The organism is Arthrobacter sp. 10N418 (assembly GCF_056394725.1).
The window spans coordinates 1-56209 of sequence record NZ_JBFTIK010000007.1 but is presented as its reverse complement, the minus strand read 5'-3'; the positions used below and the strand labels follow the sequence as shown (position 1 = coordinate 56209).

Genomic DNA, 56209 nt, shown 5'->3' with positions numbered 1-56209 from the left:
CATCAAGGATCAGGATGTCCGGCTCGGTGCCCAACCATTTCGCCAGCACCACCTTTTGCTGATTGCCGCCTGAGAGGAGTCGGACGGGACGGCCGGGGTGCGCGACTTTCACAGCGAACTTCTTGATCAGGGCGGCGGACAGGGATTTCCCGGCAGCGAGATCAAGCAGTGGTCCACGGCTGATCTTTCGCAGCAACGGCAGCAGCAGGTTGTCCCGGACCGAGTGTTCAAGGACCAGTCCCTGGGCGCGCCGGTCTTCGGGGATCAGTGCCAGCCCGGCCGCTATCGCCTGCTGCGGTGTGGCCAGAGTTGTTTTCTTCCCCCGGATCAGGACCTCTCCGCTGTCGAGTCGGTCGATGCCGAACAGGGCACGGGCCAATTCGGTCCTGCCGCTGCCCATCAGACCTGCCAGGCCGAGAATCTCTCCAGGGCGAAGACTGAATGAGACGTCCCGGACCTTGGGTCCGGCGTTCAGTCCCCGGACCTCCAGAAGCGGTTCGCCGAGGTGGGCTGTGTGGTCCCGCTTGTGATAGGCCAGCTGGCCTTCGATCTTCTTCCCGACGATGCCTTCCACAATTTGTTCAGGGGTTACATTCGTCAGCGGCTCCGTCAGGAGTCTGCGTCCGTCGCGAAGGATCGTGATGCGGTCGGCGATCCGATAGATCTCGTCCATCCGGTGCGAAATGTAAATGATCGAGATCCCGCGTTTCTTCAGCCTTTCGATCAGATCGAACAGGGCTTCCGTTTCATGCTTCGCCAGGCTCGCCGTCGGTTCATCCATGATGAGCACACGGGCGTTCTGGGCGAGGGCCTTTGCTATTTCCGTCAATTGCCAGTAGGCGGTGCCCAGACGGGAGACGTGTGCCCGGGGGTCGACGGTGACTTCCATCTCCGCAAAGACCTCGCGTGCCCTGCGCACGGATTCCTTGTCGTCAATGAGCCCGGTACGGCCTTGCGGTTCGGTGGCGAGGAAGATGTTCTGGGCCACCGTCAGGCTGGGAACGAGGCTGAATTCCTGGAACACCATCCCGATGCCCGCGGCCTTCGCGTCCTGGATGGTGTTGATGAGCGTTGTTTTTCCTCCGATGAGGATCTCGCCGGAGTCTGCTTGATAGACGCCCTGCAGGATTTTCATCAAAGTGGATTTACCGGCGCCGTTACCGCCTGCAAGAGCATGCACCTCGCCCTGGCGGACTTCGAAATCGACGTCATTGAGGACACTGACCCCGCTGAAGCTCTTTGAGATGGAGCGCATCTGGACGACGTTGTCTGTGTTGTCTGTTGTGGTCATGGGAAGGTCGCTTTCGTGGGCGGGGCGGCGCCGGAGCGGCGCCGCCCCTTGCCGGGTTACTTCTTGTAAGAATCCTGAAGATCCTTGGGAGCATCCTCGTGATAGACCTGCTTCCACGCCTCAAGAACGTTGGAGTGATCAACGGGAAGGGCGCTGAGGGCGACATACGCCGGGGCTTTCTTGCCAATCAGGGAACCGGCAGCGAGCCTTGCTTCGGTAATTCCCTGGTCGAAGGGAACCTGAGCGCCGAGACCGACGACGAGCTCATTCTTTGCCAACGCGATCGCCACGTTCTTACCGAGGTCTTCGGTGGCGATCTTCAGGTCAGTCCGCCCGGCGGCGCGGGCGGCTGCCATGACGCCTTCAGCCGGAACGTCCCACACAGCCCAGATCCCTGAAAGATCCGTGTGCTTGCTGAGCATGGCATTGGCGGCGCCCTGGGCATCACCGGCGAAGTCCGGACCTGCGATGCCTTTCTCTTCTACGATCTTGATGTCCGGGTATTCCTTGGTGATCGTGTCTTTGAAGCCCTGGTAACGCTGCTTGGTGACGAAGAAGTCCGCCTGGTGGAAGATCACGCCGATCTGGCCCTTGCCGCCGAGCGCTTTGGCCATCTCATGTGCCGAGACAACACCGTTGCCGTAGTTATCCGCCGATACGTCCGAAACATAGTCTTTGCCGGCCGTCAGACCCTGGGGGACGTTGTCCATGAACACCAGCTTCGTTCCAGCGTCTGCCACCTTTTTGTAGGCAGCGGAGGTCGCGACGGGATCCGTCGGGATGGAAACGATGATGTCAGGCTTCTGCGTCATGACCGTCTCAAGATCAGACACCTGCTTATCCGGCTTGAAATCGGCGTCCGTGGTAGCAATGACCTTGATCCCCAGCTTTTCGAATTCGCTTTTCAGGCCTGCGATCTGCGCCGTCGCCCAGTCATTTCCGCCGTAGTGCATCACGATCGCAGCCTTCGCGCCGAGCGCTTTAACCTTCGTGATTTCATCAGGCGTCAGATCAGCCACCGACGCCGGCGAAGGCGTCTCCCCGTTCGGGCCCTTGCTGAGTACCTGCCCCTTCACCTGGGCCAAGGCCGTCTCTGCCTTCTGGGACACCCCGGAATCCTGGGTGCCCGAGGCGCTAGTGGATGAGCTGCAACCGGAAGCGGCGACCGCAAGGGCGGCGCTAAGAACGACGAGCGGAAGCTTGTGTTTCATGAATATTCTCCGATGAATATGTGATGGGCCGCGAGTAAAGACGAGAGGCTTCGCTTACCGAAGATCCAGGATCCCTACAATCCCTCCAGCGGCTAACCGTCGCACCCTCAATCGAAAGTATGGCATGGATCACCTTACTTTTGTCAAGAAGTCTTCAAAAGTCGACCGATAGTCGCTACTCTTTCTAGGTGGAGCAGCACCAGTACGCGGCCAGAGGATAATGAAGACGAGAAATGTCGGCAGAAAGTGCCCGACACAGTGTACGAAGGGACGACGATGACGATCACCAAATCCACGACCAGTGCAAACGGGGCGGGGGTTTATGAGCTTTTTCAGCTCATGCGCGACGGTGAACCCCGGACGCGAGCTGACATCGCAGCAATCACGGGACTGGCGCGCTCAACAGTAGGTCTGCGCATCGACGCGTTACGGGAACTCGGCCTCCTAAAGCCGGTCACTGACGCCGCATCGACCGGAGGGCGCCCGTCGTCACGGATCGCCTTCAATCCACGTTCCAGGATCGTGGCCGCAGCCGACCTCGGCGCGACGCACTCAACTGTCGCCCTCACTGACCTGGCGGGGACAACCCTGTGCGAGACACGCGCCAGACTGGACATCGCCGAGGGTCCGGAAAAAGTGCTGGGATACCTCGTCGGGACCATTGCAGCTCTCCTGGAGCAGATCGAATGGAACGGCTCTGAGCTCATAGCCATCGGCATCGGACTGCCCGGGCCCGTAGTACACGCAACCGGAAAACCCTCAAAACCGCCCCTGATGCCAGGATGGGACGGCTTCGATGTCCCGGAATACATCAGACGTACATACAGGGTTCCGGTCCTGGTCGATAATGACGTAAACATCATGGCGCTCGGTGAGCGCGCCATGAGACAGCCTCCGCGCGATGACATGATCTTCGTCAAAGTTGCCACCGGCATCGGATCGGGCATCATCAGCGGCGGCCACCTTCAACGTGGCACGGACGGCACGGCCGGCGACATCGGTCACATCCCGATTGCCAGGGCGGCCGGCGTGCCCTGCACATGCGGAAACCTTGGCTGCCTCGAAGCGGTCGCCAGCGCGCCCGCAATAGCTGCAACGCTACGTGCCGCAGGCCTGGCCGCCGAAACGAGCACCGACGTCATCAACCTGGTGCGCGCCGGAGACCTGACTGCGATCCAAGCCGTCCGACAAGCCGGACGCGACATCGGCGAAGTGCTCAACATGTGTGTCAGCATCGTCAACCCCTCCCTCATCACCATAGGAGGTTCCCTGGCCCCGGTCGCAGACCAACTCATCGCAGGCATCCGCGAAATCGTATACTCCCGATCCATGCCGCTGGCCACACAAAACCTCGTCATTGAACAATCACAGGCCGGACCCGAAGCAGGCGTCATCGGCGCAAGCATCCTCGCCATAGATCACGCGCTCTCCCAGGAGCGCATGGAAGCAATGACCTCGACCAAATGACCCAACCCGACGGGAACTGCTGAAGGTCTGATCGTCCGGGGTGGCGGTAGGCCGATCCGCTGACCGGGCCGTCGATCACCAACTACGCCTCCGGGAAGCACACCACGCCTTCGCCAACACAGGGAAGAGCGGGACCTTCTCGCGGAAAAGCGACGCTCGGCCACCCCGATCTTCGTCCGGTAACGATCGTTCGCAATTCACTCCGAGTCGCGTTCGAAGAAGTGCGACAGCACGGGGCCTTATTTGTAATGGTTCGCGTGTACCCTCCTATGTAACGTCCAGCCGGGTTACTGATACGTTTTGGGAATGCGAATCGGATACGGGCGTGTCTCAACACGCGATCAGCACCCCGAGGCCCAGCACGACGCCCTGACCACGGCCGGCTGTGAGCAGATCTTCATTGACACAGCCTCCGGAAAACTCGCCCGCAGACCCGAACTCGACAAAGCGCTGCTCTCGGCCAACCGGGCAGGTGATCAGCTCGTCGTCACCAAACTCGACCGGCTCGGGCGGTCGCTGGAACACCTCATCGATTTATCCAACACGCTGCAAGTGCGCGGCGTGGACCTGGTGGTCCTGGACCAGGGCATCGACACCTCCACCGCCATCGGCCGGATGTTCTTCCAGATCCTCGGCTCGATCGCCGAGTTCGAACACGCACTGATGTCCGAACGAACCCGCGACGGCCTCGCCGCTGCCCGTGCGCGAGGGCGGACCGGCGGCCAGAAACCAAAGCTCGGACCCCGCCAGGTCAAGCTGGCCCGCGAAATGTATGAAGAAAAAGGCCCCGACGGGAAACGTGCCCACACGGTCGAGCACATCGCCCAGGAATTCGGCGTCACCCGGCCCACCATCTACCGGCACCTCGCCAAACCATGAACGGTAGGCCCTGCAAGCCACAGCCGAACGGCAGCATGTCCGCGGGGCACGGCGGCGTAGCAGGTAAGGGCTTCTGAGGTGGCTCTGCGCTCTTTACTCACACCTGCAGAGCGCGGCCAAATCCTGGCAATACCCACTCGAGCAGAGGACCTTGCAGCCCACTACATGCTCAGTGAGGCGGATATGTCGTTGATCCGCCAGCGTCGCGGAGACACGAACAGGCTGGGCTTCACCGTCCAACTGGCGCTGCTGCGGCACCCGGGAATCGCGCTGGGCGCAGATACCGAAGTGCCGCCTGAACTGGTTTCCTGGCTGGCCTCCCGTCTGGCCGTTTCGTCCGAGGCCCGGGCAGACTACGGGGAACGTGAGGAAACGCGGCAGGAGCACGGACGGGAGATCCGCGCGTATCTGGGTATGACCGCGTTCGGCATTGCAGACTTCCGCGAGCTCGTCGAGCACGTGGGCGCCGTGGCTGCGCAAACAGACAAGGGTTTGCTCCTGGTTGAAAGCGCGAGAGACTTCCTGCAGGCAAGGAAGGTCGCTCTGCCTGGCGTCAGCGTCATTGAACGGGCCTGCGCCCAGGCCCTGACCAAGGCGAACCGGAACATTTACGCCACCCTGTGTGAGCAGCTGTCCGTGGAACACTGCAAACGACTGGACGGGTTGCTTCTCCGTCGCCCTGAGAGTTCATCGACCGAAATCGGCTGGCTGCGGCAGGCACCCCTGCGCGCCAACGCACGGGCGATGAACGTGCACATCGACCGGCTCACTACCTGGCGTGCCCTTGATCTCCCGTGGGCAGCGGGCCGGCTGGTGCACCGGAACAGGTTGCTGAAGCTTGCCCGTGAGGGTGCAGCGATGACCGCGGCGGATCTGGCCAAGTTTGAACCTACCCGCCGGTACGCGACTCTCTTTGCCATGGCCACCGAAAGCATGGCAACCGTCACCGACGAAATCATCGAACTGCACGACCGGATCATCGGACGCCTCATCCGGACAGCACAGAACAAACAAAACCAGGCCACGCTGGCGTCCCGATCCACCGTCACAGCCATGATGCGCCTCCACTCCAGGCTCGGCGATGCCCTCTTCGAGGCCAAGGAAAACGGCGAAGACCCCTTCGCCGCAATCGAAACAGCCATCGGCTGGAAATCCCTTGCCGAAAGCATCGCCCAGGCCAAGGAAATGACCAGGCCGGCCTTCGAAGATCACCTCGCGCTCGTCAGCACACACTTCACCACGCTGCGCCGCTACACTCCGGCGTTCCTTGCCGTCCTTGCCGTCCTTGACCTCCACGCAGCCCCCGCGGCACGAGACCTGCTGGCCGCGATCAACGTCATCCGCGCCCTGAACACCACCGGCGCCCGGAAAGTCCCCGACGATGCGCCGGTCTCTTTCATCCGGCCCCGGTGGAAACCGCTGGTCTTCACCGACGACGGCCTGGACCGGGGATTCTACGAGTTCTGCGCCCTCACGGAACTGAAGAATGCGCTGCGGTCCGGAGACATGTGGGTCACCGGATCGCGCCAATTCCGCGACTTCGATGACTACCTTCTTGCCGGCGTCGACTACACCGCCAAGAAGAACGCCGGGAAGCTGCCGCTGGTCACGACCGATGGAAGCGCCCAGTACCTCAAGGACCGGCTGGCCCTCCTTCAGGAGCGGCTGAAGGAAGTGAACGAACTCGCCGCCCGCGATGAACTCCCCGGGGTCCTGGTCACCGACAAGGGCGTGAAAATCACCCCGCTCGAGACGATCGTCCCCGCGCACGCGCAACCACTGATCGACCAGGCCAGCGCCATGTTCCCGCGGATCCGGATCACCGACCTGCTGATGGAAGTCGATAGCTGGACCGGATTCACCCGCCACTTCACAAGCCTCAAATCCGGCCACCCCTCCAAGGACAAGCAGCTCCTGCTCACCGCGATCCTGGCCGACGGAATCAACCTGGGACTGACCAAGATGGCCGAATCCTGCACCGGCGTCACCTACGCGCAGCTGGACCGCCACCAGGCCTCATACATACGGGACGAAACCTACAGCGCCGCGCTGGCGGAACTGGTCAATGCCCAGCACGGTCACCCCTTGGCCGCCCAGTGGGGCGACGGGACCACCTCGTCCTCGGACGGGCAGCGCTTCCGCGCTGGCAGCAAAGCTGAATCCACCGGGCATGTGAACCCCAAATACGGTGCCGAGCCCGGACGGTTGATCTACACGCACGTCTCGGACCAGTACGCACCCTTCCACAGCAAACTCATCAACGTCGGGGACCGCGACGCGACCTACGTCCTGGACGGGCTGCTCTATCACGAGTCCGACCTGGCGATCCAGGAACTCTACACCGACACGGCCGGATTCACCGACCATCTCTTCGCCCTCATGCACCTGCTCGGCTACCGGTTCGCACCACGGATCCGCAACATCGGCGACACCCGCCTCTACACCCCCACCAGCGTGCAGGAGCATTCGACATTGGCACCGCTGATCGGCGGGACGATCAACACCAGAACAATTGCCTTGCACTGGGATGAAATCCTCAGGCTCGCCGCGTCCATCAAAACCGGCACCGTGACAGCGTCCCTGATGATGCGAAAGCTCAGCGCCTACCCGCGCCAAAACGGGCTCGCCGTCGCCCTGCGCGAACTGGGAAGAATGGAACGGACCCTCTTCCTGCTCGACTGGCTCCAGGACCCCGGCCTGCGCCGCAAAGTCACCGCCGGCCTAAACAAGGGCGAGGCCCGGAACACCCTCGCCCGCGCCGTGTTCTTCAACCGGCTCGGCGAAATCCGTGACCGTTCCTTCGAACAACAGCGCTACCGCGCCAGCGGACTGAACCTCATCACCGCAGCCATCATCCTCTGGAACACCGTCTACCTCGACCGCACCATCACCACCCTGAGCAGCAACGGCGGCGACATCGACCCCGACCTCCTACGGTTCCTCTCACCCCTGGGATGGGAACACATCAACCTCACCGGCGACTACACCTGGCCCCGCGCCAACCACCTCAAACCCGGAAAATACAGGCCACTACGACGTCCGGCAAAACCTTAGCGTCGGATATTTTACTTTTTCACAAGCCGCCCCATGTGGGCGAACTCGTGCAGCACGATCTGCTGCCGGTGGACCTCGGAGGCCCCCTTGGCGTGCAGGATCAGGTCCATGTCATCCAGGCCGAACCAGAGTCCGCAGACCTTATCGGTCGGGGTGCCTTCCATGGGCTGGATGAAGATGGGCCGGCCTCGGGTGCCTTCCAGATGCCGGTGGATGGATCCGAGGGACACGGGGTCAGCCAGGTGAAGGTGTTCCTCGGCTGCTTGAGCCCGTGCGCGGGCAGCGCGGTAATCCATGGATAGGTCCTTGTGAGGGTTGATTGAGACCCGAAGCCCCCGTCTCCGAGTCCGAGCCTAGCAGGGCAGGAAGAGCCGTCACCTGTCCGAGGACGATGGGTCGCGCGGGGTGTTTGCGAGCTGTTGGTCGATGATGTTCCGGATTTGCAGGAGCGTCTCTGCGGAGAGCCCGTCCAGCTGGCGGGCGGCGAAATTGCGGACCTTGTTGGCGCGCATCGTGGCGAGCAGGTCCATCTGCGCTTCGACGCGTTCGGGAAGCTCGCCCTGGTCTTCGAGAAGGTAGTCGGGGTGGACCCCGAAAAAGGCGGCCAGGTTGCGGAGGAGGTCGGGTTTCTTTACCTCAGGGCCGGAGCCGTTGCGCATGTAGTGCCACCGGGCGCGGGACAACGGCGTGCCGGCGTCGGCCATGGCGTCGCGGATGTCGTTGAAGGCGATCTTGCGGCCTTCGGCTTCGGCGGCGTCCAGGAGCAGGTTCAGCTTCCTGGCCAGCGGCGAGCTGTGGCGGTCGGGGATCGACGCGTCTTCGGTCACGACGGGTCCTTTCGACGGGGTTCCACATGGTTGGACATGTCTAATCTTCGCAGGTACGCTCATCACAAGGAAATTGGACATGCCCAAAAGGGCAGGATTCCGGTGCCTACCTTTGGGGGGCAGAAAGGCCGCGCACTATTCAGTGCGCGGCCTTTATGCGTCCCTGCGTGGGCGCGCCACCGGCCTCAGCGCCGGAGTGCGCCGAAACCGGAAATGAGCGCCTCGAGGCCCAGGCTGAAGGCGGCATCGGCCGGATTCTCGAAACCCGGCCCGGCAAGGTTTGCGACGGCGGCGGTGAAGTTCGGCGTCGACGCCGCCATGCTGCCCGAATCGAAGATGTCCGCCGGTGCCGTGACGTCGTAGGCGGAGCCGAAAATGAAGGACTCCAGCGCCACGATGGCCGAGATGATGCGCTCCTGCGGAAATCCGGCCCGGCTGAACCCGGCGCTCACGGCCTCATACATGGCGAGCGTCTTCGGAGCGTCGGTCACGGGCAGCACGGCGATGACCGGGATCAGCGGCGTGTGCTTGGAAAAAACGTCCCGGTAGCTCCAGGCCCAGTCCCGGACGGCCTGCTCCCAGGGCTCGGAGTCGAAAGCCGACACGTCCACGAACGAGGTCAGATGGTCCTGGACGAGGACTAGGACCTCCCGTTTGGAGGAAACATGGTTGTAGAGGGCCGACGGCGCCACGTTCAACGTCCGTGCGAGTGCGGCCATGGTCAGGCTCTTGTAGCCAGTTTTTCCTACCAGTTGGAGGGCTGCCGAGGTGATGCCGTCCAGGTCCAGGACGGCAGCGGCCGGCCTGCCCGCCCGGCGCCGCGGTTCGGCGTCGGCGGGGTGCGACTCAGCGGGCGCGCTCGTGGCTGCCGGCATTTCCTGGCCTTTCTGGTCGGGTGTCCCAAGGATGCTTCCATTGTGCACTTCTTTGCGCAGGGGTCTTCCCCGTCGCGCGGCAAGCCGCTATAGTCGATCTAAATGAACGACATTCATTTAGTGGTCCGCATCACTCGCGCGGACACGGAGAGAGGACATCATGCTGGAATTTGATCGCGACGTCGTCATCGTCGGGGCCGGCCCTGCCGGCCTGACCGCAGCCCGGGCATTGAAGAAGGCCGGCCTGAGCGTGGCAGTACTGGAGGCGCGGGACCGCGTCGGCGGCCGCACGTGGACGGACACCATTGACGGCGCCATGCTGGAAATCGGCGGCCAGTGGGTCTCACCTGACCAGACGGAATTGCTGGCGCTCCTGGACGAGCTCGGCCTAGGAACCTACTCCCGCTACCGCGACGGGCAATCCGTCTACATCGGCGCCGACGGCACACGCACCCTCTACACCGGAGACACCTTCCCGGTCAGCGAAACCACCGCCGCGGAGATGGACAAGCTCACGGCCCTGCTCGACTCGCTGGCCGCGGACATCGGTGCCTCCGAACCCTGGGCACACCCGAAGGCCCGGGAACTGGACACCATCTCCTTCCATCACTGGCTGCGCCAGAACTCCCCGGACGAGGAAGCCTGCAACAACATCGGCCTGTTCATCGCCGGCGGCATGCTGACCAAGCCGGCGCACGCCTTCTCCGCGCTGCAGGCAGTGCTCATGGCAGCCTCCGCCGGATCCTTCACTCACCTGACCGACGAGGACTTCATCCTGGACAAGCGGGTGATCGGCGGCATGCAGCAGGTATCGCTGCTGCAGGCCGCGGAGCTGGGCGACGACGTCGTCCTGGGCAGCCCGGTCCGGACCATCAACTGGGAAGCAGCGGCGCCCGGCGCCGATGCCGCCGGCTACAAGGTGACCGCAGTGTCCGAACGCGCCACCGTGCGCGCCCGCTTCGTCATCATGGCCGTGCCGCCGAATCTGTACTCGCGCGTCTCCTTCAACCCGCCGCTCCCTCGCCGCCAGCACCAGATGCACCAGCACCAGTCGCTCGGTCTCGTCATCAAGGTGCACGCCGTCTACAGCTCGCCGTTCTGGCGCGAAGAGGGCCTCTCGGGAACCGCCTTCGGCGCCGGCGCCCTGGTCCAGGAGGTCTACGACAACACCAATCACGAGGACCCCCGCGGCACGCTGGTGGGCTTCGTTTCGGACGAAAAGGCCGACGCCATGTTCGAGCTCAGTGCGGAGGACCGCCGCCGGGCCATCCTGGGGTCGATCGCAGGCTTCCTGGGCGACAAGGCCCTCGAACCCGAGGTCTACTACGAGTCCGACTGGGGCTCCGAGGAATGGACCCGCGGAGCCTATGCCGCCAGCTACGACCTGGGCGGCCTGCACCGCTACGGCAAGGACCAGCACGCCCCCGTGGGCCCGATCTACTGGTCCTCCTCCGACCTGGCGGCCGAGGGGTACCAGCATGTCGACGGCGCCGTGCGCATGGGCCGTCTCACGGCTGCACGCGTCGCAGCCGCCGCGGACCGTGCCTCCGTGGCGCGGTAGGTATCAACGAGAGCCCGGAAAGGATGTCCCCGATGCGATATGTAGTGGGGTATTCAGCCAACGCCCGCGGGCACGATGCGGTCAACCTTGCGAGGAGCTCAAGGCAGAAATGCTGATCATCGGGGCGGCCGGAGGCGGGCTCGTTAAGCGGTTCGCCGCCGGCCCGGTTGCAAGTGCACTGCTGCACGCGGCCACCGTGCCGGTAGCACTCGCGCCGCATGGCTACCACCGCAGCGACGCCCTGACCCGGATCAGCTGCGGCCTGGGAAACCGTGCCGGTGCAGGGAAGCTGCTGGAGTTCGCAGAGGCAACGGCCTCCGAGCGCAAGGTGCCGCTGCGGGTGGTCTCGCTCCTGACGATTGACGGCGGCTCAGACCATTCAACGTCGAATGAAACCTCCGGAGAGACACAACAATGAGCACCGAACATGCGATGTCCAAGGCCTCGCACACCGACCACCGCTCCGGCCAGCACGCCGGGGACCACAAAGGGCTCAGCGACAAGGGCCTCAAGGCCGGGTCGGTGGGCCTGGTCGGCGCCGTCGTCATCGGCGTGTCCTGCATCGCCCCCGCATACACCCTGACCGCTGCCCTGGGCCCGACCGTCTCCGAGGTCGGCGTGCATCTTCCGGCGATCTTCCTTGTCGGCTTCATCCCGATGCTGCTGGTGGCACTGGGCTACCGCGAGCTGAACAACGCCATGCCCGACGCCGGGACCTCGTTCACGTGGGCTTCCCGGGCATTCGGTCCCTGGATCGGCTGGATGGGAGGCTGGGGGCTCATCGCGGCAACCATCATCGTCCTCTCCAACCTGGCCGCTGTCGCCGTGGACTTCTTCTACCTCATGCTGGGTCAGCTTTTCGGCAACCCCGAACTGGCCGATCTCAGCAAGGTGCTGCCGCTGAACATCGCCACCACGGTCGTGTTCATCGCGCTGGCGTGCTGGATCTCCTACCGCGGCATGGAGACCACCAAAGGTGTCCAGTACGTGCTGGTGGGGTTCCAGCTCCTGGTTCTGGGCTGGTTCGCCGCGGCCGCGTTCAGCCACGTCGCCAACGGAACTGCCTTTGACGCGACGGCCATCGCACCGGACTGGTTCAACCCCTTTGCGGTCGGATCCTTCTCCGCCTTCGCGGCCGGCGTTTCGCTGTCCATCTTCATCTACTGGGGCTGGGACGTCACGCTGACCATGAACGAGGAGACCAGGAACCCGGAAAAGACCCCCGGCCGCGCAGCCACGGTCACGGTACTGGTCATCGTAATCATCTACGTGGCCGTCGCCCTGGCCACGCTGTCCTTCGCCGGGACCGGCGACACCGGGCTGGGAACCGGCAACCCCGAGAACCAGGGCAGCATCTTCGCCGTCCTCGCCGGCCCCGTCATGGGCCCGTTTGCCATCCTGATGTCCCTGGCCATCCTGAGCAGCTCCGCGGCGTCGCTGCAGTCCACGTTTGTCTCACCGGCCCGTACCCTCCTGTCCATGGGGCACTACAAGGCGCTGCCGCTGAAGTTCGGCCGGATCAGCCCGAGCTACAAGTCCCCAAGCTACGCCACCATCGCCTCGGCTATGGCGGCCGCCGCCTTCTACGTCATCACCCGGACCACCTCCGAGAACGCCCTGTGGGACACCATCACGGCCCTCGGCATGATGATCTGCTTCTACTACGGCATCACGGCCCTGGCCTGCGTCTGGTTCTTCCGCGCCCGGGCCTTCAGCGGGGCCCACTCGTTCTTCTTCAAGTTCCTTGCGCCGCTGCTGGGCGGCATCACGTTGCTGGTCATGTTCGTCAAGACTGCCTATGACTCCATGGACCCCGACTATGGTTCGGGATCGTCCATCGGCGGCCTGGGCCTCGTCTTCGTACTGGGCATGGGCGTGATCCTGCTGGGCGTGGTGCTGATGCTGGTCATGGCAAAGCTTCGGCCCGAGTTCTTCAAGGGACAGGTCCTGGCCCGCGGGATCTAGGGGACGGGAAGGTCCTCCACGGTCGCCACTGGAAAGTAAGCACACTTACCAATAGGCTGTCGGGCGGGGGACCTTCCTCCGTTGGAACGAGAACGAGGTGACGGCATGTCGGACTCCGCAAGCATCAGCAAAGTAACGGACATCATCAACGATTCCCACATCGGAATGTTCACCACCCTCAATGAAGCGGGCGCACTCGTCAGCCGCCCTCTGGCCGTACAGGACGTCCAGGACGACGGCGACATGTGGTTCTTCACCTCGGCGAACAGCTCGCAGGTGGCCCATGTCCGCGCCAACCCGGCCGTGAACGTCTCCTTTGGCCGGCGCACCGAATGGGTCTCGGTTGCGGGCACGGCGGACGTCGTGACGGACCGTCAAAAGATCCACGACATGTGGAACCAGGTCGTGGAGGCCTGGTTCCCGGATGGACCGGACACGCCCGAGGTTGTCCTGCTGCACGTGCACTCGGACTCGGCCGAGTACTGGACCAGCCCGGGTGGTACGGCCGCAACGGTCCTGCAGTGGATCAAGGCCAAGGTCACGCACAGCCGGATGAGCGTAGGCGAGAGCGGGACCGTGGAGTTATAGGCTTCAGTCGATGATCTTGAGGCTGGTGCCCCAATTGAAGGACTGGTAGGCAGGGTTGGCCTGCAGCGCCATGACCAGGAGTTGGAATCCCTCGAGTTCACGGGCATGGTGCAGGCCGCCGACCTGCAGCGGGCGGAGACCGGCAGCCGCGGCGAAGGCTGCGACCTCATTGCGGGCTTCCTCGGAATCGGAGGCGATGAAGACATCCAACGGCAGCCCGCCGGCGGAGCCCGCGGCGAGCGGCCCCGCGAAGGTCGTGTTGAAGGCCTTGACCACGCGGGCGCCCGGAAGCAGCGCGGCGATCTCTTCGGCAGCAGAGGTGCCGGGAGCCACGATGAGGGAGTCGAAGGTTTCCGTGTTGATCGGGTTGCTGATTTCCACCACGGTCTTTCCGGTCAGGGTATCGCCGAAATGCGTGGCGACCTCTTTGGCCGGGCCGAAATACAGGGCAAGCACCACGATGTTGCCGTCGGGGACCTCGCTGAGGCCCCCCGATGCCGTGTCGCCCCCGAGCTCGGCTGCGAGCTTGGCGGCGTGATCCGGGTTCCGGTCAAGAATCTGGACCTGGCGCCCGGCGGCCACGGCACGCGTGCCGATCGCCCCCGCCATGTTGCCGCTGCCGATGATAGTGATGTCTGACATGGTGCTTCCTTCCGGGATCTACCGCGACTTGCAGTTCAGGAACGCCCGCGGCCTCAGGCGGCCACGCCCGTGCCGGGGTGCGCACCGGCCGCGCGTTCGGCGTCGGCCAGGGCCGATTCCAGCCGTGCCACGGCCGGTGGGTACTCAGTTTCGGTCCGGCCGCGGAGGCGTTCGGCCGCCTTCATCGCCCGGATGAGGGCAGCCGTTTCCGGCTGCCTCGGGTCGCTCATGGCCGGGAAATCGATGCAGTATGCGGTGTCGAGTTCGTACCGCCGCCACCGCGCCAGGGCGTTCCGGTGCCGGGTCTCCGCCGCCGCGTTGGCGGCCATGGATTCCCTGGCAGCGAGCTGGGATTGCTTCCAGCGGAAAATCCGCGGCGTCCAGAAATAGGCGCCGAGGGCGGTTGCGGCTGCCACCAGTCCGAGTACCAGGCCGGCCCACGGTGACGCAAGCGAGGAGAGAACCACGGCGGGGGCGACGACCGCGAGTCCCGCGAAGCCGTCCCAAAAGACAGCGTCGGGCAAACCGGCGTCGGCGTTCATATGTTTCCGCGCCAGATAGACCGAAACCGCCACGGTACAGGCAATGAGGACCGAGAGGGCAAGGAACTGCAAGATCCCCAGCGGGGCGGATCCTGGTAGGGACGGCATGCCACAACACCTCCGGAACACACTGCTTTGGGAACCGGTCCGGGCGGGCGCGGTTCCGCTAGTTCCATTGGATTCCTTGGAGCCCGGGCCGTCAATGGCCACCGCGGCCCGGCCCCGGCTGCAGCCCAGCCGGCCGGGCCTGCTGCGGATTCATGTGCGCCGGTTAACACGTCTCCCGCTTCGGCGTAGCCTAGGGCCCATGCGACTGAAAATGTGCAGCATCCACGTTAAGGACCCCGCCGCGGCCCACGAGTTCTACACCGGAACGCTGGGCTTTGAGACCCTCATGGCGTTGCCGGAGCACAACCTGTTCATCGTGAAGGACCCGGCCGCGGCCGGCGGAGGCGCTGTCGGGCTGCTGCTGGAACCCAGCGACAACCCGATCGGGGCTGCCTACATGAACGGGATCCACGACGCCGGGCTGCCGGCGATTGTTCTCGGGGTGACCGATGTCCGGGCCGAATACAAGCGGCTGGCGGCCAAGGGCGTGATGTTCCAGGCCGAGCCCTCCGAAGGGCCGTCGGGTTTATCAGTGGTGCTCGATGACGGGTGCGGCAACTTCGTCCAGCTGCATCAGGACTGAGGCAGCAGAGCGCCTACTCGGCGGTGGCGCGTGCCTTCTTGGCGTCCTTCTTCGCGGCGTCGTCCTTGACCCGCTGGGCTTCGGCGCGGACGGCGGCGTGGGTGGAGCGCTCGGCCACCAGCCAGGCGGGGGGAGCCTGCAGCAACGCGGTGATTTCCGCCGTCGTGAGCGCTTCTTCAACGCCGCCGCGGGTCAGTCCGCTGATGGAGACGTTCAGTTTCTGTGCCACCACCGGGCGGGGGTGCGGGCCGTTGCGGCGCAGTTCCGCCAGCCACTCCGGCGGGTTGGCCTGGAGCTCGGCGAAATCGGCGCGGGTGATGACCGAATCCTGGAACTCCTGGGGTGTTGCGGGCAGGTAGATGCCAAGCTTCTTGGCAACGGTGGCCGGCTTCATGGACTGGGAGTTTGCAGAGGTCATACTTCAAGGGTATCCGGCGCGGAGCCCGCACTGCACCAACGCAGGCACCGCCGGCCGGGGACCGCCGACCCGCAGCGCGCGCCGCCCCGGGCGGTAGTGTGAACGTGTGTCCGCTGACGATGTATCCCCCCAGACCCCCGACGTTTCTGCTCCCGAAGTGCGCGCGCTGCGCTTCGCCTACGTCGCCGGTGTGACCCCCGGCAAGTGGATCCGGCGCTGGGAAGAGCGGATGCCTGATGTTCCGCTGGACTCGTTCATGTCCGACGACGGGGCCCAGGTGGCCGTCCTGCGGGACGGCGCCGCGGACCTGAGCTTCGTCCGCCTCCCGGTGGAGCGCGAGGGCCTCAGCGTCATCCCGCTTTACGAGGAGCAGCCCGTGGTCGTGGCGCCGAAGGGGCACGAAATCTCCTTGTTCGAGGAGGTGGACTTGGCGGACCTGTCCACAGAGACGTTCCTGGACGTCCAGGCGCTGGGCGGCCCCGCGATGGCCCTGCAGGTGGTGGCCTCCGGCGCCGGCCTCGTGATCCTGCCGATGTCCGTGGCCCGGCACTTCAACGTCAAGGACACCGTGGCGCGGAAGCTCACGGGGGCCCCGACCACCGAGATCGCCCTGGCCTGGCCCAGTGATTCCACGGATGAAGTGGTCGAGGAGTTCATCGGGATTGTCCGGGGCCGCACCGCAGCCAGCTCCCGCCAGCCGTCGGCGCAGCAGGGCAAACCCAAACGGGAACCCAAACCGGACCGGCGGGGCACCGGCGCCGGGGTCAAGAAGCCCAAGGTGGCCCAGCGCTACGCACCGAACCCGGACAAGGGCCGCGGCAAGGGATCCCGGAAGAAAGGCAAACGCTAGCTGCGGGTCCCGCCTTCCCTTTCCCTATTGTTGCTCCCGGAGGCTGTAGCGGTGTTCGGGCCGTCCGGTGGCCCCGTAGCGCAGGTTGACGTCCACCGCGCCGTCTTCCACGAGGGCGGAGAGATACCGCTGGGCCGTGGCCCGGGAGATCCCGACGGCGGCGGAAACGTCGACGGCGGTCAGCGATTCCGGCGTCTGGCCAAGGGTGCCGAGCACTGCGGACTCCGTCACGGTCCGGGCCTTGGCCGAGCGGGTGTCCGAGGCATTGAGTTGGCGCAGGGCACGCTCCACGAGGTCCTGGTCCAGGGACGATTCCGAGGCCAGCATCCGCCGGTATCGGGCATAACCCCGGAGCTTGTCGGCGAGCTGCTTCTCGGAAAACGGTTTGATCAGATAGCCCAGGGCGCCCCGGCGCATCGCCTTGCGGACGGACGCCGCATCCGAAGCTGCGCTGAGGACAATCGCGTCGACGTCGAGCCCGCGCAGGATGTCCAGTCCGTTGCTGTCCGGCAGGTAGATGTCGATCAGGACCAGGTCCGGCCGGTAGGCCTGGATCGCTTCCAGCGCCGCGCCGCCTGTCCCGACAGGTTCCAGCGCCGTGTAGCCGGGAGCCGCGTTGACGTAGGTGGCGTGCAGCCTGGCGACGTGGAAGTCGTCGTCCACGATCTGGACCCGCAGGTCATCCTTCATTCCGTGTCCTTTCGTCGGGCCCGGTCAGGACCCCGGGCAGGCGGGCGCAGAAGACGGCCCCGGGTCCGCCGGCATTCCCCGGCGCAACGACCCAGACGTCCCCGCCCGAGCCCCTGGCGATCTGTCGGGAGAGGGACAGTCCGAGCCCTTCCCCGCGTCCCGTTGTCCCAGGCCCCGCTTCGCGGAGGAGGTCCGGCTCCGGACCGGCTTCGCGGCCGGACGTGGAGTACCCTTCGGTGAAGAGCGACTCAGGGTCCTCGTCCCGCAGCCCGTCTCCGGAATCGGCGACCGTCAGATACAGCGTGCCGTCGTCGCTGAGCAGCTCCACCTCAACCCACCGGTCCAGGCACGCCCCCCGGACGGCGGCGGCGACGGCGTTGTCCACCAGGTTTCCCAAGACCGTGGTGACGTTTTGCGGATCGGACACCGTCCCGGCAACCAGGGTCGCGTCGCCCAGGCGCAGCGGCACTCCCAGCTCCGCCGCGCGCAGCCCTTTCGCGCCAATGAAGGCCTGCAGGTAGGTATCGTCCAGCTTGCCGGCAAAGTCCACCGGGTACTTCAGGGGACCCGATTTCAGGGTCTCCTGCAGATAGCTGGCTGCCTCCTCGGGACGCCCGACGTTGAGCAGCCCCGAGACGGCGTGCAGCCGGTTGGCGAATTCGTGCCGCTGGGCCCTCAAAGCGGTGGAGAGGGCCCCGACGGCGTCCAGCTGGCGGCTGAGCGCCTCGACGTCGGTCCGGTCGCGGACCATCAGGACCCAGCCGAGCTTCCGGCGCCCCCGCACCACTTTCCGGGCTGTCATGATCAGCACCGAACCGTTCACCATGAGTTGCACGCTCTCCGTGCCGTCGGAGTTGCCGGGCTCGAGCAGGGCGAGCACCCGGGAGGGCAGGCCAAGTTCCGCGAGTGTTCGCCCGGACGTCCCCTCCAGGCCAAGGAGCCGGCGGGCCTTGCTGTTGCATATCGTGACGCGTCCGTCTTCGGCGATGCCGAGGACTCCCTCGTCCACCCCGTAGAGCACGACCGCCTGGTCCTGCACGAGTTCACCGATCTCGGCAGGTTCCAGGCCCAGGGTGTGGATCCGGAGCCTTCGGCTCAGCAAAGCTGTTCCGGCACCGCCCAGGGCCAGCGCGACGGCGGCGACGCCCAGGATCGGGAGGATGGCGGTCTGCAGTCCAGCCAAGACATCGCGGGTGGAAAACCCGACGCTGACTTCCCCGACGATGGACCGGCCGTCCGCGGACCAGACCGGGACCTTGGACCGGACGGACGGTCCCAGGGTGCCCGTCTCCTGCACAGTGATTTCCTGCCCGGAAAGCGCCGCATCCGGGCTGGTGCTCACAGGCCGCCCGAGTTCAGCAGGGTTCGGATGTGACCAGCGCATGGCGAACCGGTCTGTGACCACCACAAACAGCGCGTCGGTGCGGTCCCTGAGCACTTCGGCCAATTGCTGGACGGGACCGGCCCGCAGCACGGAGTTCGCCGGGGTGGTGTCCGCGGCGGCCGCGGAGGCCAGTTGCGTGCGGACACTCTCCTCCACCGCCAGGCTCTGCGCTACGGCCAGGGATTTCGATCCGACCTCGTCGCTGAGGCGCTGGTAGGACAGCCATCCGTAGATGCCGGCCGTCAGAACGACCACGAGCACAACTACCGCCAATTGCAGGGCCAGCATCTTGGTCGAAAACGCCATCCCCGGGGCGCGCGCCGCCCGGCGGTCTCCGACTTCGGGGACGACACTGTCCGCTGCTTGCAAGGGATCCTCATTCAGTTCACGCACCGGAGCCCGGTGACCCCGCACAACGTTAGGGCCATTGCCACCCTTCGCACCAGTAACTTGTGAGCACAATGCGCAAAAGGTGCACAACGGGTTGATTGACGGCAATGGAGCTAAAGCGCGACGGCGTCGGGTTCCCCCCGTAGCGTCTTGTGACGTGGCCCACAGGCAGTCGAATTCCGGCAACTGGGCGGCAACACGCAAAGTGACGAAGGAGACACCATGCCAGGCAATAACGCGCCGCTGATCGAGTTGAAAGCGGCGACGAAAAGGTTCCCCAAGAACGGTGGGGGCATCCACACCGCGATCCGCGACGTGAACCTGACCGTCGCCCCCGGCGAGTTTGTCGCCGTCGTCGGCCCGACGGGTTGCGGCAAATCCACCACCCTGTCCCTGATCTCGGGGCTGCAGCCGGCGTCAGAAGGCGAGACGTACGTCCGCGGGCAGCTGGTGACCAGCATCCCGGCACGGGTGGGATACATGTTCCAGGCGGATGCGACGCTGCCCTGGCAGACGGTCCTCGACAATGTGGCGTCCGGTCCCCGCTACCGGGGCGCGTCCAAGGCCGAGGCCCGTGCCAAGGCCCGGGAATGGGTCGAGCGGGTGGCCCTGGGGAAGTTCGAGAAGTACTACCCGCACCAGCTCTCGGGCGGCATGCGCAAGAGGGTCGCGCTGGCACAGACGCTGGTCAACGAGCCGGAAATCATGCTCATGGACGAACCGTTCAGCGCCCTGGATGTGCAGACGCGCCAGCTCATGCAGCAGGAACTCCTGCGGCTGTGGGGCGGCAGCGACGCGGCCGTCGTGTTCGTCACCCACGATCTCGAAGAGGCAATCGCACTGGCCGATCGAGTGGTGGTCATGACGGCCAGCCCGGCCACCATCAAGGCCGATTTCAGGGTGGATCTGCCCCGTCCCCGCGATGTGGAGGAAATCCGGCTGACACCCGAGTTCCTGGCGATCTACCGCCAGGTCTGGGACAGCCTGCGCGACGAAGTGGAACAGGCCAGGACCACCGCCGGCCAGCCCGATGCCAAGTAACAGCAACCAGTGAGGACAACGACGATGACGTCATCCACCATCAGTGCCCCGCCCGCCGCGCGTGGCCACCAGCTCAGCGCGGAAAGCGAGGCGGACCTGCTTGCCGGGGCCCGCCGATCGAGGCGGAATGCCGCCTACAAGGTGTGGGCCCTGCGCGCAGTGATCGTCGCTGTGTGGCTTGGCAGCTGGGAACTGACCGCCACGTACCTGATTGACCCCTTCTTCTATTCCAAGCCGTCCCTGATCTGGGACCGCCTGATCCAGTGGTTCGCCTCCGGCACCCAGTTCGGGACCGTGTGGGAGAACATCGGCTACACCGTCCTGGAGGCTACGGCCGGGTTCGCCATCGGCACCGTGGCCGGGATCGTGCTGGGTGTCCTGCTCGGCCGCAGCCGCTACATGGCGGAGGTCTTCTCCCCGTTCATCAAGGCCGCCAACGCGGTTCCTCGCATTGTGCTGGCCGCCTTGTTCATCATCTGGTTCGGCTTCGGAATCAGCTCCAAGATCGCCACGGTGGTGGTCCTCGTGTTCTTCGCGGTGTTCTTCAACGCCTTCACGGGCGCCCGGGAAGTCGACGGCAACGTCGTCAACAACGCCAGGATCCTTGGGGCGAGCAAGCGCAAGATCCTGACCTCGATCGTGCTTCCCAGCGCCACCACCTGGATTCTCTCCTCACTCCACACGGCCTTCGGCTTCGCGCTCATCGGCGCGATCGTGGGCGAATACGCCGGCGCAAAGCACGGCATGGGCATGCTCATCGCCAACGCCCAGGGCACCTTCGACTCCGCCGGCATCTACGCGGGCATGATCATCGTCACCGTGGTGGCCCTGCTGGCCGAATCCGTCATCACGGCGGCGGAAAACAAACTCCTCAAATGGCGGCCGTCCCAGGCCCAGACTCAGATCAAAGGAATCTAACACCATGAAAACGAAACTACAGCGGCGTAGTGTCCAGGCCTCGGCCGTCCTCCTCAGTATCGCCGTGGCAGCGGGAGTAAGCGGCTGCCAGGATTCACGGGCGGCGGCCGTTGACAACGCCGCCACGCCCGAGGTCAACATCATCGTCGGCGGCCTCGAGAAGGTCATCTACATGCCCGCCAAGCTCGCCGAGGGCCTGGGCCTGTTCGAGAAGGAAGGCATCAAGGTCAACCTGCTCGGGGAACAGTCCGGTGCCACGGCGGAAAACTCGCTCCTGACCGGCAACGCGCAGGGCGTCGAGGGGTTCTATGACCACACGATCGATCTGCAGGCCAAGGGACAGTGCATCACCTCCGTCGTGCAGCTGGCCAACATCCCCGGCGAAGCGGAGGTGGTATCCACCAGCAAGGCCGACTCCATCAAGTCGGCGGCCGACTTCGACGGCAAGAACCTGGGTATCACCTCTTTGGGCTCATCAACTGACTTCCTGACCCAGGCCCTCGCCGGACAGGCCGGCGTCAAGAGCTACACCCCTGCCAAGGTAGGTGCCGGGCAGACGTTCATTGCCGCCATGGACAACAACGGGATCGACGCCGGCATGACCACCGACCCGACCATCGCCCAGCTCGTGGAAACCGGCAAGGGCAAGGTCATGATCGACATGCGCACCGAGGAAGGAACCCGCAAGGCCCTGGGCGGCCTCTACCCGGCGGCGTCGGTGTACATGAGCTGTGACTTCGTCAAGAAGAACCCGCAGACCGTGCAGAAGGTGGCCAACGCCTTTGTCGGGGCGCTCCGCTTCATCAACAGCCACAGCGCCGCCGAGATCGCCGCCAAGATGCCAAAGGAATACGCCAACGCCGGCCAGGCGCTTTATGAGAAGTCCATCAACGACACCAAGACGATGTTCAACAGCGACGGAAAGATGGATGCCGACGGCGCCAAGAACGTCCTCAGCATCCTGGACAAGTACTCCACTAACGTCTTGGGCAAGGGATCCTCAATCGACCTGGGCAAGACCTACACCACGGAATTCGTGGACAAGGTCCCCGCCGCAAAATAGCGGCACGCGTTAAATACAAATGCACACACGAAAAGCGGGTGCGCCCCGGCCTCTCTCGGGCCGGGGCGCACCTGCTTTCGTTGTCCGAGGGGCGGAAGTAGGCTCAGGGGCGTGGATATTGTCGAATTCTTATCCGAACGGATCGGGGAAGACGAGGCCGCCGCGCGGAGACTGCTGACGGACCCTTCGGTCTCGGAGTCCGGCAAATGGTACGAATGGCGCCTGCTCCGCGAATGCGAGGCAAAGCGGCGGCTTCTCGGCATCATCGAATCCGCACGGCAGGGCGCCCTGGCCGCGATGGTCACGGGCACCTCCGGGGACACCGCATGGACCCCGGAAGTCATCGAGTGGACGACGCTTTCCTTGAACGCCCTTGCCTTCCCGTACTCGGATCACCCCGACTTTGAGCCCGCCTGGCAGCTGTCCCCGTAAAACCGTTGACGGGGAGGCCCCTGACTCCGGTGACGCGGAATCGAAAGATTGTTGAACAATCCGAGGATTTGGTGCATCCTAGATAGGGGCCCATCAATGAGACGAGGATCACAATGCCAACCATCGACCTGAACAGCGACGTCGGGGAGTCCTACGGTCGCTGGACCCTGGGAGATGACACGGCCATGTTCCGCTCTGTCTCCAGTGCCAACGTGGCCTGCGGTTTCCATGCCGGTGACCCCAGCGTGATCCGCCAGACCTGCCGGGCCGCCGTCGCAGCCGGCGTCATGATCGGTGCCCACGTGGGCTACCGGGACCTCGCCGGTTTCGGCCGCCGCTTCCTGGACATCGATCCCAACGAACTGGCGGACGACGTCGTCTACCAGATCGGCGCGCTGCAGGCACTGGCCGCGGCTGAAGGCGGCCGCGTCATGTACGTCAAGCCGCACGGCGGCCTCTACAACGCGATCGTCGCACACACCAGGCAGGCGAAAGCCGTCGTCGATGCGGTGAAGTCCGTTGACCCCAACCTGCCCATCCTCGGGCTCCCGGGCTCGGAAGTGCTCCGCCTGGCCGAGGACGCCGGACTCCGCGCCGTGACCGAAGCCTTCGCGGACCGGGCCTACAACCCGGATGGCACCCTCGTCTCCCGCACGCTCCCCGGAGCAGTCCTGCACGACCACGCCGAAGTCACGGAGCATGTCCTCCGGATGGCTTCCGATTCCGCCGTCCGCGCGATCGACGGCTCCATCCTGAAGATCCGTGCCGAAAGCATCTGCGTCCACGGAGATTCCCCGGGAGCCGTCGCGATGGCTGCCGCAGTGAGGAAGGCGCTCTCCGGCGCCGGCATCACCACCGCGGCTTTCGTCTAAGCCGCCCGCACCCAGCACAGGCAGCACCCCGCACACCTGGAGGAAAACCATGTCCGCACCGCACCAGGCCGCCCCACGGAAGCTGCCACCCGGCGCCCTGAAGGCCTACATCGCAAGCCTCACCGGCACCTCGCTGGAGTACTACGACTTCGCCATCTACTCCGTGGCCTCGGCCCTCGTGTTCCCCAAGATCTTCTTCCCGGGCAACAACGAATTCGTCGGCCTGCTGCTCTCCTTCTCGGCGTTCGCGGTGGGCTACCTCGCGCGCCCCATCGGCGGCGTGATCTTCGGCCGCCTGGGGGACAAGATCGGCCGCAAACACGTCCTGGTCGTCACGCTCGTGCTCATCGGCGCCGCCACCGTGCTGATCGGCGCGCTCCCGGACTACTCGGTCATCGGCGTCGCAGCACCGGCCATCCTGGTCCTGCTCAGGCTCGCCCAGGGGATCGGCGTCGGCGGCGAATGGGGCGGTGCCGTCCTGCTCTCCAGCGAATTCGGCACTGCCAGCAAGCGCGGGTTCTGGTCTTCCGCCGCCCAGATCGGGCCGCCGGCCGGCAACCTGATGGCCAACGGCGTCCTGGCACTCCTCGCCGCGACGCTCAGCAACGCGGAGTTCCTGTCCTGGGGCTGGCGTGTGGCTTTCCTCGCCTCCGCACTGCTGGTGATATTCGGTTTGCTGATCCGGCTGAAGCTGGAGGAAACCCCGGTCTTCAAGGCGATCCAGGCCCACGGCGAGCAACCGAAGGCTCCCATCAAGGAGGTCTTCACCAAGGAACCGCGGGCCCTCGTGGCCGCAGCCCTGTCCCGTGTCTGCCCCGACGTCCTCTACGCTCTCTTCACCGTCTTCGTGGCCGTCTACGCCACAAAGCAGCTGGGCATGACCACGGGCAACGTTCTCGGCGCCATCCTGATCGGCTCCGCGTTCCAGCTCGTCCTGATCCCCGCGGCCGGCGCCCTCACGGACCGTTTCAACCGCCGCTTCGTCTACGGCGCCGCCGCCGTCGGAACCGCAGTGTACATCCCGCTGTTCTTCCTCATGATCGAGGGCAAGTCCGTCCTGATGCTGACCATCGGCGTCGTGATCGGCCTGGCCTTCCACGCGTTCATGTATGGCCCGCAGGCCGCCTACATCACCGAGCAGTTCCCGGCCCGGTTGCGCTACGCGGGCAGCTCCCTGGCCTACACCCTGGCCGGGGTGATCGGCGGCGCCGTGGCACCACTGATCTTCACGGCCCTCTATGCCGCGACCGGCAGCTGGTTCCTGATCGCGGGCTACCTTGGGCTCTCCTCCCTCGTAACAGTGATCGGCCTGGCCCTCGGACGCAACCCCCAGACCCAGGAAGAAGAACGGCTCCTGCAGGAATCCCGCGCCTGAGCGGCGCGGATCCTGTTCCCCGGCACCGGCAATGATTGAGGCAGCAATGGAAATCCTGACAGTTCCGACGGGCGCACTGAAGAAGGTCCGCTCCGTGCGGCCGGTGGGGACGCGCGCGGTCCTCGCCGAGCTCTCGGGCACCCAGGACGTGCTCGCCCTGCAGGCACTGCTCCTTGAGAATCCGCTGCCGGGCCAGCAGGACATCCTGGCCGCCGCTGAGACCGTCCTGGTCAAGGCGGATTCGCCGGCGTCGGCCCGGCGCATCGCCGGCCTCCTGCTCGAGCTCGACCTCTCGGCTCCGGACCACCAGGCCGGCGGCCTGGTGGTCATCGACACCGTATACGACGGCGAGGACCTCGCCGAAGTGGGTGGGCTGACCGGCCTCGGGCCCGACGGCGTGATAGCCGCCCACTCCGCTCAGGTCTGGACCGTGGCCTTCGCGGGCTTCGCCCCCGGCTTCGGCTACATGCTGGGGGAGAACCAGGACCTCGAGGTGCCCCGCCGCAGCTCACCGCGGACCGCCGTCCCGGCGGGCTCGGTGGCGCTGGCCGGCAACTACACGGCCGTCTATCCGCGCCGTTCCCCCGGCGGCTGGCAGCTGATCGGCCGCACGGACGCAAGGATGTGGGACCTGGACCGGGAGCAGCCCGCGCTGGCGCCCCCCGGCCACCGCGTGCAGTTCCGCGCCGTCCGGGCTGCGGTGACCCTGACCGAACCCGCTGCGGCGGCCGAAAAGCCCCGGGACGTGGTGTCCGGACTCCGGATCGTGTCGCCCGGGCTGCACAGCCTCATCCAGGACCTTGGCCGGCACGGCCACTCGGCCCTGGGCGTCTCAGCGGCCGGGGCGTTGGACCGGGCCTCGCTGCGCCGGGCCAACCGGCTCGTGGGGAACGAGCCGTCGGCCGCCGCCATCGAGACCGTCGCCGGCGGCCTCAAAGTCCAGGCAGTCGGAGACCAGGTCCTGGCGGTTGCGGGGGCGCCGTCGGAGCTGACCGTCGTGTCGCCGCCGGACGCCGACTCCGGGGAACCCGGGCGCCGGCGCACCGTCCCGATGGCCACCCCGTTCGCCCTGCTCGACGGGGAAACCCTCACGCTCGGTGCACCGGAGGCCGGATTCCGCAGCTACGTTTCCCTCCGCGGCGGCGTGGACACCGTGCCGGTGCTCGGCAGCCGCTCCACGGACACCATGTCCGGTATCGGGCCCGCCGCGCTGACGGCCGGCCAGGTCTTCGCCTCCGGCGGAGACTCCACATCCGGCGTCGTCGGGCATCCTGAACTTCAGCCGGACTATCCCGGCACCGGCGTCACCGTGCTCGACGTCGTGCCCGGGCCGCGCGCGGACTGGTTCGACCAGGGCGCGCTGGATTCCTTCTGCACTCAGGAATGGGACGTGCTGCCGCAGTCCAACCGGGTGGGCATGCGCCTGCAGGGAAGCCCGCTGCAGCGCTCCCGCCAGGGCGAACTGCCCAGCGAGGGCACCGTTGCCGGGGCCATCCAGATCCCGCCGGAGGGCCTGCCCGTGCTGTTCCTGGCCGACCACCCGGTCACCGGCGGCTACCCGGTGATCGCCGTCGTGGTGGACCACCAGCTCGACACCGCAGCCCAGGTCCCGATCGGCGGGAAGATCCGCTTCCGGTGGGTCGGGGTGCCCGCCTCCGCCGAAAATGCTGCCGCTCCTGCGGCCACCGCCACCGAAGACGTCACCACCGAAGAAGAAGCGAGTAACTGATGCGCAAGGTCCTGATCGCCAACCGTGGAGAAATCGCGGTCCGGATTGCCCGGGCCTGCGACGACGCGCAGCTGGGCTCCGTCGCCGTGTACGCCGACATCGACGCCGATGCCCTGCACGTCTCCGCCGCCGACGAGGCCTACGCCCTGGGCGGCAACTCGCCCGCGGAGACGTACCTGAACATCCCGAAGCTCCTCGCGGCGGCGGCCACGTCCGGGGCCGACGCCGTGCACCCCGGCTACGGCTTCCTCTCCGAAAACGCCGACTTCGCCCAGGCGGTCCTGGACGCCGGCCTGACCTGGATCGGCCCGACGCCGGAGGCCATCCGCCTGCTCGGCAACAAGATCACCGCCCGCGACGCCGCCGTCCGGGCCGGCGCGCCGCTCGTCGCCGGCAGCGACGGTCCCGTGGACACGGCGGCCGAGGCCCGTGCCTTCGCCGAACAGCACGGCCTCCCGATCGCCATCAAGGCGGCCTTCGGCGGCGGCGGCCGCGGCATGAAGGTGGTCCGGGTCCTGGACGAGGTCGAGGAAGCCTTCGACTCGGCCGTCCGCGAGGCCATCGCCGCGTTCGGCCGCGGCGAGTGCTTCGTGGAGCGCTACCTGGACCGTCCGCGCCACGTCGAGGCGCAGGTCCTGGCGGACACGCACGGGAACGTCGTCGTCGTCGGAACCCGCGACTGCTCCCTGCAGCGCCGGCACCAGAAGCTCCTCGAGGAGGCTCCCGCACCGTTCCTCAGCGACGAGCAGACCACCCTGATTTACGATGCCGCCAAGGCCGTCTGCCGGGAGGCCGGCTACTCCGGCGCCGGCACGGTGGAGTTCCTCGTCGCGGCCGACGGCACCGTAGCGTTCCTGGAGGTCAACACGCGCCTGCAGGTGGAGCACCCCATCACCGAGGAAACCACTGGGATCGACCTCGTGCAGGAACAGTTCCGCATCGCCGCGGGGGAGCCGCTGCTCTTGACGGCGGATCCGGCGCCGCGCGGGCACGCGTTTGAATTCCGGCTCAACGCCGAGGACGTCGGACGCGGCTTCCTGCCCTCGCCAGGGACCATCGGCGAGTTCTCCGGCCCCACCGGCCCCGGGATCCGCCTCGACACCGGGGTCCGGGCCGGCTCGTTGGTCGCGCCGCAGTTCGATTCCCTGCTCGCGAAGCTGATCGTCACCGGCGCGGACCGCCAGCAGGCACTGCGCCGGGCCCGCCGGGCGCTGTCGGAGATGAGCATCACCGGCGTGGCGACCGTGCTGCCCTTCCACCGGGCCGTGCTCGAGTCCCCGGACTTCACCTCCGAGGCCGGCCTGGGTATCCACACGCGCTGGATTGAGACCGACTTCGCGGACCGGATCCCGGCCGATCCGGGCTTCAGCACTGCTGCGCCAGACGGCGAACGCCGGACCATCACCGTCGAGGTGGACGGCCGCCGGCTGGCGGTCGGCCTGCCCGCGGACCTGCTGGACGGCTGGGCGCGCTCGGGCGGACCGCTGCCGGCCGGAGTGTCCGAGGACAGGGCATCCGACGGCGGCGCTGCCGCGGCTGACCCGGGGGAGCTCCGCGCCGACATGGCCGGGACCGTGGTGAAGTGGCTCGTGGCGCCCGGCGCCGAGGTGGCGGCGGGGGACCCGGTCGTGGTCCTGGAAGCGATGAAGATGGAAACCCAGGTCTCCGCGCACCGCGGCGGGACCGTGACGGACGTCCGGGCTGAAGCCGGCGGCGTGGTGGCTGCCGGAGCCGTGCTCGCACTGATCGGGTAGCCCCCGGGGATTAGGTCGGCGTCGTCGGGGGAGCGGACGCCGAACTCCACCGGGAACCCCGTGCAGTGTCAAACGCCGGGCAGCGTCAGCTGACGTGCACGCCGCCGTCGACGTCGATGACCGTTCCGGTGACGAAGGGGTTGGTCATCAGAGGACGCCGGCGCCGCGGCTCCCCAAGCGCTGGCGGAGCAACTCCTGCTCATCCTGAACGGAACACTGGCGACGGCCGCCGTCCTGGGCGCGGACGGTCCGGCCAGGCAGGGCCAGGTCCGGGGCCGCCAGCTGGTCGAATCGGCCTGCCCGTAGGGAACCTGACCCCGTCACGGCCTGCGCAGTATCCGCTGCGCCGGGGATGTCACATGCGGGCGAGTCTTGCCTTCACGACCAGGAAGAGGCCGTAACAGATCAGGCCGGCCCCGACGGCAATGAGCAGATACACCCCGTACGGTTGCTCGCGGAGGGCCTTGAGCCCGCCGTCGAGGCCGGTGGACTCCTGCGGGCGGGCGCTGACGGTGGCAATGATGAACAGCAATCCCACCAGAAACAGCGCGATGCCCTCGGCGATGTAGCCGGTCATGCCCAGCCCTGTCACCACGGACCGGCCGGCGTCCGACGGCGGCAGCCGCAGATCCTCCTTGAACGATGCCTTAAACCCGCGGACGGCGAAGACGATTCCGACGACCGCGATCCCGGCCCCGATGGCGATCAGCAGTAACGGCCCCCCGGGTGCTTTCATGATCGAGACCGTGAGATCGCTCGTGGACTGCCCGCTGTTCTTGCTGTGCCCGCTCGCGAAGGCAGCAAACGTCACTGCCATGGCGGCGTACACCACGGCCTTGCCGCCTGCCGAAAACCGGCTCCCCAGCTTCTTCTTGGCGTCCAGCTGCCCGTAGCCGAACAAGGCGTTGCCGGTCAGCCACAGCGCCAGCGCGACACAGGCGGAGAACCCGGTCCACAGCAGCAGCGGCCCCCCGGGCTGGCCGGCGAGTTGGGCGACGGCACCGCCCTGGTCGGCCTGTCCCGCCTTGCCGAAGGCCAGCTGGATGGCGACGGAGCCAATCAGGATGTGCAACAGGCCGCTGACGGCGAAACCGGCCCTGGCTGCGGTCACAAGGGCCCGGGAATGCGATGCCTCTTCGACCGCATTCGCGGCGTCGTCCAGCTCCCTCATGATTTTCCGATCCTCGGCGCAGGCGGGCACGCTGTTGCGGTGGCGCTCAACACGCTTATTTTGTCACGGGATCCGGTCCTCAGACAGGCCCCGGGAACAGAAGCTGCTGCGCGATCTCACGGTGTCCGCGAGGGCGTCGGTCCGGTTCCGACGTAGGCCGCAAGGTGCTCGCCGGTGAGGGTGGAGCGGGCTGCGACGAGATCGGCGGGTGTGCCCTCGAAGACGATCCTGCCGCCGTCGTGGCCGGCACCGGGGCCGAGGTCGATGATCCAGTCCGCGTGCGCCATAACCGCCTGGTGGTGCTCGATGACGATGACCGACTTGCCGGCGTCGACGAGCCGGTCCAGCAGGCCGAGCAGGTTCTCCACGTCGGCGAGGTGCAGGCCCGTGGTCGGCTCGTCGAGGACATAGACATTGCCCTTCTCCGCCATCTGGGTGGCCAGCTTGAGCCGCTGCCGCTCGCCGCCGGAGAGGGTCGTGAGCGGCTGGCCGAGGGTGAGGTAGCCGAGGCCGACGTCGGCGAGGCGGTCCAGGATCTTGTGGGCGGCCTGGACTTTCGCGTCGCCGGCGCCGAAGAAGTCCTCAGCCTCCGCCACCGGCATCGCGAGCACTTCGGCGATGTTTCGGCCGCCGAGCGTGTACTCCAGCACTGACGCCTGGAACCTCTTCCCCTCGCATTCCTCGCAGATGGATTCGACGGTGGCCATGACGCCCAGATCGGTGTAGATGACACCGGCGCCGTTGCACGTGGGGCAGGCGCCCTCGGAATTGGAGCTGAAGAGCGCCGGCTTCACGCCGTTGGCCTTCGCAAACGCCTTGCGGATGGGCTCCAATAGCCCGGTGTACGTCGCAGGGTTGCTCCGCCGCGAACCACGGATCGCACCCTGGTCGACCACCACCACGCCCTCGCGGCCGTCGATCGAGCCGTGGATCAAGGAGCTCTTGCCGGAGCCGGCAACGCCCGTAACCACGCAGAGCACCCCCAGCGGGAGGTCGACGTCCACGTCTTTGAGGTTGTGTGTCGACGCGGCGCGGATCTCCAGGGCGCCGGAAGACGAACGGACCGCCTCCTTGAGCGCCGCCCGGTCCTCGAGATGGCGGCCGGTGATCGTGCCGCTCCCTTTCAGGCCCTCCACGGTGCCCTCGAAGCAGACTGTCCCGCCTCCCGTGCCGGCGCCGGGGCCGAGGTCGACCACGTGGTCGGCGATTGAGATCATCTCCGGCTTATGTTCCACGACGAGCACCGTGTTGCCCTTGTCCCGCAGCTGGAGCAACAGCTCGTTCATGCGCTCGATGTCGTGGGGATGCAGGCCGATCGACGGCTCGTCAAAGACGTAGGTGACGTCGGTCAGGGAGGAGCCCAGATGGCGGATCATCTTGGTGCGCTGCGCCTCGCCCCCGGAGAGGGTGCCGGCCGGCCGGTCGAGTGAGAGGTAGCCCAACCCGATCCCCGCGAAGGAGTCGAGGATGTGCTGCAGTCCCGAGAGCAGCGGGGCCACCGACGGCTCATTGAGGTCCCGGACCCACTCGGCCAGGTCGCTGATCTGCATCACGCATAGCTCGGCGATGTTCTTGCCCCGGATCTTCGAGGATCTGGCCTCCGGGCTGAGCCGCGTGCCGTCGCACTCCGGGCAGTTTTGAAAGGTGATAGCGCGCTCCACGAACGCCCGGATGTGAGGCTGCATCGCGTCGACATCTTTGGAGAGCATCGACTTCTGGATCTTCGGGATCAGTCCCTCATATGTCAGGTTGATGCCTTCGACCTTGATCTTGGTCGGTTCCTTGTAGAGCAGGTCGTGCATTTCCTTCTTGGTGAACTTCGCGATGGGCTTGTCCATGTCGAAGCCGGCGCCGCTGAAGATACGGCCGTACCAGCCGTCCATGCTGTAGCCGGGGATTGTGAGCGCGCCCTCACGGAGTGACTTGGCGTCGTCGTACAGTGCCGTCAGATCGAAGTCGGAGACCGAACCCATGCCCTCGCAACGCGGACACATGCCGCCCAGGTAGACGACGTCGCGCACCACGTTCCTGTCGACCCTGCCGCCCTTCTCGGTGCTCATCACGCCGCTCGCCTTGCGTGTGGGGACGTTGAAGGAGAACGCAGTGGGCGGACCGATGTGCGGCTGCCCGAGTCGGCTGAAGAGGATGCGGAGCATGGCGTTGGCGTCGGTGGCGGTGCCGACGGTGGAGCGGGGGTTGGCGCCCATCCGCTCCTGGTCGACGATGATCGCCGTCGTCAGGCCTTCGAGCAGGTCGACGTCCGGCCGCGCCAGCGTCGGCATGAAGCCCTGTACGAAAGCGCTGTACGTCTCGTTGATCATGCGCTGCGACTCCGCCGCGATCGTGTCGAACACCAGCGAGCTCTTGCCGGAGCCGGAGACGCCGGTGAACACCGTCAGCCGGCGCTTCGGGATTTCGAGGCTGACGTCCTTGAGGTTGTTCTCGCGGGCACCCTGCACGCGGATCAGATCGTGGGTGTCGGCAACATGCAGCGCAGGCGACCCTGTGCCGGTACTTGTGGCGATGCTCATCGTGTCTCCATCTGTTACGAGGGGGCGCTTTCGCGGTCCTCGCGGTCCCAGCCCGGGTCTATCTTGTCGGCTTCGGTCGGTACGTCCGGTTCGGCGTCGATCTCCCGCCGTTGTGCGGGAGGAAGCTCGTGCGAAGCGTGATGTCCATGTCAGCCATGCTAGCTGCGGCCCGGCGACCCGTGCGTCGCGCTGGGGGTGTCTAGCTGGTCCGAAGAGTGCCCGGATAGGACCTGTCGAAGCGGCTGCGCGCGATGCGTCCCAGTCGTTCGACGGTGTGCCAGCTGATGACGGCTACCAGCAGGGTCAGCAGGATGGCCGACACGGCGACCAGCGGCGGTAGATCGGCGGTCGACCCGCCATTGATCCAGAGAATGACGACATAGTTCCACAGGTACGCGGCGTAGGAGACTGTGCCCAGCAGCTGCAGGGCGCGCGTCCACTTCGGCATGGCGCGCGTGCGGGAGGCTGCCAGTACCACCAGGACAGCCGCGCCCGCCATGGCCAGCGGGCCGCCGATAAAGAAGAAGGCCGGGGTTTCGTTGGCCTTGGGAAAGAAGATCAGCGCGGCCAGGACAAGGCTCGAACCGAGCAGGGCCGCAAGCCTGCGCCGGCGGCCGGCGAACCACCTGAACACATGGACCCGGTAGAGGCGCAGTGCCGAACCGACGACCAGCCCGAGACCCCACGTCGTCGGCAGCGCGTAGACCAGGGAGTGCAGCTGCGGAGCCAGGATGAGCATCGCCAGCACGCTGACCGTCATGAGGGCAGCGACGACGGCGGCTGACCAGCCAATCAGCCGTCCCCGGCGGTTGCTCCGCAGGGCGAAGACCAGCAGCGCCGGCCAGATCAGATAGAACTGTTCTTCGACCGCCAGCGTCCAGAGCGGACCGATCGCCAGGCTGACGTCGAAAGGCAGCGGGATGTCTTTGAGGTAGCCGAAGCCGGCGAGGACGGTATAGCCGATGATCCCTTTGGATCGATCCCCGAGGACGTCGGCCGTCAATTCAACGATGGCGTACACGCCAAGGAATAACACGAGCGCCGGCAGCAGGCGGAAGGCCCGATGCGCATAAAATCGGCCGTAGCGAATCTTGCGGTGTCCTTTGACATCCTTCAGCAACACGCCTGTGATGAGGTAACCGCTCAGCACAAAGAAGACGATGACACCGACGATGCCGGCACCTTGAAATATCCCGGGCCAGGAATGCCCCAACAGAACGGCACCGACGGCAGCGCCACGGAGAACGTCCAGGCCGTCAAGCCTTGGCCGCACTGTAGTTTGCGGGGCGGCCTTCGCGGCCGTTTCGGCCGTTTCGCCGACTAGCAATGCCACATAACCTCCCGAGGATCAGTCTGGCCGGTTTCAACGTCAGCTGAATCAGGGCAGGAACCGACCGCTGCCTCTGACGCGAATGTGATGGAGGCGCGAGCCAGCGCCTTCTCCCAGTATCCCTGATTTGGCTGGACGAAACCTGACCCCGGCCGGAATGGCCGTCCGGCCGGGGTCGGAAACCGCTCCGGACTAGACTCGACTCCAATGGGCCGGGGGACGCCCGGCACCGGATGGAACCCGCGGCAACGCCGTCGATAAGGAGGTCCTGGTCTTGCACCCCGCCGCACGGCCTCCGGATGCCTCGTTTGCAGCCGGCAGCCCTCGTTTGCGGCCAGGAGGCGTCCGTCCGGGGGCACTTTGGTGTCAGTTTTCGACGTCGGCGGCTTAGTTGTCGGCGTGTCCGTGTCGAAGTGCTCCCGAACCGCGGCCAGCCCGTCCTGCCGCAGGCGGGGACGGCGCCGAAGCCCTGGCCGGGCACCACGGCTACGAGCCGTTCCGGATGAAGGATCCCTTCCCTGTCTACGCCGAACTCCGGGCCGAGCAGCCGGTCATGTTCGACGAGCGGATCGGACTCTGCGTCGTCTCCCGTTATGACGACATCAGGGCTGTCGTCGAGGACTGGGAGACCTTCTCCGGGCGAAGTGGAAAAGCGTGCAGGGGAACTCTCGTTCACCAACACCCGCGAGAACGGCTCGCCGGTCTCCGAATCCGCCGGGGCGGCCGCCAATGCCTGTGTGGCCCCGGCGGGCAGTTGGACCCTACCGCGGACCGGGGCGCGAGCCGATAATCGGGCGTATCAATCCCGTGCAGAAGATGGAGGCGATCGACGTGTCGGTTTATACGCTGGGAATTTGGTTGGTGCATCCCGGACGCGAAAACGATTTCGTGCAAGCCTGGCGTGATCTGGCCAGAAAGACCCAAGAGGATTTCCCCAATGCCAAAGCCGTGCTGATGCACGACCGCGACGTCCGCAACCGGTTCATCAGTACCGGCCCGTGGGAGTCGCTCGAGCAGATCGAGCAGTGGCGGGCCTCGGCGATGTACGAGCAAATGTTCCAGCCCCTTAGGGAACTGCTGGAACATTTCGAGGCGCGAACCCTGGACGAGGCGGCCAGCATCGGCTGGGATGCCACCGATATGTAAAAACACCGGGACAGATAGCCGCCGGCCGCGCTGCGACGCCCTTCCCGACGGGCTATTGGGCCTGCAGCGCCTCAAGAACGGCGGGCAGCAGGGCATCCTTCCGGCCCCAGACGGGATCAAAGACTTCCACGTACCAGGCATCCGCCAGGACGAGGGCCAAAGTCTCATTGGACTCGGCCGCCCAGTCCCGGAGCTGGTCACTCCCCAGCGGGCCTTCGCTGCTTCCCAGCACGGTTGCGACGGCGTCGTCCTTCACAGTCACCGGGATAGAGGCGCTGCTCGCCTCCCCGGGTGCATGGGCGACCGTCACGAGGCCGGTCCGGGTGGACAACGCCAGGAGCGCCGACGCCGTCTCGGGGCTGCAGAAAGCCGTCACGTAGGCGCGTTGCGCGAGGCCCCCCGCCTGAAGGCCCGGCTGCGATTCCTTGGTGAAGAGCCCGTTGCGGTTGAGCCGGGCGAGCTCTCCGGAGATCGCCGCGGTCTCGTCGTCGAACTCTGGCGAGAAGACCCCCGGCTGGTACTCGCTCTTGCCTTCCAGCCAACGGGCGGTCAGCTCGCCGGCCGCCGGGATGGTCGTGGCCTGGCGCCAGACGTCGCGGTCCGCGAGGAGCCGGCCGAAGCTGTCCCGTTCCGTCGTGAACCTGTCCCCTGACATTCAGGCCTCCTTGGCCGCGGAGTGAGCGGCGGAGTGAGCCGCGGATCGGGCCGAGGAAGGTTTCGGGGACTGCCCCTGCGGGGTGTGGTGCTGCAGGAGGAGGGAAAGCCGTTCGCAGGTGGCCCGGAGTGCCTCCAGTTCCCGCCGGCTGTAGTCCTCGATGATCTGATTAATCCGCTCCGCGAAGCGCTCGTCGTCGACCTCAAACATGTGGTTCAGCGTGGCCACTGAGAGCCCGTCCGACGACCGGATCTCCCAGTCGCCGCCGAGCTGCAGGAGCGGTGGTTCCAGATGCAGCTGCTGGAACTCGCCGCGGTGGGTGGCGGCATCAAAGACGCGCCAGCTGTGGCTTGAACTGAGTGAGCCGTTGGAAACCACCGAGGTACGGAGTTCGTGCGTGGCATCGTCGCCGCTGACCCGCTCCGAGTAGACCGTCAGACCGTCAAGGTACGGCCAGTGCGAGGCTTCGCGCAGCATGCTGAACACCAGGTCCGTCGGGGCATTGATACTGGTCCGGTGCGAGGTCTGGTGCGCATTGCGCGGCGTGCTCACTGACAAGTTCACCCCTCCTGTGATCGTGATGATGTTCTGCAGGTCTTCTATGCAGGCTAGGCCAGTTGAGGACCGCCGTGAACAATTCCGTCCTGCCGCGTCACGGAGGGCAATCTGCGGTAACACTGAGTCGCCGCAGGCCCCGGCGGCGGACGCCGTAGGACCGGGGCAGGCCCGAAGACGCGCCTGCCACCCGCAAGGAAGCCTGTCGAAAGATGTCCGGCGGCGATTTCCTGTGCCTGCGGTGCGGGCCTGTGTGCATCGTCGATTGCTCCGTAACTGCCGTTATGAGTCCGGAAAACGGCAGTTACGGAGCAATCGACGGGGGCGCCCGATGGACTTGGAGGGCGACCTTAGCTGCTCGACGTCGGCACCGTAGATGCCAGATGCCACGCGTTTCCCCCACAATCGATGTGGACTCGTTTCCCGAAACACTATCCGGCACGACCTGCCGGCGCTAAGTGACCCCGCGTTGTGCGGACCCGGCGCCGGTCATCAGTCCAGGGATCGGTGCTTCGGGCTAGAGTTCACACCGGGGTTCACCCCCACGACGAAGTTTTCAGGAGCCGCCACGGAGCCGGGCGGAGAAGCAGCCGGGAGCAATCAGTGCGGCATGGATCCAAACCCACCATCCGCGATGTCGCGGAGAGGGCCGGCGTGTCCCTGACAACGGTCTCCTATGTGCTCTCCGGCAGGTCCGGCGGCACCACCCGGATCAGCCAGCCCACCCAGGACCGGGTGCATGCCGCCGTCCGCGAACTCGGCTACGTCGCCAACCAGGCCGCACGGGGGATGCGCCGCGGGCGGACAGACCTGGTGGCGGTGGCCCTTGCCGATCTCGACCAGCCCCGGGACCGTGCCTTGGCCACCGCGCTGTCACAGATCCTGCCGCAGCACGGCTACCAGGCGGTCATCCTGCTGGGCGGGGGCTGGCGCAAGTTCATGCTCTCCGGCGGCGCCGACGGCGTGATCCTCCTGCACCGCGGCGAGGACCCCGAGGACGCCATCGCCCTGGCGGAGCTGGCGGACCGCCGCGTGGCACAGCTCTTGATCCCCGACGTCCCGGAGCCCGCGGACGTCACGGGGCCCGCAGACGCCGACGTCGTGCCGCCGGGCCCGGCGTCCACCCCGGAACTCGTGTGTGCGCGAGCCGTCTCCACCCTGGTGGACCACATGCGCGGACTGGCGCCCAACACAGGTGCCGGCGACGGGGATTGAACGCCGGACGCGGCCCTAGGCTGGTAGGCATGACGTTTGAGGCGGTATTGGAAGAATTGCGCCGGCTGGCCAAAGGGGAGACCCATGCCCACACCGGCCTGTGGGTCTCGGCCCAGCTGCGCGAACGGATTTCGGCGGGCCAGCTGGCGCCGGGGACAAAGCTGTCCGAGGAGGCGCTGGGGGAGGCCCTCGGCGTCAGCCGCAATACGCTTCGCGAGGCGTTCACCTCCCTGCATGCCGAGCACATCATCGCCCGCATCCCGAACCGCGGAGTGTTTGTCGCCCGGCCCACGGCGGAGGACGTCCGGGAGATCTACCGCGTGCGCCGCTACGTCGAGCCCGCCGCCATCCTGTGGCAGGAGCCGGCGCCCGTTGACGACCTGCGGGCCATAGTGGCCGAGGGTCAGCGGGCCCGGTCCCGCGGCGACGTCCCTGGCATGGCAGCTGCCAACCAGGACTTCCACCGTGCGGTCGTGGCGCGTGCGGGCAGCGAGCGGCTGGACGCGCTGATGGAACAGGTCCTCGCTGAGATGCGCCTGGTTTTCCACGCGATGGGCTCCGATCCCGCTTTCCACGAACCCTATCTAGCCGACAACGTCAGGCTGATCGATCTCATGGGTTCCGGGGACAACGCCGCCGCGGCGGAGTTCATGCGCCAGTACCTCGACCGCGCGGAGGCCCAGCTGCTGGCGGCCATGGCCGCCTGAACCGGCCCCTTTCGCTCATCGAGGAGGACCCGACGGCGGTCTCCCCAGGGTGCGTCGCGGCGCAAACGGAACCGAAGCCTGTCAGTTCGTTGGACAAAAGGCTTGTCAGATTGTTGAACAAAAACATATGCTGTTCTCCAAAGTGACGGGCACCACTATCCGTGGACAGTCGATCCGCGGCGGCCTTCTGGCCGTGCCTCCAACTACAACCCTCCGCTGACCAGTCATGGCCAAAGCGGGAATGGAAAAATATGCTCGTACTCATCGGGGTCTTGCTGGTGATCGTTGGCTTCGCCATCCGCCTCAACCCACTGATCGTTGTCACGGTCTCCGGCATCGTCACGGCCCTTCTTGGGGGCCTCTCGCCGCTGGAAATCCTCAATGCCTTCGGCTCCGGATTCGCCAGCAGCCGATCCGTCACCATCTTTGTGGTCGTGCTGCCGGTGATCGGGATCATTGAGCGTTTCGGCTTGCAGGAGCAGGCCAAAACGCTGATCTCCAAACTGGCCAAGCTGACGGCCGGCCGGGTCTTGCTCGGATACCTGCTGGTCCGGCAGGCCACGGCGGCCCTGGGCCTGAACAGTATCGGCGGACACGCGCAGACCGTGCGTCCGCTGGTCTTCCCGATGGCTGAGGGCGCCGCGCTCCGCCGCTATGGAAGCGTCACGGACAAGGTCAAGGAAAAGATCAAGGGCCACTCCGCTGCGGCGGACAACGTCGGCGTGTTCTTCGGCGAAGACATCTTCGTCGCCGTCGGATCCATCCTGCTGATCACGACCTTCGTGGACACCACCTACCACCTTCACCTGGAGCCGCTGGAGCTTGCCGTGTGGGCCATTCCCACCGCAATCTGCGCCTTCCTCATCCATGGCTTCCGTCTCCTGCGCCTTGACCGCCAGCTGGACAAGGATGCCCGCACCGCAGAAGCAGAGAAGTCTGCAGAGCCCGTCACCGTCGGAGGAGAAGCATGATCAAGGTTGAAGCCGTCTTCTGGCTGATAGGCATGCTGTTTGTTGCCTGGGCGTTCCTGATCGCCCGCGACACGAGCCACCCCAAGCGTTGGGGCAGCTCCACCTTCTGGGGGCTTCTGGGTCTCTGCTTCTTCTACGGCACCTGGGTGCAGGCGGGTACCGCTCCGGCCTGGATCCTGGGTATCGGCGTGCTGGTGCTGGTCGCGCTGGCGAGTACCGGCCTGCTCGGTGACGGCAAGGCCAGGACCACCAGCGTGCAGAGCCGCACCGAGTCAGCTGCCAAGTTCGGCAACAAGCTGTTCATCCCGGCCTTGACCCTTCCGGTGGTGACGGTCGTTATCGTGCTGCTGGCCCCTGTGCTGAAGATTGGCGGTCAGCCGATCTTCGATCCCACCAACACCACGCTCGTGGCGCTGGCCGTGGGCGCCGTCGTCGCCGCGATCGTCGCCGTCGTGATCCTGCGCCCCCAGCAGAAGCTGGCCCCGGTATTCGAGGGGCGGCGCATTCTGGAATCGATTGGCTGGGCTGCCTTGCTGCCGCAGATGCTGTCCACCCTGGGCATCCTCTTCACCAAGGCCGGCGTCGGCACCGCCGTCGGCACGCTTGCCAAGGGCATGCTGCCCGACGGCTCGCTGCTCGCCGCCGTCGTCGTCTACTCCGTGGGGATGTTCCTCTTCACGGTGCTGATGGGCAACGCTTTTGCCGCGTTTCCGATCATGACGGCAGCCATCGGCTGGCCGGTCCTGGTCCAGACCTTCCACGGCACCCCGGCGATCGTCTTCGCGGTCGGCATGCTCGCAGGTTTCTGCGGCACGCTGTGCACACCGATGGCCGCCAACTTCAACCTGGTCCCGTCGGCGCTCCTGGAGATGAAGAACAAGTACGGCGTGATCAAGGCCCAGGTCCCCACCGCCATTCCGCTGCTCGGGGTCAACATCGTCCTGATGTACTTCTTCGCCTTCCACTAGCCGGCACCCACAAACTGCAAGGAGACACATGGACGTCATCACCTTCAACCCTTCGGTCCAGATGGACGCTCTGGCCAACGAGTACGCGGATATCGTTGCGGCGAATCTGTCCCGGCCCTACCCGTTCTCTTCCCAGCACGTGGAAAAGTCACCGGCGGACCGGCCCGGACCGCGGGAACTTCACCCGGCGTTCCACACGTCCTTCGATTGGCACTCCTGCGTGCACATGACGTGGTTGGGTGTGAGCCTGCTCGAGCACGGGCTCGACGCCGAACGGGACGCGGCCCTGCGGGCCGTGCTTTCTGCGAACCTGACGGCGGACAACCTGGCCGTGGAGGGCGCGTATCTGGCGGCCAATCCCAGCTGGGAACGCCCGTACGGCTGGGCCTGGCTAGTGCGCCTCGCCGCCACGGCCGCCGTGTCGGAGGACACGCAGATTCGTGGCTGGGGTGCGGCCCTGGACCCGCTGGTCGATGTCGTCGCGTCCCTCGTGGCCGGCTGGACAGCCACGGCCGAGTTCCCGGTACGCCACGGAATCCACACGAACGCCGCCTTCGGACTGGGCATGATGCTGGATTCCTTCCGCCAGCTGGGCCGGGACGAGGCAGCAGCGGTTTGTGGGGCGGCTGCCCTCGGCTGGTTCGGGGACGACGCCGGCTGGCCGGGCGAGTGGGAAATGAGCGGCCAGGACTTCCTGTCCGCTGGCCTCAGCGAAGCAGACCTCATGGCCAAGGTGTTGGACGCGGACGCTTTTGCTGAATGGTTTGATGCGTTCCTCCCGGGGCTTTCCGCGGATGACCGCATTCTCGCCAAGGCCACCGTCACGGATGAGTCCGACGGCTACCTGGCCCACCTCAACGGACTGAATCTCACGCGTGCCGGCCAGATCATCCGTATCCGGAAGGCCCTGGCGGCAGGCGGCGCCACCAGCGCCGGCGGCGCGCTCGCTGCTCTGGACGAGGCGCTGGAGCCGCTGCTCTCGGCGGGCCTGAGTTCGGTCATTACCGAGGAGTTCATGTCCAGCCATTGGCTTGCCAGCTTCGCCTGGGATGCCCTGGCCTCCGCGCAGTAGCAGCCGCGCGGCGGCCTGAGGCCCGGCCCAACGTAGGGTCTGGATGGCGGCGGTCCCGGGGAACTTTCCCCGAGACAGCCGCCATCCCCTTTCCCGGCAGGGAGCCCTTTTGCTGGAGGGACGCCTCGCCCGATCCGAATCTCCCGGGCGGCGTGCTACCGGCAGGTAGCATTGGGGTGCTGGCGGAGCAGTCGCCACGCCGAGAAGCGCAGGGGGAGTCGTGCTCAGGGAAACCACCGCTGCCCACGGGAAGAACTCGCTACAGGTGCGCTCAGGCATCATCGAGTCAATCTGGCAGCCGGGATCTATTGTCGACGTCGCCGACGCCCACTCTGCCATCCGCGCCGCGGAGCGGATCAGTGGTGGCGCGCCGATGCCAATGCTGTCCGAAATGACGGATGTGCAAATAAGTGCGGCCGCCCGCTATGTCTTCGCCCAGACAACGGGCGTTTCGGCCATTGCCGTCCTCGGCTCCAGCGTCGTGGACCGTGTTGTGGCTGCCGCCATGGGCCGGCACACCCGCTACCCGCACGAGTTCTTCACCTCCAGGCAAGATGCGATCGCCTGGCTCAACAGTGTCACCGGCGCGGATATCGATACCAGTGCTAACGGCGACACCGTCCGGGTCTAGGCGTCGCACCGGTCTCGAAGGGCTCCAGCCGTGGGCCGGCCGGGCCGGTCGGATAGGAGTCGCGTCAGGCGTCGCGTCAGGCGTCGCGCAGCGGGCGGCAAGCCAGCCACGCCGCAACGATGGCGCCGGAGACGTTGTGCCAGAGCGAGAACACGGCGGACGGCAGGGCAGCCAGGGGGCTGAAATGGGCCGTGGCAAGGGTGGCGGCCAGGCCCGAGTTTTGCATTCCGACCTCGAACGCCAGCGCCCGGCGGGCCTTGTCATCCAGGCGCCCCAGCTTGCCGGCGAGGTAGCCCAGACCCAGGCCGAAGCCGTTGTGCAGCACCACTGCGAGGAACACAATGCCGCCGGCGGCAACGATCTTGCTCGCGCTGCCGGCCACCACGCTCGCCACGATCAGCGATATCACGACAGCGGAGGCCCACGGCAGTGCCGGCAGCACCTTGGCCACGAGCTTCTTGAGGAAGAGCCGGGCCAGCAGGCCGGCGATCACCGGCAACAGCACGGTCTTGACGATGTCCAGAACCATGCCGGCGGCGTCGATGTTCAGGAACGAACCGGCCAGGAACAGCACCAGCAGGGGAGTTACGATCGGGGCGATCAACGTGGAGACCGAGGCGACGGCCACGGACAGGGCGACATCGCCCTTTGCCAGGAAGGCCATCACGTTCGACGCGGTCCCCGACGGCGCGCAGCCCACCAGGATCAGGCCCACCGCGAGCTCCGGTTCCAGGTGCAGCCCGACGGCGATCAGCCAACCGGCGCCGGGCATGATGACGTAGTGCGCCACGATGCCGAGGACCACGGCCCACGGCCGCTTGGCCACCGAGGCGAAGTCCGGCGGCGTCAGGGTCAGGCCCATGCAGAACATGATGATGCCCAGCAGATACGGCACGCTGGGTGCAAGCGGTTTGAACGCGCCAGGCAGCAGGAAACCGGCGACGCCGGCCACGACCACCAGGATCGGGAAGATTGTCACCGCGATGCGGGCGATCTTGGCCTCGGCGGCGAGGGCGGGATTGGCCGGGGCGTCCGCGTCAGTGCGGGTGCCGGCGTCGTCATTCTGGGATTTGGTTGCCTCAAGCATCCAAGCATGGTGGCACCAGTGTCCGTCAGGCGGCCACTTCATGACCGGGTGTCGGACAAATATGTCGGATTTTTAACTGGCTAGTGGTGCTGGCGGCCGGCCAAAGGGGCGATCCGGCACGGCGATGCAGTCATCGGCCGGCGGGAGCGTGCCGGCGCCGTGCTGATGGACGGCTTGCGCGGGGGAATTTGGACGTGGCCCGCGCGCTCCCGCCCAGTTGCTATCTCCGGGACACGGAAAAGCCCGGCGTGTCCCAGGCGCGCGGTGGGTTTCCGGTTCGTCGCTCTGAATGAACTGGGCAGGAACGTTCGGGGCAGCCGCGAACCCCTACCCCTGCGTCAGCCGGTACCGTTCGATTTGCTTGAGCCGTCGCAGAAGGCTGTCCCGCCGCGGGTGCGGGACGGCGTCGGCCGGTTCCGCGGTGAGGTCGATGTGTTCGGTGCCGTACTGCCACAGCAGGAGGTCATCCAGGAGACGGTCCGGGCCGGGGGAGTAGCGGTGGTCCAGTGCCTTGCGGACCTCGGTGATCCGGTTGGCGCTGAGCAGTCCGGCGAGCTGCATGGTCTGGTTGAGGCCATGGGCGGCCATCAGCTCCGCGGCCCAGCCCCAGTCGTCATCCACCTTCCGGTCCACGTGCGGCAACAGGGTCCGCCAGACGTCGCGGATCCGGTTAGGCGTCAGCGGCGCAGCCCCTTCGCCATCCATGTCCCAGTAGCTGCGCACCTCTTCGTAGCGGTCATGCAGGTCGGAGAACGCGCTCTCCACCGTTTCCAGCATGGCTGCTGTGGCGGTGAACTGGCGGTCGAAGTGCGGTGTCCAGGCCCGGGGGTCCTCGGCCTTGAAGCGAATGTCGTGCTCGATCTCGCTCCAGGCGTGCGCGAACACCGTGCGGATCTGGCACTCGAAGAAATAGCTGCCGTTGGGCTGGGCGTCAGGGTTGAAGACCTGCTGGTAGTCCTTGACGGCCTCGTTCTGGATGGTCCGCAGGATCAAGTGCCGGCTCGAATATCCATAAGTCCCCGACTCAATGGAACCGATGTCCTTCTCGCGGTCCCCGCGGCAGTCGAAGAGCTGGCGCTGGCGCTTGATGATGTTGGCCACCACGGCGTTTTCCGCCGGAAGCTTGGTGATCACGCGGATGCCCACCATGTCATTGAGGGTCCGGAACGGGTCCGGGAACTTCAGGACCGGCGGCCCGCCCGGCTCGAGGGGCTCCTCGGTGCGGGAGATCTTCTCGCGGAAGGACTCCACGGTTTTGGTCCGGCCGGTGACGAACAGCGGTGTCACCTCGGTGCCCTTGAGCATGGCCCGCAGGGTGAGCAGGACTTCCCGGGTGACCAGCTTCAGCGCAGGACGGACCCGCTCGTAGAGCTCCACGTTTTCCTGCACTGATTCGCGCAGGCCGAGGTCCAGCCGATCCCAATTGCTCGCCATGCGTCCAGCTTACGGCGCGCATATGACGGCGTCGGGCCGACACCCCAGCTGCTGTCGTCCGCCGCGCTGCCAATGCCGGTGACTGCACGCCCCGAGCCGGGCCTGCGCCGCCCGGCGCGGCGCCCGAGGTAGGCTCTGGACATGGCTGATGTGCGGCGTCGGACGTTGATCTCGGCCGCAGTGGCGGTGACACTGGGGGCAGTCTCCGCCGCCTGTTCACCGGGCCCCGAGGAGGACACAGTGAAGCGGCACAAGTACCACTACGGCGATGACCCGAGCCAGTGGGGAGAGCTCTTCCTGCCCGAGGCGGCCGCGCCCAAGGGCGTGGTGGTGGTCATTCACGGCGGCTACTGGCGTTCGCAATATGGTGCAGAACTCGGTGAGCCGCTGGCCAGGGACCTCGCCGCCCACGGCATGGCTGCCTGGAACCTGGAATACCGGCGCGCCGGCAACGGCGGCGGCTGGCCCAATACTTTTGCCGACGTCCTGGCGGGAATCGACAAACTCGGCGACGTCGCCGGGGAACACGGACTGGGGCTGGACAGGGTAGTCGCACTGGGGCACTCCGCCGGCGGCCACCTCGCCGTCTGGGCGGCGGGCCGCTGCAGGCTCGCGCAGCTCGGCGCGCCCGACGCCGACCGCCAGCTTCTGCGCAAGGGGGACGACGGCGGCGCTGTGCAGCTCACGGGTGTCGTTAGCCAGTCAGGGGTCCTGAACCTCGCCGCCGCCGAACGGCTGAACCTCAGCAACGGCGCGGTCAGCAACCTGCTGGGCGGCTCATCCGAAAAATACCCAAAACGGCACAAGTTCGCAGACCCGATGAGCGCCTTGCCGCTGAAAGTTCCCGTATATGCCGTCCACGGCACTGACGACGACACCGTTCCGATGAGCCAGTCCGAAACGTATGCCGGGGCTGCGAAGGCGGCGGGCGCACCCGTCCAGCTGCTACAAGTCCCCGGCGACCACTTCGCACTGATCGATCCGAAGGCTGCCGCGTACCGGAAATGCCGCGATCTCGTGCAACTGCTGCTGGGCTGAGGCCTCCGGCGCCGGGGCGCCGCGCAAGCAGCCGGAAAACCGGTTGGAGTCCAATAGACTAGGGTCCAGGTGCGCCGGGAAGTCTGGTCGGCATAATTCTGTCGAGCCGATTTTGAGGATCCCATGAGCGCCACCCCTCCTCCCCTCCCGCCGCCCGTTCCCCCGCGATTCACCGTTTTCGGCCGCGGGAGCTATACCGAATCCCTGCGGATCAGGGAAATCCTCCGCAAGGAAACGGTTGGCGGCGCCCTGCTGGCCGCCGCGGCGGTGATCGCCCTCATCTGGGCCAATTCGCCGGCGTCGGGCAGCTACTTCGCACTCCGGGACTTCACTTTCGGTTACGCGCCGTGGCACCTTGAGCTAAGCCTCGGTGCGTGGGCGGCTGACGGACTCCTCGCCATCTTCTTCTTCCTGGTCGGACTGGAGCTCAAACGCGAATTCGTGGCGGGGGACCTGCGGCAGATCAGCAAGTCCATCGTCCCCGTCGCCGCGGCCGTCGGAGGCGTGGCGTTCCCGGCGCTGATCTACGCGGCGGTCAACGTCGGCAGCCCCGGGACACTGCGCGGCTGGGCCATCCCCACCGCCACCGATATTGCGTTCGCCGTCGCGGTACTGGCGATCATCGGCTCGCACCTGCCCTCCGCCCTGCGGATCTTCCTGCTCACCCTGGCCGTCGTGGATGACCTGCTGGCCATCAGCATCATTGCGGTGTTCTACACCAGCGACCTCCAGCCCGTCCCGCTGCTTCTGGCACTGCTCCCGCTGGGCCTCTACACTTTCCTCGCGCAGAAGTATCGGCGGTTCTTTGGCGCGCGCGCCCTCGCCGCCTGGCTCATCTTGCTCCCCCTCGGGGCCGCCACCTGGGCACTCGTGCACGCCTCGGGCATCCACGCCACTGTGGCAGGAGTCCTGCTCGGCTTCGCCGTACCGGTCATCCGCTCCCGTGCCAGCGGGGGCCCCGACGCCGGGCCCGGACTCGCGGAAATCTTCGAACACCGTTTCCGCCCGATTTCCGCCGGGGTGGCCGTCCCGCTGTTCGCCTTCTTCTCCGCCGGGGTCGCCGTGGGCGGCTGGCGCGGACTCGGCGCCGCGGTGGCGGATCCGGTGGCCGTGGGTATCATTTTCGCCCTGGTGCTGGGCAAGCCGGCGGGTATCCTGGGCACCACCTGGCTCATCACCAAGGCCACGCGGGCGAGGCTGGACGGCTCGTTCAAATGGATCGACGTCTTCGGCCTCTCGATCCTGGCCGGCATCGGCTTTACCGTTTCGCTGCTCGTGGCCGAACTGAGCTTCGGACAGGGCAGCGTGCACGATGACCACGCGAAGGTGGGAATCCTCGCGGCGTCGGTCCTCGCGGCGCTGCTGGCCACCGCCGTGCTGCGCACCCGGAACCGGCAGTACCGTCAGGCCGAGGAGGAAGAGAACGTCGACTCCGACCACGACGGCATCCCGGACGTCTACCAGCAGGACGCAACCGGAAACAATCAGGCCTGATTTTATACCCCAGGGGGTATGATTAGGGAGAGTGGCCCGCCGGGACCTGCCCGGCCACCTCGAAAGGACGCAAGCTTGAAGAGCATTTCCGTCAATGACCTCGCCGCGCTTGGCGACAACGCCGCAATCGTCGATGTCCGCGAGGACGGCGAGTTTGCGGAAATCCGCGTACCCGGGGCCCAGAGTGTCCCGCTCTCACGCTTTGCGCAGTCGCTGAATGACGTTCCGGCGCAGGGCACCGTCTACGTGATGTGCGCCGCCGGCGGCCGCAGCGCCCAGGCCGCCACCTTCCTTGAAGACCAGGGCTACGACGCCGTCAACGTCACGGGCGGCATCACCGAGTGGCACCGCAACGGCCACCCGGTCAACCAGGGCTGAGCCCACCCGCGTCCGGCCGCCGGAGGAAACCATGGATGTCGTCGTCATTGAGACCCCGCAGTTGGGGGACCGCAGCTATCTGGTCCACGACGGCACGGTGGCGCTGGTGATCGATCCGCAGCGGGACACGGACCGCGTCGAAGCGGCCGCCCGCGCTGCCGGGGTCACCATCACGCACGTGGCGGAAACCCACCTGCACAATGACTACATCACCGGCGGCCTGATCCTTGCCCGGGAGCACGGCGCCAGCTATCTCGTGAACGCTGACGATCCCGTGAAGTTCGAGCGCACGCCCATCTCCGGTGGCCAGAGCGTCCGGGTCGGTTCGCTGACGGTCACCGCCGTCGCCACGCCCGGGCACACCCACACCCACCTGTCATTCATTGTCGACGACGGCGAGAAGCAGGCCGTCTTCTCCGGCGGCAGCCTGCTCTATGGTTCGGTGGGCCGCACCGATCTCGTGGCCGCAACCGACACGATCGGACTCACCCACGATCAATACGCCTCCGTGCGGCGCCTCGTTGCCGAAGCCGGGCGCGATGCGGCGCTGTTCCCGACCCACGGCTTCGGCTCATTTTGTTCATCAGGGCCGTCCACGGGCGCCAAGTCATCCACTATTGGCGAACAGCTCGCGGCCAACCATGCCCTGACTGACCCGGATGAGGAGCACTTCGTCCTCGAGCTCATCGCCAACCTGACGGCCTACCCCGCGTACTACGCCCACATGAGCCCGGCCAACGTCCGGGGCCCGGGCCCCGCGGACCTGACCGTGCCCGAGTCGCTCGACGCCGCCGAGCTCACCCGGCGCCTGCACAAGGGCGAGTGGGTCGTGGACCTGCGGCGGCGGGTGGCATTTGCGAGCAGCCACCTCAAGGGCAGCGTCAGTTTTGAGTACGGGAGCGGCTCCAGCTTCACAAGCTACCTTGGCTGGGTGCTCCCCTGGGGGGACCAGCTGACCCTCGTCGGCTCGCACGAGGACGTTGAAAACGCCATCCGGGACCTCTCCCGCATCGGCATAGAATCGCCGGACGCGGCGGTGGGGACCGATTTGCACGCCCTGGCCCCGCAGGCCGACGTCGTCTCCTATCCCCGGGCGGGCTGGGAGGATGTGGTCGCGGACCGCGCCGGCGCGGACACCGTCCTGGACGTCCGCCGGAGGGATGAGTACGCCGCGTCGCGGGTGGCGGGTGCCGTGAATGTCCCGCTGCACGAGCTGTTGCTGCGCCTGGATGACGTGCCCGCCGGAAGGGTGTGGGTGCACTGCGCAACCGGGTACCGGGCCGGGGTGGCCGCCAGTCTGCTCCAGCGGGCCGGCAGGGACGTCGTCCACATCGATGCCAAGTTCGCGCACGCGGAGGCGGCCGGGATGCCTATGGACCAGGTGCCTTGCTAGATGAGTAAGTCCTATTGCCCGGAACGGACGTGGACGCTTTTAGAGTAAGGCGGAGGGTGTTAAGCCGGGTTTGTGAACACTCAACTAGACTACTCGCCCTTGCCGCCGGCATCCGGCAAAACTGGCGCATCAACGCACCCCGCAAGCGCTCACTCATCGCCTACGACCACTTAAGCCACTACGACCTAATCATCTAGGCGACGGCAATATTGAGCCCCCAAGAAATCAGTGGACGGACGTGAAAACGGATCCGGGCGGAGTTTGCGCTGCCTGCCCGCCACGCTGGCCTGCACTGCGACCACCGAAACCGCCGGCACGGCCGCGTACGCCGGCTGCCGTATCGAATTCGCTGGCGCTGGTCATTCATGCGTGCCCATGTCGGACCCAGCGAATCAAGAATGAAGCCGCAAGTGCGCTGTGCGAGGCAGTGACAGGACTCGGATCACGCAACGACGCGGCGGCTCACAGGCTTTGGTCGTTCGCTAGTGCTTTCACGGGGCCGTATTCGGTTCCGCGACTTCCCTCCATGAGAAGTCGCGGTATCGCAACCAGGATTGTCCACGGAACGACGGAAACGAGAACTGGCGACGCCAGCACCATCGCCGGAGCGATGAGAAAGGCCCACTGCTTCCGGGCACCGACGACGACCAAGGCCACCGCGGCGAGGCACCGCACTACGAAGCTGAATCTGCTGTCGGGCGTTCCATTCCTGTTCTCGAACAGGAACTGCACCCAGTCAGTCCACGCCGACGGATCAACTGCATAGGAGAGGGCGACGATGATCACCGTTGCGCCAATGCCTTGCAGCATCCTCTTCCAGTCGCCGCGAGCGGCGAACCACAGGAGGCCAACGCCTGTGGTGACTTTCGTGAGGACGGCGAAGGACCACGCGGCAGGCTTCCGCATGCCGAGCACGGCGGCCGCTGCCAACAAAATGTAAATGTTGCCGACGACGAGTTCCGGGAGACACAGCAGTGACACCGGAACGGCCCAGCGCGCCCGCAAGGGTCTCACCAGCCAAGCCACGAGCGCTGCCTCGATCGCAAACCATGCCGCACAAAACAGGGGCCAGGGAAGCAACGCCAACGGCCTGATCACCGCGACAAACGCGGGCGAATACAGATACGCGTCCATCTGTCCAGGAATTGCACCGTAGGCAAGCTCGCCCTGCGCCGCGAGCCAGTAGGCATGCGAGTCTTGCCCCATGGCATTTCCGGTGACGAGGTGCCGGACGGACACGAACAAAGCCGCGAGACCCAATGGCCAGATGAGAATGAGCGCCGAGCGGGTCACCAGTGGATATCTCCGTGCGAAGACGCTCCCCTGACCCATATCGGAGCATGTAGGGGTCGCTTCCTCACCTGTGCGCCTGTTCATAGTCCCGATGTTGCCATAGGACGCGCTCAGATCCCGGAACCTGCTCCTGCCCGCGCATTTCCCGGCAGCCGTGACCCTGTACGTCCGTTGTTCGGCGGCGGCGTTCGATGAAGACATGGTGCGCTGGGATGACGTGTTCGGGAAAGAAGGCCGTGTATCCCCTTGTCGTTTCCAGGTGCCCAACTAGGCCACGCAACACTCGCGCGGCGGACAGCGTTCTCTGGCAGAGTATGAGCATGCTCACAGTTATTGGCGAGGGCCTCGTTGACGTGGTCCAGCGCTCCTCCGGTGTCCAGGCCCATGTCGGCGGAAGCCCGCTCAACGTGGCGGTGGGGCTGGCCCGGCTGGACCACCCCGTGCAGTTCATCGGCCGCTACGGGCGCGACGCCTACGGTGAAGCGGTTGCGGCCCACCTGAAGTCCAGCTCGGTGCTCCTCCCGCAGGGACCGGACGGGCTGCCCACAAGCGTGGCCACGGCCCTGATCGACGACGACGGCGCCGCCACCTACACGTTCGACCTCGCCTGGGAGCTCCCAGGGCTCGCGGAGCGGTTGCCTTTCATGCTGCAGGGCACCACCTTGCTGCACACCGGCTCGATCGCCACGATGCTGGCGCCCGGCGCCGCCGAGGTGCTGGCCGCCGTCGAACATGCCCATCCTTCCGCGACGGTCAGCTTCGACCCCAACTGCCGGCCCAGCATTATCACCGACGTGGACTATGCGCGCCGGCAGGCCGAAAAATTCGTCACCCTGGCGGACATCGTCAAGGCCTCCGACGAGGACCTTGAATGGCTGTACCCCGGCGACGACCCGCTGGTGTCCGCGCGCCGCTGGCTGTCCCTCGGCGGCTCGGAGGGCCCGGCGATGGTGGTGGTGACCCGCGGCGCCGAAGGGCCCTGGGCCGTCAACGCCGCCGGCGAGGCGCACTTTGAGGCTCCAGCGGTGAACGTGGCGGACACGGTCGGGGCCGGGGATTCCTTCATGGCGGCACTGCTCTCCGGCGTGGTGGACCGGGGCCTGGACGGAGCACAGAACCGCAAAGACCTCCGCGAACTCTCCGCCGAAAGCCTCCGCGGCCTCCTCGCCCATTCGGCCTGGGCGGCCGCCGTGACGGTATCGCGCGCCGGTGCCAACCCGCCGACCCGCGCGGAGCTTGCCCGGATGGAACTGGATGCAGAGGTCCCAACAGCAACAGAAATGCAGTCATGACACACCACGATGCTTCGTCTTTCCACGTCAGCAGCGAATCCTTCAGTGAGCGCCAGAGCCTGCCGCCGGCACAGCGCAGCGGCAGAATGCGTGCCGGCGGCCAGGACGAGTCGCCGCAGCTGAGCTGGTCCGGGGCGCCAGCCGGCACCAAGAGCTATGCCATCACCATGTTTGACCCCGACGCGCCCGGGCATGGCGGCTTCTGGCACTGGGCGGTCCTGGACATCCCGGCCGATGTGAGCTCGCTGCCGGCCGGAGCAGGCGCGGAGGGCGGCGGGCACCTTCCTCCGGGTGCCCTGCAGCTGAAGAACGACGCCGGATTCCACGGCTACCTGGGGGCCGCGCCGCCGCCCGGCCACGGCCCCCACCGCTACATCGTCACGGTGCACGCGCTCGACGTCGCGCCGTCAGGGCTGGACGAGCGCACGTCTCCGGCGAGCCTGGAATCGAAGCTGTCCCGGCACACCCTTGGCCGGGCCACACTCACCGGGATCTACGAACGGCATTAGACGAACGGCATTAGACGAGCGGCCGCCCGAGTGCCGCCGAAATCGCCGGAAGCCTGCCAGATCGCCGGAAGATTCCGGCGATGTGGCACTCTTCCGGCGACCTCGGGTGGGCGGCGGGCGGCTGGGGGTTCGGCTCAGGCCGCCGTCGTCAGGCGTTCCTCCGCGGGGAGCGGGGAGGTCCCGACGGCGGCCGGACGCATCGCCGCTACGGCGCCGCCAGCCACCAGGACCACGATGCCAACCCCGATGTAAAGCATGGCGCTGAAGGTTGACGAGCTGCTTGCGGCCGTGGATCCGGACACCGAACTGTACATGTGCGGTCCGATCCGGCTCATGGATGCCGTCAAGCGCGGCTGGGGCACACTCGGGCTCAGCCTGCCGAACCTCCGATTCGAGACCTTCGGCAACAGCGGCTGGTACGACCCCGAGGAGTTCGTGGTCCGCGTGCCCCGCCTGGGAGTCGAGGCGGCTGTCGGCCCCGGAAAGTCCATGCTGGAAGCCCTGGAGGACGCGGGCGTCGACATGATGTTTGACTGCCGCAAGGGCGAATGCGGGCTGTGCGAAGTGCGCCTGCTTGGCGTGCAGGGTTCCATTGATCACAGGGACGTCTTTTACAGCGAACGCCAACAGCACGCGGCTGCCAAGATGTGCTGCTGCGTCTCCCGGGCGGTCAGCTCCGAGACCGGCGCCCGGACGCATCCGGCGGGGGAGCGCGCCGTCGTAACCATCGATATTTGAACCGATCGCCGCCGAAACCGCCGGAAGCCTGCGGGATCGCCGGAAGCTTCCGGCGGTTTCGCACCTTTCCGGCGACCTCGGTTGCGGGCCCGGCGACCTCGGGTGCGGGCCGGGCGACCTCGGGTGCGGGCCGGGCGACCTCGGGTGCGGGCCAGCGCCCGGGCACCCACGTAGACTGGCACTATGCGGCTGGTAGCAAGTGACATCGACGGAACGATCCTGGGCCACGACGGCAAAATCAGCGACCGGACCGTCCGCGCCTTCCACGCCTGCCGCGACTCCGGCATCGAACTTGTCTTCGTGACCGGCCGGCCGCCGCGCTGGCTCCACCCCCTGCAGGACCAGCTGGGCCACACCGGCACCGTCATCTGCTCCAACGGCGCCGTCGTCTGGGACCTCGAGGCGGACCGGATGCTCTCGGCGAAGGGGCTTGCGCCCGACACCGTGTTCGAGGTGCGGCGCATCATCCAGCGGCTGCGCCCGTCGGCCCTGTTCGCCGCCGAAACCCTGACCGGTTTCCACCTGGAACCGGGGTTCATCGAGGACGGCTCCAGCCGGCTGCTCTCCGAGTTCACGCCTGCGCCGCTGCACACCACCCTCACGGCGGCAGACTCCGTGGTGAAGTTCCTCGCGATCGTCCGGGAGGGAACGGCCGATGACTTCCTGGCCGAGGTGACGCCCGCCGTCGCGCATCTGGCGGCCGCCACCCACTCCGCGCCGAACATGGCGCTGCTGGAGCTCTCCCTTCCCGGCGTGAACAAGGCGGTCACCCTTGCCGAATACGCCGGCTCCCTCGGCATCGCGGCGCGGGACGTTGTGGCTTTTGGGGACATGCCCAACGACATCGAAATGCTCCGCTGGGCCGGCGACGGATATGCAATGGCCAGCGGCCACCCCGAGGCCATCCTCGCGGCCGGCCAGCAGGCCCCGCACTTCGACGACGACGGCGTCGCCCAGATCCTCGAGGCCAAGCTCGCCGAACTCGGCGTCCGGCTGCCCTGATACCGGCCGGCGGAAGCGTTCCCCGAGCGGCCGGTCATGTCACCGGATTCCCAGCCGGCAGTCAACTGGCGTTCATCTTGGTTACCTACGCTGAAATCTCGCGACGGATCGTTGATTGATGATGGGGAAATCTCGTGGCCAGGTACCGTACTGAAAAGACTTCCGAACTGCCCCTGCACAGGGTGGACCCGGATCCGCGCTGGAGGAGCCTGCGCCAGGGCGACCGGGTGAGCGTCCGGATGGCGCCCGGCTATGAGACCGGCGGCCTCGTGGACGCCGTCACGGCCGACCACACCGCCGTCTGGGTGGACCTCGACGGCGGGCGCGGCCGCACGCTGCTCCACTGTAGCGACGGCGTGGAAATCCTCCCGCACAGGTCCTGACGCCATGTCCTGGGCAGCGCCACCGAGGGCTCCGGCACGCCTCAGGAGTTACGCTTCAGAGGTGCGGAACTCCCACCCTTTTTTTGACCAGTCCGGAGACTCCGGCAATGGCCCCACGACGCCTGTCGCGATGGCACACCGCGGCTTCGCGCGGGACGGCCGGGAGAACTCCATGGCCGCCTTCGGCGCCGCCGTCGCACTCGGTTTCCGGCATCTCGAGACGGACGTGCACACCACCGCCGACGGCGTCCTCCTGCTCTTCCACGACGAAACACTGGACCGGTTGACGGACGGCAGCGGCAGGATTTCCGAGCTGCCCGGAGAGACCGTGGCCCGTGCGCGGATCGGAGGCACGGAACCGATCCCGCTGTTCGAGGAACTCGTCACGGCTTTCCCGGACGTCCGGCTCAACCTGGATGTCAAGGACTGGAACTCCGTGGACACCCTGGCCGCGGCGATCGAACGCTATGGGCTGCATGACCGGGTACTGATTGCCAGCTTCTCCGACCGACGGCGCCGCGCCGTGCTGAAGCAACTGAGCCGCCCGGCCGCCAGCTCTGCCGGCATTGCCTCCAACGCCCTCTTCATCCTGCTGGGACCGGTGCTCCCCGTGCCGCTGATGCGCCTGCTGGTCCGGCGGGTCCTCGGCGGAGTCCACGCCCTGCAGGTCCCGGTGCGCTACGGCGCGGTGACTGTCGCGACGCGGGGCTTCGTGCGCCGGGCCCATCGGCATGGCCTGCACGTGCACGTTTGGACCATCAACGAGCCCGTGGAAATGCACCGCCTGCTCGATCTCGGCGTCGACGGAATCGTCACGGATCGTGCGGACCTGCTCAAAGAGGTGCTGCGGGAGCGCGGCCAATGGCGGCAGTAGCGGCACCCGGCGTGCCCTGAGCGCAACCTTCCGGGTTGCCGGTGTCGCCGCGGGAGTGGTTGTCGGCCTCTGCTGGCAGGATAGAGCCATGCGAATCCTCATCGCCCCGGACAAGTTCAAGGGCTCCCTTACCGCCGCCGAAGCCGCCGCCGCCATCGCCGAAGGCGCCCTCCGCGTCTACCCCGACGCCGAGGCCATCCAGTTTCCGGTGGCCGACGGCGGCGAAGGAACCCTGGAGGCGGCCGTCGCGGCAGGCTACGAGGAACGGCTCAACGCCGTCGTGGGCCCAATCCTGGCACCGATCGGTGCCGCGTGGGCCATCCGGAAGGACGCGTTCGGCGGGGCCACCGCCGTCATTGAAACCGCGCAGGCTTCCGGGCTGGCACACATGGACCCGACCCCTGCGAATGCCCTGCGCGCCCACAGCTATGGCTGCGGGCAGCTGATCGCCGCCGCGCTGGATGCCGGCGCCACGGAAATCGTGCTCGGCCTGGGCGGCTCGGCCATGACCGACGCCGGCAGCGGCGCCCTCCGCGCGCTGGGTCTCAAGCCCCTGGATGTCCACGGCAATGTCGTTCCCCTGGGCGGCGGCTCGCTGGCCGACGTCGTGTCGCTGGACGCCAGCGGGCTCGATCCACGGCTGTCCGCCGTGAAGTTCAGGATCGCCGTGGACGTGCAGAACCCGCTGTTCGGCCACGACGGCGCCGCCCACGTGTTCGGCCCGCAGAAGGGCGCCGACGAGGACGCGGCGGAACTCCTCGACGCAGGCCTGCGGAACTGGGCCTCCGTGTTGCGCGCAGCGACCGGCCGCGACGTCAACGTCCCCGGAGCCGGCGCGGCCGGCGGCTTCCCGGCATCGTTTCTGGCCTTCAGCAACGCGGCCCTGGAGGGCGGATTCGAGCTGGTGGCCGGACTGACCGGCCTCGCCGCGAAACTCGCGGAAGCGGACCTCGTCATCACCGGGGAAGGGTCCCTGGATTCCCAGTCGCTGACCGGCAAGGCACCGATCGCCCTCGCCGACGCCGCCCAGGAACGCGGCATCCCCGTGATCGTGGTCGCCGGCCGGATCCTGGTCACCCCGGAGGACCTTGCCCGGCACGGGGTGGTGGCCGCCGCGCAGCTGCTGGACCTGGCCAGCAGCCCCTCCGACGCCGTCGCCAACGCCGCCAAATACCTCGCCTGGGCCACCAGCCAGGTCCTCGAGGGGGCCTGAGAGCGGCGGCCGCAGCGGGCCCCGTCCCGCCGGAGGGCCGGGCGCTCCGGCAAACCGTCCGGCCGAACGCTGGCGCCGCGTCCGGTGACGCCGATAAACTGTCCGCAGTGGGGGGAGTGACTCCCGGCCAGGGCCACGAATCAGCGGATGTGGCCCTAGCAGGAGATGCATCATGAGCCCAGACCCCAGGAATGCGCACGGGAAGCACGGCACCTCTGGTGCCCCGCCGTCGTCGGGGCGGCCTCTCACCCCGCGCAGGCTGAAGGTATCGCACATCAACATCGTCGACCGCCCCATGATGCGCAAGGCCCTGGGCGGCACGATCGTGGGCAACACGATGGAATGGTACGACGTCGGGGTCTTCGGCTACCTCATCACCACCATGGGTCCGGTCTTCCTGCCGGAGGCCGACAAGACCGTGCAGAACCTGTTCCTGCTCGGAACCTTTGCCGCCACCTTCATCGCCCGTCCCCTAGGTGTATTACCCACGGAGGTTGGTGACGCGGCTAGCGGGTGTTTGACCCTTGAGTGAGGTGTGGCCTCGGTTGTGATTGTAGTGGTGCAGCCAGGGCTCGAAGGCGGCAACGCGTTCGGTCTCTGAGGTGTAGGGCCTGGCGTAG

General features: G+C 66.6%; 53 protein-coding genes and 3 pseudogenes (1 of these 56 cut by a window edge). 36 read left to right on the top strand and 20 right to left on the bottom strand.

All coding sequences use genetic code 11. The features are described from left to right. Both AC1DCZ_RS07395 and AC1DCZ_RS07390 read right to left on the bottom strand, forming a co-directional pair. A protein-coding gene (locus AC1DCZ_RS07395) for a sugar ABC transporter ATP-binding protein (protein WP_476974011.1) crosses the window boundary here: on the bottom strand, positions 1 to 1291 show its 5' portion. 227 nt of this gene lie to the left of the window's left edge; the window shows 1291 of its 1518 coding nt (coding positions 1-1291); its start codon is at positions 1289 to 1291; its stop codon lies beyond the left edge, outside the window. A 56-nt stretch (positions 1292 to 1347) separates the two neighbouring features. Then, positions 1348 to 2502, bottom strand: coding sequence for a substrate-binding domain-containing protein (locus AC1DCZ_RS07390; protein ID WP_476974010.1), 1155 nt, complete (start codon positions 2500 to 2502; stop codon positions 1348 to 1350). 276 nt (positions 2503 to 2778) lie between these two features. Between AC1DCZ_RS07390 and AC1DCZ_RS07385 the strand changes: the two genes are divergently transcribed. The 3 genes from AC1DCZ_RS07385 to AC1DCZ_RS07375 all read left to right on the top strand — a co-directional run bounded on the left by AC1DCZ_RS07385 (position 2779) and on the right by AC1DCZ_RS07375 (position 7902). Beyond that, on the top strand, positions 2779 to 3969 hold the full coding sequence (locus tag AC1DCZ_RS07385; protein WP_476974009.1) for an ROK family transcriptional regulator: 1191 nt from the start codon (positions 2779 to 2781) through the stop codon (positions 3967 to 3969). 306 nt (positions 3970 to 4275) lie between these two features. Further along, a complete protein-coding gene (locus tag AC1DCZ_RS07380; protein ID WP_476974008.1) occupies positions 4276 to 4848 on the top strand; it encodes a recombinase family protein in 573 nt (190 codons plus the stop codon). Positions 4849 to 4926: 78 nt separating this feature from the next. After that, complete coding sequence (locus tag AC1DCZ_RS07375; protein WP_476974007.1) at positions 4927 to 7902, top strand: Tn3 family transposase; 2976 nt, start codon at positions 4927 to 4929, stop codon at positions 7900 to 7902. Positions 7903 to 7913: 11 nt separating this feature from the next. Here AC1DCZ_RS07375 and AC1DCZ_RS07370 read toward each other — a convergent pair whose 3' ends face one another. From AC1DCZ_RS07370 to AC1DCZ_RS07360, 3 genes are all read right to left on the bottom strand, one after another. Next, positions 7914 to 8198 (bottom strand): hypothetical protein, encoded by a 285-nt coding sequence (locus AC1DCZ_RS07370; RefSeq protein WP_476974006.1) that lies wholly within the window; start codon positions 8196 to 8198, stop codon positions 7914 to 7916. A gap of 78 nt (positions 8199 to 8276) precedes the next feature. Continuing rightward, entirely contained in the window at positions 8277 to 8729 is a 453-nt protein-coding gene (locus AC1DCZ_RS07365; RefSeq protein ID WP_476895854.1) for a hypothetical protein, read from the bottom strand. A gap of 185 nt (positions 8730 to 8914) precedes the next feature. Further along, positions 8915 to 9604 carry a TetR/AcrR family transcriptional regulator gene (locus AC1DCZ_RS07360; protein WP_476974005.1) on the bottom strand — a complete coding sequence of 230 codons (690 nt, stop codon included), beginning with the start codon at positions 9602 to 9604 and terminating at the stop codon, positions 8915 to 8917. Positions 9605 to 9755: 151 nt separating this feature from the next. Here AC1DCZ_RS07360 and AC1DCZ_RS07355 point away from each other — a divergent pair. The 4 genes and pseudogenes from AC1DCZ_RS07355 to AC1DCZ_RS07340 form a co-directional block, all read left to right on the top strand. Further along, a pseudogene (locus AC1DCZ_RS07355) lies at positions 9756 to 11165 on the top strand (flavin monoamine oxidase family protein); the annotation flags it as partial. A 109-nt stretch (positions 11166 to 11274) separates the two neighbouring features. Further along, positions 11275 to 11583 carry a hypothetical protein gene (locus AC1DCZ_RS07350; RefSeq protein ID WP_476974004.1) on the top strand — a complete coding sequence of 103 codons (309 nt, stop codon included), beginning with the start codon at positions 11275 to 11277 and terminating at the stop codon, positions 11581 to 11583. 14 nt (positions 11584 to 11597) lie between these two features. Next, on the top strand, positions 11598 to 13130 hold the full coding sequence (locus AC1DCZ_RS07345; protein ID WP_476974128.1) for an APC family permease: 1533 nt from the start codon (positions 11598 to 11600) through the stop codon (positions 13128 to 13130). A 105-nt stretch (positions 13131 to 13235) separates the two neighbouring features. Further along, on the top strand, positions 13236 to 13718 hold the full coding sequence (locus AC1DCZ_RS07340; RefSeq protein ID WP_476974003.1) for a pyridoxamine 5'-phosphate oxidase family protein: 483 nt from the start codon (positions 13236 to 13238) through the stop codon (positions 13716 to 13718). A 3-nt stretch (positions 13719 to 13721) separates the two neighbouring features. Here the strand turns inward: AC1DCZ_RS07340 and AC1DCZ_RS07335 are convergent, their stop codons facing one another. Beyond that, positions 13722 to 14360, bottom strand: coding sequence for an NADPH-dependent F420 reductase (locus AC1DCZ_RS07335; RefSeq protein ID WP_476974002.1), 639 nt, complete (start codon positions 14358 to 14360; stop codon positions 13722 to 13724). Positions 14361 to 14413: 53 nt separating this feature from the next. Continuing rightward, a complete protein-coding gene (locus tag AC1DCZ_RS07330) occupies positions 14414 to 15010 on the bottom strand; it encodes a hypothetical protein (RefSeq protein WP_476974001.1) in 597 nt (198 codons plus the stop codon). 199 nt (positions 15011 to 15209) lie between these two features. Here AC1DCZ_RS07330 and AC1DCZ_RS07325 point away from each other — a divergent pair, with 199 nt between their 5' ends. Continuing rightward, positions 15210 to 15593, top strand: a complete 384-nt coding sequence (locus tag AC1DCZ_RS07325) for a VOC family protein (protein WP_476895847.1) — start codon at positions 15210 to 15212, stop codon at positions 15591 to 15593. Between the two features lie 13 nt (positions 15594 to 15606). On the opposite strand, the gene AC1DCZ_RS07320 is transcribed toward AC1DCZ_RS07325, so the two are convergent. Then, positions 15607 to 16011, bottom strand: a complete 405-nt coding sequence (locus AC1DCZ_RS07320; RefSeq protein WP_476974000.1) for a DUF5997 family protein — start codon at positions 16009 to 16011, stop codon at positions 15607 to 15609. A gap of 106 nt (positions 16012 to 16117) precedes the next feature. Here AC1DCZ_RS07320 and AC1DCZ_RS07315 point away from each other — a divergent pair, with 106 nt between their 5' ends. Further along, the gene (locus tag AC1DCZ_RS07315) at positions 16118 to 16861 is read left to right on the top strand and encodes a LysR family substrate-binding domain-containing protein (protein WP_476973999.1); all 744 of its coding nucleotides are present in this window, start codon (positions 16118 to 16120) and stop codon (positions 16859 to 16861) included. A 24-nt stretch (positions 16862 to 16885) separates the two neighbouring features. Here AC1DCZ_RS07315 and AC1DCZ_RS07310 read toward each other — a convergent pair whose 3' ends face one another. Beyond that, positions 16886 to 17551, bottom strand: coding sequence for a response regulator (locus AC1DCZ_RS07310; RefSeq protein ID WP_476895844.1), 666 nt, complete (start codon positions 17549 to 17551; stop codon positions 16886 to 16888). Further along, a complete protein-coding gene (locus AC1DCZ_RS07305) occupies positions 17541 to 19304 on the bottom strand; it encodes a sensor histidine kinase (RefSeq protein ID WP_476973998.1) in 1764 nt (587 codons plus the stop codon). Before AC1DCZ_RS07305 ends, AC1DCZ_RS07310 begins: the two co-directional genes overlap by 11 nt. Positions 19305 to 19547: 243 nt before the next feature. Here AC1DCZ_RS07305 and AC1DCZ_RS07300 point away from each other — a divergent pair, with 243 nt between their 5' ends. The 8 genes from AC1DCZ_RS07300 (at position 19548) to AC1DCZ_RS07265 (ending at position 28509) form a co-directional block, all read left to right on the top strand. Further along, positions 19548 to 20366 carry an ABC transporter ATP-binding protein gene (locus AC1DCZ_RS07300; RefSeq protein WP_476973997.1) on the top strand — a complete coding sequence of 273 codons (819 nt, stop codon included), beginning with the start codon at positions 19548 to 19550 and terminating at the stop codon, positions 20364 to 20366. Positions 20367 to 20390: 24 nt separating this feature from the next. Next, positions 20391 to 21284 (top strand): ABC transporter permease, encoded by an 894-nt coding sequence (locus tag AC1DCZ_RS07295; protein ID WP_476973996.1) that lies wholly within the window; start codon positions 20391 to 20393, stop codon positions 21282 to 21284. Between the two features lie 4 nt (positions 21285 to 21288). Beyond that, positions 21289 to 22347, top strand: a complete 1059-nt coding sequence (locus AC1DCZ_RS07290; protein ID WP_476973995.1) for an ABC transporter substrate-binding protein — start codon at positions 21289 to 21291, stop codon at positions 22345 to 22347. A 111-nt stretch (positions 22348 to 22458) separates the two neighbouring features. Next, positions 22459 to 22779 (top strand): DUF6221 family protein, encoded by a 321-nt coding sequence (locus tag AC1DCZ_RS07285; protein ID WP_476973994.1) that lies wholly within the window; start codon positions 22459 to 22461, stop codon positions 22777 to 22779. A 113-nt stretch (positions 22780 to 22892) separates the two neighbouring features. Beyond that, positions 22893 to 23651, top strand: coding sequence for a LamB/YcsF family protein (locus tag AC1DCZ_RS07280; protein ID WP_476973993.1), 759 nt, complete (start codon positions 22893 to 22895; stop codon positions 23649 to 23651). Positions 23652 to 23700: 49 nt separating this feature from the next. Next, on the top strand, positions 23701 to 25026 hold the full coding sequence (locus AC1DCZ_RS07275) for an MFS transporter (RefSeq protein ID WP_476973992.1): 1326 nt from the start codon (positions 23701 to 23703) through the stop codon (positions 25024 to 25026). Positions 25027 to 25057: 31 nt separating this feature from the next. Next, positions 25058 to 26755 (top strand): 5-oxoprolinase subunit B/C family protein, encoded by a 1698-nt coding sequence (locus AC1DCZ_RS07270; protein ID WP_476973991.1) that lies wholly within the window; start codon positions 25058 to 25060, stop codon positions 26753 to 26755. Beyond that, a complete protein-coding gene (locus tag AC1DCZ_RS07265) occupies positions 26755 to 28509 on the top strand; it encodes an acetyl/propionyl/methylcrotonyl-CoA carboxylase subunit alpha (RefSeq protein ID WP_476973990.1) in 1755 nt (584 codons plus the stop codon). Before AC1DCZ_RS07270 ends, AC1DCZ_RS07265 begins: the two co-directional genes overlap by 1 nt. Positions 28510 to 28864: 355 nt before the next feature. Here the strand turns inward: AC1DCZ_RS07265 and AC1DCZ_RS07260 are convergent, their stop codons facing one another. The 3 genes from AC1DCZ_RS07260 to AC1DCZ_RS07250 form a co-directional block, all read right to left on the bottom strand. Next, on the bottom strand, positions 28865 to 29680 hold the full coding sequence (locus AC1DCZ_RS07260) for a DUF1206 domain-containing protein (protein ID WP_476973989.1): 816 nt from the start codon (positions 29678 to 29680) through the stop codon (positions 28865 to 28867). Between the two features lie 116 nt (positions 29681 to 29796). Further along, entirely contained in the window at positions 29797 to 32211 is a 2415-nt protein-coding gene (locus AC1DCZ_RS07255) for an ATP-binding cassette domain-containing protein (RefSeq protein WP_476973988.1), read from the bottom strand. A 199-nt stretch (positions 32212 to 32410) separates the two neighbouring features. After that, positions 32411 to 33544, bottom strand: a complete 1134-nt coding sequence (locus AC1DCZ_RS07250; RefSeq protein WP_476973987.1) for an acyltransferase family protein — start codon at positions 33542 to 33544, stop codon at positions 32411 to 32413. An 813-nt stretch (positions 33545 to 34357) separates the two neighbouring features. On the opposite strand from AC1DCZ_RS07250, the gene AC1DCZ_RS07245 reads away from it, so the two are divergent. After that, complete coding sequence (locus AC1DCZ_RS07245; RefSeq protein ID WP_476974127.1) at positions 34358 to 34687, top strand: antibiotic biosynthesis monooxygenase; 330 nt, start codon at positions 34358 to 34360, stop codon at positions 34685 to 34687. Positions 34688 to 34739: 52 nt separating this feature from the next. On the opposite strand, the gene AC1DCZ_RS07240 is transcribed toward AC1DCZ_RS07245, so the two are convergent. Next, complete coding sequence (locus AC1DCZ_RS07240) at positions 34740 to 35342, bottom strand: DUF6919 domain-containing protein (protein WP_476973986.1); 603 nt, start codon at positions 35340 to 35342, stop codon at positions 34740 to 34742. Next, complete coding sequence (locus tag AC1DCZ_RS07235; protein ID WP_476973985.1) at positions 35343 to 35906, bottom strand: SRPBCC family protein; 564 nt, start codon at positions 35904 to 35906, stop codon at positions 35343 to 35345. It abuts the gene before it with no gap. A gap of 594 nt (positions 35907 to 36500) precedes the next feature. Between AC1DCZ_RS07235 and AC1DCZ_RS07230 the strand changes: the two genes are divergently transcribed. The 6 genes from AC1DCZ_RS07230 to AC1DCZ_RS07205 all read left to right on the top strand — a co-directional run bounded on the left by AC1DCZ_RS07230 (position 36501) and on the right by AC1DCZ_RS07205 (position 41461). After that, the gene (locus tag AC1DCZ_RS07230) at positions 36501 to 37112 is read left to right on the top strand and encodes a LacI family DNA-binding transcriptional regulator (protein WP_476973984.1); all 612 of its coding nucleotides are present in this window, start codon (positions 36501 to 36503) and stop codon (positions 37110 to 37112) included. A 29-nt stretch (positions 37113 to 37141) separates the two neighbouring features. Next, on the top strand, positions 37142 to 37819 hold the full coding sequence (locus AC1DCZ_RS07225; RefSeq protein WP_476973983.1) for a GntR family transcriptional regulator: 678 nt from the start codon (positions 37142 to 37144) through the stop codon (positions 37817 to 37819). A 251-nt stretch (positions 37820 to 38070) separates the two neighbouring features. Then, complete coding sequence (locus AC1DCZ_RS07220) at positions 38071 to 38790, top strand: DUF969 domain-containing protein (protein WP_476973982.1); 720 nt, start codon at positions 38071 to 38073, stop codon at positions 38788 to 38790. Next, entirely contained in the window at positions 38787 to 39758 is a 972-nt protein-coding gene (locus tag AC1DCZ_RS07215; protein ID WP_476973981.1) for a DUF979 domain-containing protein, read from the top strand. Before AC1DCZ_RS07220 ends, AC1DCZ_RS07215 begins: the two co-directional genes overlap by 4 nt. 28 nt (positions 39759 to 39786) lie before the next feature. After that, positions 39787 to 40830 carry a DUF2891 family protein gene (locus AC1DCZ_RS07210; RefSeq protein WP_476973980.1) on the top strand — a complete coding sequence of 348 codons (1044 nt, stop codon included), beginning with the start codon at positions 39787 to 39789 and terminating at the stop codon, positions 40828 to 40830. 220 nt (positions 40831 to 41050) lie between these two features. Further along, positions 41051 to 41461: a DUF7793 family protein gene (locus AC1DCZ_RS07205; RefSeq protein WP_476973979.1), complete on the top strand. Its 411-nt coding sequence runs from the start codon at positions 41051 to 41053 to the stop codon at positions 41459 to 41461. 76 nt (positions 41462 to 41537) lie between these two features. On the opposite strand, the gene AC1DCZ_RS07200 is transcribed toward AC1DCZ_RS07205, so the two are convergent. Both AC1DCZ_RS07200 and AC1DCZ_RS07195 read right to left on the bottom strand, forming a co-directional pair. Beyond that, entirely contained in the window at positions 41538 to 42548 is a 1011-nt protein-coding gene (locus AC1DCZ_RS07200) for a bile acid:sodium symporter family protein (protein ID WP_476973978.1), read from the bottom strand. 327 nt (positions 42549 to 42875) lie between these two features. Further along, positions 42876 to 43982 (bottom strand): GTP pyrophosphokinase, encoded by a 1107-nt coding sequence (locus tag AC1DCZ_RS07195; protein WP_476895811.1) that lies wholly within the window; start codon positions 43980 to 43982, stop codon positions 42876 to 42878. Positions 43983 to 44222: 240 nt separating this feature from the next. Here AC1DCZ_RS07195 and AC1DCZ_RS07190 point away from each other — a divergent pair, with 240 nt between their 5' ends. The 4 genes from AC1DCZ_RS07190 to AC1DCZ_RS07175 all read left to right on the top strand — a co-directional run bounded on the left by AC1DCZ_RS07190 (position 44223) and on the right by AC1DCZ_RS07175 (position 48285). Then, entirely contained in the window at positions 44223 to 45020 is a 798-nt protein-coding gene (locus AC1DCZ_RS07190) for an alpha/beta hydrolase (RefSeq protein WP_476974126.1), read from the top strand. A gap of 123 nt (positions 45021 to 45143) precedes the next feature. Next, positions 45144 to 46514 (top strand): Na+/H+ antiporter NhaA, encoded by a 1371-nt coding sequence (nhaA, locus tag AC1DCZ_RS07185; RefSeq protein ID WP_476973977.1) that lies wholly within the window; start codon positions 45144 to 45146, stop codon positions 46512 to 46514. Positions 46515 to 46589: 75 nt separating this feature from the next. Further along, positions 46590 to 46892: a rhodanese-like domain-containing protein gene (locus AC1DCZ_RS07180; RefSeq protein ID WP_476973976.1), complete on the top strand. Its 303-nt coding sequence runs from the start codon at positions 46590 to 46592 to the stop codon at positions 46890 to 46892. 31 nt (positions 46893 to 46923) lie between these two features. Then, positions 46924 to 48285: an MBL fold metallo-hydrolase gene (locus AC1DCZ_RS07175; RefSeq protein WP_476973975.1), complete on the top strand. Its 1362-nt coding sequence runs from the start codon at positions 46924 to 46926 to the stop codon at positions 48283 to 48285. Between the two features lie 462 nt (positions 48286 to 48747). On the opposite strand, the gene AC1DCZ_RS07170 is transcribed toward AC1DCZ_RS07175, so the two are convergent. Next, positions 48748 to 49578 carry a glycosyltransferase family 87 protein gene (locus AC1DCZ_RS07170; RefSeq protein WP_476973974.1) on the bottom strand — a complete coding sequence of 277 codons (831 nt, stop codon included), beginning with the start codon at positions 49576 to 49578 and terminating at the stop codon, positions 48748 to 48750. A 320-nt stretch (positions 49579 to 49898) separates the two neighbouring features. On the opposite strand from AC1DCZ_RS07170, the gene AC1DCZ_RS07165 reads away from it, so the two are divergent. Together AC1DCZ_RS07165 and AC1DCZ_RS07160 are read left to right on the top strand one after the other, a co-directional pair. Further along, positions 49899 to 50870, top strand: a complete 972-nt coding sequence (locus tag AC1DCZ_RS07165) for a carbohydrate kinase family protein (protein WP_476973973.1) — start codon at positions 49899 to 49901, stop codon at positions 50868 to 50870. Further along, complete coding sequence (locus AC1DCZ_RS07160; protein ID WP_476973972.1) at positions 50867 to 51379, top strand: YbhB/YbcL family Raf kinase inhibitor-like protein; 513 nt, start codon at positions 50867 to 50869, stop codon at positions 51377 to 51379. The genes AC1DCZ_RS07165 and AC1DCZ_RS07160 overlap by 4 nt, the downstream gene beginning before the upstream one ends. A gap of 134 nt (positions 51380 to 51513) precedes the next feature. Here the strand turns inward: AC1DCZ_RS07160 and AC1DCZ_RS07155 are convergent, their stop codons facing one another. After that, positions 51514 to 51636 (bottom strand): hypothetical protein, encoded by a 123-nt coding sequence (locus tag AC1DCZ_RS07155; RefSeq protein ID WP_476973971.1) that lies wholly within the window; start codon positions 51634 to 51636, stop codon positions 51514 to 51516. Between AC1DCZ_RS07155 and AC1DCZ_RS07150 the strand changes: the two genes are divergently transcribed. The 6 genes and pseudogenes from AC1DCZ_RS07150 to AC1DCZ_RS07125 form a co-directional block, all read left to right on the top strand. Then, positions 51635 to 52117 carry a 2Fe-2S iron-sulfur cluster-binding protein gene (locus AC1DCZ_RS07150; protein WP_476973970.1) on the top strand — a complete coding sequence of 161 codons (483 nt, stop codon included), beginning with the start codon at positions 51635 to 51637 and terminating at the stop codon, positions 52115 to 52117. The genes AC1DCZ_RS07155 and AC1DCZ_RS07150 overlap by 2 nt on opposite strands. A 183-nt stretch (positions 52118 to 52300) precedes the next feature. Then, entirely contained in the window at positions 52301 to 53119 is an 819-nt protein-coding gene (locus AC1DCZ_RS07145; protein WP_476973969.1) for an HAD family hydrolase, read from the top strand. 134 nt (positions 53120 to 53253) lie between these two features. Then, complete coding sequence (locus AC1DCZ_RS07140; RefSeq protein WP_476973968.1) at positions 53254 to 53502, top strand: hypothetical protein; 249 nt, start codon at positions 53254 to 53256, stop codon at positions 53500 to 53502. 130 nt (positions 53503 to 53632) lie between these two features. Next, positions 53633 to 54376 (top strand): glycerophosphodiester phosphodiesterase family protein, encoded by a 744-nt coding sequence (locus tag AC1DCZ_RS07135; protein ID WP_476974125.1) that lies wholly within the window; start codon positions 53633 to 53635, stop codon positions 54374 to 54376. A gap of 88 nt (positions 54377 to 54464) precedes the next feature. Then, positions 54465 to 55589 (top strand): glycerate kinase, encoded by a 1125-nt coding sequence (locus AC1DCZ_RS07130; RefSeq protein ID WP_476973967.1) that lies wholly within the window; start codon positions 54465 to 54467, stop codon positions 55587 to 55589. Positions 55590 to 55761: 172 nt separating this feature from the next. Further along, positions 55762 to 56067: pseudogene (locus tag AC1DCZ_RS07125) on the top strand (MFS transporter); the annotation flags it as partial. A gap of 3 nt (positions 56068 to 56070) precedes the next feature. Here AC1DCZ_RS07125 and AC1DCZ_RS07120 read toward each other — a convergent pair. After that, positions 56071 to 56209: pseudogene (locus tag AC1DCZ_RS07120) on the bottom strand (IS481 family transposase); the annotation flags it as partial.

Coding starts and splice junctions, on each gene's coding strand:
- AC1DCZ_RS07265 (WP_476973990.1), top strand. CDS start 26,755: ATGCGCAAGGTCCTGATCGCCAACCGTGGAGAAATCGCGGTCCGGATT.
- AC1DCZ_RS07165 (WP_476973973.1), top strand. CDS start 49,899: ATGCTCACAGTTATTGGCGAGGGCCTCGTTGACGTGGTCCAGCGCTCC.
- AC1DCZ_RS07270 (WP_476973991.1), top strand. CDS start 25,058: ATGATTGAGGCAGCAATGGAAATCCTGACAGTTCCGACGGGCGCACTG.
- AC1DCZ_RS07300 (WP_476973997.1), top strand. CDS start 19,548: ATGCCAGGCAATAACGCGCCGCTGATCGAGTTGAAAGCGGCGACGAAA.
- AC1DCZ_RS07360 (WP_476974005.1), bottom strand. CDS start 9,604: ATGCCGGCAGCCACGAGCGCGCCCGCTGAGTCGCACCCCGCCGACGCC.
- AC1DCZ_RS07150 (WP_476973970.1), top strand. CDS start 51,635: ATGGCGCTGAAGGTTGACGAGCTGCTTGCGGCCGTGGATCCGGACACC.
- AC1DCZ_RS07130 (WP_476973967.1), top strand. CDS start 54,465: ATGCGAATCCTCATCGCCCCGGACAAGTTCAAGGGCTCCCTTACCGCC.
- AC1DCZ_RS07380 (WP_476974008.1), top strand. CDS start 4,276: ATGCGAATCGGATACGGGCGTGTCTCAACACGCGATCAGCACCCCGAG.
- AC1DCZ_RS07200 (WP_476973978.1), bottom strand. CDS start 42,548: ATGCTTGAGGCAACCAAATCCCAGAATGACGACGCCGGCACCCGCACT.
- AC1DCZ_RS07135 (WP_476974125.1), top strand. CDS start 53,633: ATGGCACACCGCGGCTTCGCGCGGGACGGCCGGGAGAACTCCATGGCC.
- AC1DCZ_RS07350 (WP_476974004.1), top strand. CDS start 11,275: ATGCTGATCATCGGGGCGGCCGGAGGCGGGCTCGTTAAGCGGTTCGCC.
- AC1DCZ_RS07195 (WP_476895811.1), bottom strand. CDS start 43,982: ATGGCGAGCAATTGGGATCGGCTGGACCTCGGCCTGCGCGAATCAGTG.
- AC1DCZ_RS07155 (WP_476973971.1), bottom strand. CDS start 51,636: ATGCTTTACATCGGGGTTGGCATCGTGGTCCTGGTGGCTGGCGGCGCC.
- AC1DCZ_RS07385 (WP_476974009.1), top strand. CDS start 2,779: ATGACGATCACCAAATCCACGACCAGTGCAAACGGGGCGGGGGTTTAT.
- AC1DCZ_RS07245 (WP_476974127.1), top strand. CDS start 34,358: ATGGAGGCGATCGACGTGTCGGTTTATACGCTGGGAATTTGGTTGGTG.
- AC1DCZ_RS07330 (WP_476974001.1), bottom strand. CDS start 15,010: ATGCCGTCCCTACCAGGATCCGCCCCGCTGGGGATCTTGCAGTTCCTT.
- AC1DCZ_RS07255 (WP_476973988.1), bottom strand. CDS start 32,211: ATGAGCATCGCCACAAGTACCGGCACAGGGTCGCCTGCGCTGCATGTT.
- AC1DCZ_RS07275 (WP_476973992.1), top strand. CDS start 23,701: ATGTCCGCACCGCACCAGGCCGCCCCACGGAAGCTGCCACCCGGCGCC.
- AC1DCZ_RS07390 (WP_476974010.1), bottom strand. CDS start 2,502: ATGAAACACAAGCTTCCGCTCGTCGTTCTTAGCGCCGCCCTTGCGGTC.
- AC1DCZ_RS07345 (WP_476974128.1), top strand. CDS start 11,598: ATGTCCAAGGCCTCGCACACCGACCACCGCTCCGGCCAGCACGCCGGG.
- AC1DCZ_RS07160 (WP_476973972.1), top strand. CDS start 50,867: ATGACACACCACGATGCTTCGTCTTTCCACGTCAGCAGCGAATCCTTC.
- AC1DCZ_RS07280 (WP_476973993.1), top strand. CDS start 22,893: ATGCCAACCATCGACCTGAACAGCGACGTCGGGGAGTCCTACGGTCGC.
- nhaA (WP_476973977.1), top strand. CDS start 45,144: ATGAGCGCCACCCCTCCTCCCCTCCCGCCGCCCGTTCCCCCGCGATTC.
- AC1DCZ_RS07240 (WP_476973986.1), bottom strand. CDS start 35,342: ATGTCAGGGGACAGGTTCACGACGGAACGGGACAGCTTCGGCCGGCTC.
- AC1DCZ_RS07175 (WP_476973975.1), top strand. CDS start 46,924: ATGGATGTCGTCGTCATTGAGACCCCGCAGTTGGGGGACCGCAGCTAT.
- AC1DCZ_RS07145 (WP_476973969.1), top strand. CDS start 52,301: ATGCGGCTGGTAGCAAGTGACATCGACGGAACGATCCTGGGCCACGAC.
- AC1DCZ_RS07260 (WP_476973989.1), bottom strand. CDS start 29,680: ATGAGGGAGCTGGACGACGCCGCGAATGCGGTCGAAGAGGCATCGCAT.
- AC1DCZ_RS07295 (WP_476973996.1), top strand. CDS start 20,391: ATGACGTCATCCACCATCAGTGCCCCGCCCGCCGCGCGTGGCCACCAG.
- AC1DCZ_RS07310 (WP_476895844.1), bottom strand. CDS start 17,551: ATGAAGGATGACCTGCGGGTCCAGATCGTGGACGACGACTTCCACGTC.
- AC1DCZ_RS07215 (WP_476973981.1), top strand. CDS start 38,787: ATGATCAAGGTTGAAGCCGTCTTCTGGCTGATAGGCATGCTGTTTGTT.
- AC1DCZ_RS07225 (WP_476973983.1), top strand. CDS start 37,142: ATGACGTTTGAGGCGGTATTGGAAGAATTGCGCCGGCTGGCCAAAGGG.
- AC1DCZ_RS07220 (WP_476973982.1), top strand. CDS start 38,071: ATGCTCGTACTCATCGGGGTCTTGCTGGTGATCGTTGGCTTCGCCATC.
- AC1DCZ_RS07210 (WP_476973980.1), top strand. CDS start 39,787: ATGGACGTCATCACCTTCAACCCTTCGGTCCAGATGGACGCTCTGGCC.
- AC1DCZ_RS07340 (WP_476974003.1), top strand. CDS start 13,236: ATGTCGGACTCCGCAAGCATCAGCAAAGTAACGGACATCATCAACGAT.
- AC1DCZ_RS07320 (WP_476974000.1), bottom strand. CDS start 16,011: ATGACCTCTGCAAACTCCCAGTCCATGAAGCCGGCCACCGTTGCCAAG.
- AC1DCZ_RS07325 (WP_476895847.1), top strand. CDS start 15,210: ATGCGACTGAAAATGTGCAGCATCCACGTTAAGGACCCCGCCGCGGCC.
- AC1DCZ_RS07370 (WP_476974006.1), bottom strand. CDS start 8,198: ATGGATTACCGCGCTGCCCGCGCACGGGCTCAAGCAGCCGAGGAACAC.
- AC1DCZ_RS07335 (WP_476974002.1), bottom strand. CDS start 14,360: ATGTCAGACATCACTATCATCGGCAGCGGCAACATGGCGGGGGCGATC.
- AC1DCZ_RS07290 (WP_476973995.1), top strand. CDS start 21,289: ATGAAAACGAAACTACAGCGGCGTAGTGTCCAGGCCTCGGCCGTCCTC.